Here is a 51,639-nt window from a genome sequence, read left to right on the forward strand (position 1 = left end):
GAAACTGAGTCTCAGAACTATGGTAACAAGTTCGGTCATGAGGAAGAAACTTACAACATCGTGGCAGCTCACGGCTACTTCGGTCGATTAATCTTCCAATACGCTTCCTTCAACAACAGCCGTTCCTTGCACTTCTTCTTGGGTGCATGGCCTGTAATCGGCATCTGGTTTACTGCACTGGGCATCAGCACCATGGCATTTAACCTGAATGGCTTCAACTTCAACCAGAGCATCATTGACTCACAAGGTCACGTGATCAACACCTGGGCTGACGTACTCAACCGTGCCAACCTAGGTTTCGAGGTCATGCACGAGCGTAACGCTCACAACTTCCCTCTAGACCTAGCTGCGGCTGAAGCTACTCCTGTAGCTTTGACTGCTCCAGTTATCAACGGCTAATAAGAGTTTAATCTCATCACCCCTAGGGGAGTACACAAGTACCCCCTATCAGCGCTCTCCAAAAAGGGAGCGCTTTTTTATTTGGTGGCAAAGCACCAATCGCTTTTCCAAAAAAAATAAGAGAGCCGTCAAAAAGACTCTCTAGGTCATCAGGGTGCATCTATCTACTGATATCAATATAACAGATTTAGTGAGGGGTGTCACCCCTCATTTAATAATTTTCCAAGCAGCTGACCCTAGGTATAGCGCTACGCGCAAGTCAGCAAGGTTCGAAGTCAGAAGTCAAAAGTAAGCTATGACTAAGTTTTGGAATTTAGGAATGTCCTAATCTAAATGGGTAGTGCTATATGTTCACGTATCAATTTTCCCAAAAAAAAAAAATAAGAGAGCCGTCAAAAAGACTCTCTGGATCATCAGGGTGCATCTATCTACTGATCTCAATATAACAAATTTAGCGAGGGGTGTCACCCCTCATAGATAAAATTTGGTAAAAATTCCCTAATCGACAGTATTGTTCAGCTTAACTGGCTGCTTCCCAATCAAAGCTAAGATTGGCAGTTATTCAGTAATTTAAGATTACGATAGTGCTCTAGTTCCGAGAAAAGGCGAAATTAGCAAAACTCAATTCATTTGTGCCATGCCACTTGTAAATTTGCTTGCGAAACCCCTTCCACTGTTCATAAACCTTCTTAAACTTGGGATCTTTGCTAGCATCTTCCTCAAATAAATCGAATGATGCTTTCTCAGCCGCCTGCAAAATGTCTTGAGAGTAAGGAGTCAACTTAGCACCTGCTTTAATCAAGCGTTCCAATGCCGCTCCATTCAAAGCATCATACTTAGCCCCCATGTTGATATTGGCGTACCTGGCGGCATCTTTAAAGATTTCCTGATAGTCCTTAGGCAACTTATCCCAAGCTTTTTTATTAACCTGTACCTCTAGGGTTGGTCCGGGTTCCCACCAGCCGGGATAATAATAGAACTTAGCTGCTTTGTACAAGCCCAGCTTCTCATCATCATAGGGACCAACCCATTCAGCAGCATCAATGGCTCCCCGGTCTAGGGCAAGGAAAATGTCACCCCCAGGTAATACTTGGACATTCACCCCCAAGCGCTCCATCACTTTACCTCCTAATCCAGGGATACGCATTTTTAATCCCTTCAGGTCAGCTACAGAATTAATTTGTTTCTTGAACCAACCTCCCATCTGAGCACTGGTGTTACCCGCTGGAAAATTAATCACGCCAAAGTCAGCATAGAGTTCCTGAAGTAATTCCAAGCCACCACCGTGGTACAACCAGGCATTTTGTTGTGGAGCGGTTAGACCAAAGGGTACACTAGTGCCGAATGCTAAGGCTGGATTTTTGCCAACGTAGTAGTAACTAGCGGTATGACCACACTCAACGGTTCCCTGTTGCACGGCATCGAGAACCGCTAATCCTGGTACAATTTCACCAGCAGCAGAGGGGGTAATCTGGAAACGCCCATTGGTCATGGCACTGACCCGCTTACAGACAGTATCAGCTCCCCCATAGATAGTATCCAGGGATTTTGGCCAGCTGGTGACCATTTTCCATCGAACTATAGGCTGACTGCCAGATTGAGCAACGGGTCCTGTACTAGCTTGATTACAGGATGCTAAGGCAGCTGTACTGGCTGCACCAAGCGCAGCGTTACTAAAAAATTTTCGGCGTTTCATGGTTGTTGATTCAATAGTGGGTCATCTTTTGGGCAAATTCTATCAACTTTATTAACTAGACACCCTTTCGCCAAAGGAATATCGCAGGTAAGCATTCAGTTATCAGCCGTCAGCCGTCAGCTAATGAATGGACTGAATTGTGATCTCATTTCTGGTTGAATACTTACACTTTTGCGAATCGAAGGCATTTGGCACCCACCCCTAACCCCTCCCAGGAGGGGAATGGCAGCTATGCTGAAGTAAAGGAGTAAGGTTTCAAGGGAGAAAGTTTTTTATCACTAATTCTCCGGACATGATATGAGAATTTTGTTCCCAGATCCGCTGTTCCCAGATCCGCTGTTCCCAGATCCGCTGTTCCCTATTCCCAGATCCGCTGTTCCCTTTGCTATTTACCGAGATGTAATATCTGCGATCGCATTTTTAGTCATAGCTGCGATCGCTTTATCTGTAGCTTTCGGTAAATGATAATACTTACCACCTGCTTGTTTGGCCAATTCCTTAGCAAAACCAGTAGAAACAAACTTACTCTCGGTATCAATCACTAATAATTGAACCCCATTAGCTCGAATCCGAGCGGCAATTTCCAACAATTCCCCTTTAATATCTGGCTTTTCCCCTTCTGGTAGAGGTTCTCCCAAAGAACGAGCTAAGGGAATATTGCCCCGACCATCAGTAATTGCCACAATTACCACTTGACCAATATCCCCAGACAATTGAGCATTCATGCCCACATGCACTGCCTGAGTCAATCCATGAGCTAAAGGGGAACCGCCACCACAAGGTAATCGCTCTAAACGCCGCTTTGCTAAAGCAATGGAACGGGTAGGGGGTAACAGCACATCGGCTTGTTCTCCCCGGAAGGGAATCAGGGAGACTTGATCACGGTTTTCATAAGCTTCCGTCAGAAGCTGCATCACTGCTCCTTTAGCAGATTGCATCCGGTTTAGAGCCATAGACCCTGACGCATCTACCACAAAAACTACCAAGGAGCCAGCTTTTCGGGCTAACCGCTTGGATCGTAAATCCCCTTGTTCGATAATAACCCGACGGTTAGGATGACGTTGCCTACGAGCTTTTTGATAGGGTGCAGCAGCTCTGAGGGTAGCATCTACAGCAATCCGCCTTACTTTACCCTTCGGTAGTATCGGTTTGACATACCGACCCCGGTCTTCTGAAAAGATAATGCTACGGTTTCCGGACTTACCTTGCCGTTGTGCCATCTGGGCAAAGTAGAGCACACTCGGGTCAAGGATCACCCCTTCTGGGTCAAAGAGAAACTCTTCCGGGATATTCGGAGCTTCCTGTTCTTGCTCCTCTGAGTCATTGTCGTCCTCTTTGTCTTCCTCTTGGTCTTGCTCTTCCTGAGATTGATCTTGTGGGGGTGGGGGAGGAGGAGGTTGTGGTGCTTCTTCTGGTGGTGTTTCTACCATAGTGGCACGGGGGACAATTACCAATTCCACCGCCCGACGCAAATCCTCGGAATTAACTGTCTGACGACCCTCTAAGGCTGCTGCAGCTTTTGCAACTCGAACGGCAAACAGTTCTGCGCGATGACCTTGGACACCACCTCGGATGGCTTCATTGACCAGATAGGTAATTTGGTCATGGGTAATCTCAACATCCTTGAGCCACTCTCGCGCTAGAATAATATCCGTCTTGAGGGTATCAAGATCCTCCTGGTATTCATCCAGAAACTGCTGGGGAGAGTTAGCGTATGCGATCGCTTGTTCTACTGCCTCCACCCGTTGCTCTAATGCCAAAACACCGTCAGCAGAGAGGGTAATGGCAATTCTGTCCAATAAATGTTCCCGTAATGGTCCCTCGTCGGGATTGTAAGTGGCAATTAAAATTGGTTTGCAGGGATGTTGGAAACTAATGCCTTCTCGCTCAATTAGGTTCCGCCCTTCGGTTAAAACACTCAGTAGCTGATTAGCAATTTGGTCATCAAGGAGGTTAATGTCATCCACATACAACACACCCCGATGAGCTTGGGCAAGTAATCCTGGTTGAAAGACAGGTTCCCCTTGTTTGACAGACTGTTCCACATCCACTGAACCCAGGAGTCGGTCTTCAGTAACTCCTAGAGGAATTTGGATGAAGGGAGCTGGGATGATTTCGGTATCTGGAGAACCGTCAACCTTCAACTGGTCAACCTGTAACTCTTCTTCTTCTGGAGTACAGTTACTCAAGGAACCCTTAACCACTTCAATTGGGGGGAGCAGAGTGTGGATTGCCCGTGCCATCACTGATTTAGCTGTGCCACGGCGTCCTGCGATCGCAACGCCTCCTAATCCAGGGTCAATGGCCGCGAGGAGGAGGGCGAGTTTAATAGCTTCTTGACCCACCACGGCGGTGAGGGGAAAGGTAGGGTTGGCAGGTTTTGTGGTCAGTGCGGGCATAGAGCAACTATTGTCAAACTTCCCTGAGTCAAATCATAGTAGTCTAATAGTACTCTTTAACGACTCCCTATGGTTGATCTAGCCCCATGGGAAATTCTTGAGGGCGACTTTTTCAATAGGTAAGCATTCAGCCATCAGCTATCAGCTATCAGCTATTAGCGATTCGGCGCTTTAACTGCACTGGTTCGGATCAGTAAAACGAGCAGGGATTGTCAACCAGCCATACTCGTTCGTAAGCTTATTTACTACCTCCTAGCTGACGGCTGACGGCTGATAGCTGAATGCTTACTCCAATAGTAATCTGATTTGGAAGCAGACATATAAGCACCTACACAGAATTAATTACCTACTCCCAATCTCTGTAACCCTTACATTGTAATACTTTGAGTTTTGTAAAATGTGTAATTAATTTTGTTTACCTGCTTAGCCTTTCTCCTAGTGAGGGGAGAGGGAAAAAAACCTGTGTAGCTAATTACTATGAGAAACGCTATAAGTCTAGAAGCTAAACGATTACCATCAATTCAAAATTGCTCTAGGAATCTAGGTCTGACCACACTTATTGTAAAGACTTATGATCCTCGGGTAATTCTAAAACCACCCGATAGGCCGTCGCATAGTATGATGATTGGATCATGGTACCCGCTGTCGCCGCAAAAAGTATCCGGAACGTGCGCCAGATTTGTTCATTTGACTTGTCGATAATATCTGCTTTTTTTTCCATCCAGCGCTCATACATACCCTTAGCCCAAAGATAATAGTTGCGACGGTCATTATAGATGGCTTGGATCTCAAATGGTGATTCTCTAACAGCATCGATAAATTCCGTCATATACACCATCCGAAAGGTCCCCGGCCAGATATACTTGGTAATAAAACTGTGCGTAACAAATGACTCTTTGTCTGAGGCAAAGTCGAGATATACTCGTCCGCCAGGTTTAAGATAGTTCAAGAGACGCTCCATCACGCGAGGATAATCAGACAAATCTTCGATTACCCCCATCATGACTATGCCATCATATTTCTGGCTGGGTTGGAAAGAGAAAAAGTCTTGATACTTGACCTCTGCATCAAAGTTATTTTTTTCAATTAAATCTTCTACATACTGTTTTTGGTGCTTAGATAAGGTAATTCCAGTCACACGGATATTTCGGCGTGCGGCAAAACGCAGGAAACCGCCCCAGCCAGAGCCAATATCGAGTACCGAATCATTCGGTTTGAGATTAAGAGATTGAAAGGCAAAGTCTAACTTGCGTTCAGCTCCAACCTCTAGGCTATCCTCATCTTTATCATATATCCCAGGAGTATAAGTATTGTAATCGGTATCCATGGCGAACAATTGGATATTATTGGAGTCATAATGCTTTGATATCCAATCTGGATTGCATTTTTCCCGCCCAAGTAAGATGGGCTTGAGTCGCCGACCTATCTTTAGCCAAATATGCTGATCGGATAACAGCTCCTGGAACGACATGGCGTTGATTAAGTTCCCTTCGAGATCAATATCACCCTTGATGTAAGCTTCCAGTATCAGTAATTCGTCTAAAGACATGAAAGCTTTTCGACCAGCTGGATTTTTGATGTATATATCCAAGATCGGTTTCTCTTCTCCCATAGTGGTGCTTGACCCATCTTCCCAATGAAGTACAAAGCTAATTGGTAGTTTGCCACGTTTGGATAAGGAGGAGACGAAGTTGGTTACAAATTGGTTTTCAATCATGGGTAACTTAAGATGTTATTGGTTTTTATGCAATTAGCTTACCCCACTAGCTGTCAGCTATCATGCTTACAGCGGTTTGCAATTCAGTCAGGTACAAATTCTTGGGTTTTAGGGAGCAGGGACTTCGGAGCAGGGACTGAGGCCGTAGGCCACGCGGGGCGCGTTCGGAAGAGGGAAGAAAGAGAAAATCCTGTGTACTTGATAGTTATGCAAACCGCCGTAAAATAAATCTTGTTAGCGTAGTGTGCGCCTATGGGCAATGCGCAATACGCAAACGGGAGAATTTAATAGTTCGAGATTAATCAGAATGGAAAGTCTGGGTAAAAGCCCTTGGCCTTTGGCTGATAGCTGACGGCTGATAGCTGAATGCTTAGGATTAACTGACTTATGAAACCATAGTTGGTTAACCGGGATCAATTGTCAATCTAGAATATTCTCAGGCATTGTCAGGTATTTCCAACTGGAACGATGCCGATATAACTAAGCCCAGGAGTTATGAGACCAGGAGTGATGGTGATGAATCCCAAGGCTATTTTAGGACTGCTTAAAGAAACGTTTAAAGAATGGAAGGAGGATAACGCATCTCGACTAGCAGCAGCATTATCCTATTACATGATTTTTTCCCTAGCGCCAGTGCTAATAATTGCGATCGCAATTGTGGGGTCTATTTTTGGGGAAGAGGCGGCTAAGGGCGAGATTGTAGAACAAATCCAAGGATTGGTTGGGGAACAGGGGGCACAGTTTATTCAGACAGCAATTACTAATGCCAATCGGCCTGATGCTAGTGGGGGGTTGGCTTCCTTGATTAGTATTGTGGTGCTGTTGTTCGGTGCATCTGGGGTATTTGGCGAACTCCAAGATGCCTTGAATACGATTTGGGATGTGAAGCTGAAACCAGGACGGGGCATCTGGGGTATTTTGAAAAAACGGATTCTTTCGTTTCTGACCGTGCTGGGTGTAGGACTTTTTCTGCTATTATCCGCTGTGATCAGTACTGCCTTATCCGCTGTGAGGTCTTATAAGAGCGAATTTCTCCAGGAACTGGGTTTACTGTGGCTCTACCAACTTGACTTTGTCTGGACAATTCTGGACTTGCTGGTGTCCTTTGGTATTCTTAGCCTGATGTTTGCTCTGGTTTACAAGTACTTGCCAGATGTGAAAATTGCCTGGAAGGATGTCTGGGTTGGAGCAATTATCACTACCTTACTGTTTAACTTGGGTAAATGGCTATTGTCATGGTATCTCGGCAGAAGCAGTTTTTCTTCAAGTTACGGTGCTGCTGGTTCTTTGGTGGTTTTATTGGCTTGGGTATACTATTCCTCTCAAATTATCTTTTTAGGAGCTGAATTTACCCAAGTTTACGCTAAAATATTTGGTTCAAAAATCGTTCCCGATGACCATGCTACCCCTCTCCCGGCAGTAGGTCAGTTGCCCAGTATCGAGGAAAGGGATAACCCAAGATCGTAGGAACAGTGAACAGTGAACAGGGAACAGGGAACAGGGAACAGGGAACAGGGAATAGGGAATAGGGAATAGGGAATAGGGAATAGGGAAAAAATCCTATGTACCTCATTAAACTAAAAACCGCTTTAATTAATTACGATTAATTAAGATTAATTAATCGTAATTAATATCTTAATTAATATTTAACAAATAATATAGGTCAGATTGTGCTAAACTACCTGAAGTTCCATCGGTTCTGGTGAAGAGCACTCACCAGAGGTAACGGGGAAAGTCCGGTGCAAGTCCGGCGCTGTCCCGCAGCTGTGATGAGGTCTGTCACCTCTTAGTCAGAATGCCCGCCAATGGTGTCAGTTGTTGTTAAATGCATCTGCGAGGTACAGATGATGTCTGATGTAGCATTTCCATAAAAATTAGTCAGTAGGCAACCACATTTCCCAGTAACGTTTGTGATGCCCTTTTTGAGAACTAGTGGTTGAGTAAAAAGTATTTAATAGGTTTGATCTGTAAGCTATCAGCTATCAGCTATCAGCTATCAGCTATCAGCTATCAGCGAACAGCGATTAGCGCTACGCGCACGCTACTTGAGGTGCCAAAGGCCAACGGCTGACCACTGAGCACTGACCACTGATTGCTGACGGCTGACGGCTGACGGCTGACGGCTGACGGCTGACTGCTTACAAAGTAACTAACCCCTAAGAAAGCGCTGACAGTAACTAAGTAAGAAGAAAGTGATAAGAGACTAAAAATTAATAAATTCAACGCTTTATCACTTTCTATTTTATCAGTTTAAATGTGCTACAAGACTACTTTATACTTTTTCAAGCTAGTCTTATAAAGCCTAGTCTGTCAAGGTAATTAGCACTAAACTGTTGCAAGTATTTTTATCAGTCATTGACCAGCATTTACCAGATGTCAAAAAGCAAATTTTCCCCAAGCAATCGGTCTTCTATCTCCCGTTACCAAAACCAGAAACTTGGCTTTAATGCTATGGCTCTGTTGGTATGGATGGGGATTTTAAGTACAGCACAACAAGCTATGGCTCACCATCCCTTTGGTGGCGAGAGACCCGATAATTTCATCACAGGATTTTTGTCTGGATTAGGTCATCCCGTGATTGGTTTCGATCATCTCGCCTTTGTGATTGCTGTTGGCTTAATTGCAGCTGGATTTACCAGTGGTTTCCTGATTCCCGGTGCTTTTGTCCTCACCACCCTAGTCGGCACAGGTATTCACTTGCTGGGAATGGACTTACCAATACCAGAGATTGCGATCGCTACTTCAGTGGTGCTGTTTGGCGGACTACTGTTGAGTGCCAAAATTCCCAATATATCCGTAGTGCTAGGGTTAGCGAGCTTAGCTGGTATTTTTCATGGCTATGCCTATGGTGAAGCAATTGTAGGTGCTGAAATCAGTCCACTCTTGGCTTACCTGATTGGCTTCAGTGTGATTCAGTATGGTATCGCCATCCTAGCACTATACCTGAGTAAGAGCTTGATCAAACAATGGAGAGATCAACCCTTCCCACTGATGCGAATTTTAGGCTTTGGTATCTGCTCAGTAGGAGTAGTTTTCTTATCTTCTGCAATTTTTGGATAAGAGGTTTTAATAATGAAGAATGAAGAATTAAGAATGTATAATTAAGAATGTATAATTAAGAATTGATGAGAATTTATAATTCTGCTTTATGTATTCTGCTTTCAGCATTCACCATTCTTCATTTTGCCTTCCGCCTTAGAGGATATCTAAAAAGTTTTTTGATACTGAATTTTGCCCCCTAGCCCCCCAATTATGCGGTGCGCACCGGTGGGGAAGAATCAATTTGCTGCTAAAAGTCCCCCAAGCGAGGGATTGCTCGCTTGGGGGACCAACGGGGGCTTGGATGTAGCAAATGAGACTTATCAGACAACCTCTTAGGTAGCTAGTCCTTTAATTCTGTGTCAAAAACCGATGAAAGCTAACCAAGTTAAACAACTTAACTTTTCCGGTGCCTACATAGATGGGAAGTACGTTGAAAATGTGGAAAATTATCCCATTAACAGTCGTACTATCACCGTTAATCCTGAAGAGACAGATGCTTACCTGAGCGAAACGAACACCAGCATTATTCCGGCTTTTTCATCGACCATCCTCAAAGATACTACTGTCCAAAAAGCCAAATCCTTACTTTTGCTGGAGGTAGTAGAGAGCAAAAACATCGGCAAGATTGTCTTTGAGCCAGGGTGGAATCTATTAGGTAATTTGATCGACTTCCCCAAAGATGTACCGCTGTGGAAGTCTCCTCAAGATGAGGCTGGAATTATAGAAGTCGATCCCTATTTTATGGCAAGGCAATCGAGTACACCCCATCAACAAGAAAAGTTCTCTGTTAAAGTTAACCTTTGGTATGCCCCTTCTCGTACCAATTGTGCCATCCATAACCAACATGACTTTCTTGAAATTCACACCCAAGTCTTGGGACAGGGACGAATGCAGAAGTTCAAAGAAGAGGATTTTGGGACTCTCTATGAAGATCTCTTGATGACTGAGGGATACACCCAGATCGTTCCTTTTTGTGAAGTACACGAAAACCAGCAATATACCTATCCGTGGCATCAGTATTATTCAGATACGGATTGTATCTGGATGGCGATCGAATATCATCCGATTAAAATTTCTAACTGAACCGTTAGATATTGATGTCTTCTCTTATTGGTTTTACTTTCCCGGAAGATTCCAAAGTTGCCAATTGCTCATTGAGCAGCTATAAATACCTCAGCCAAAAAGCTGAGAGGTCACAACTAAAAAGTATTGTTAGCTTATTGAAGAGTTATAAAAAGATAGTCTATGATTTATATAAGTATTTTGGGACGTTTGAAGTGGTTAAAAGCCGGGATATTAACTGCGATCGCAATCGGGCTTTGCTGGGCGTGTTTTTCCGCTCCAGTACTTGCAGATGCTTCTGTTGGGAACGCGGAACCGAGCTTGAACACCAATTTGGTAGCCTATTATAACTGGCGTGCCGATGAAACAACAGAGGAAACGAGAAAGGTATGGGAACACCACATTAATGCATGGGCAAACTCCGACCTAGAGGACATTATCTCTGACTATTCCGAAGACTCCATCTTGATTCTCAACAACACAGTTTACAAGGGTATTGACCAAGTAGCCTGCGTTTTTGACAGTCTTTTTGAAATATTTGCAGATGGCAATAATATAATCGTTCCTGAAACGATCGAAGGTGAAGTTATTTAGCCGGGGACGTACAAGTCGAAAGCCCCGCATTTTTAAACCGGGGATGAAGACTCACAGCGGCTTTAGCCGCCTTGAGAAAATATTCTAAAAATGTTCCGTAATTTTACTATAGATGTTGTAGAATAAATTAAGAGCGGTAGAGGTCGATAACCGATGATTATTATGGAATTCAAAGTCAAAGTAAAAAAGAGTCAATACTCAGCAATTGATGAGGCTATCAGGACAGTAAAATTCATCCGTAATAGCTGTATAAGGTTATGGATGGATAATAAAGGAACCAACAAATTTGATCTCAGCAAGTACAGTAAAGTATTGGCTCATCAATTTCCATTTGCTAATGAGTTAAACTCAACGGCTCGCCAGGCTGCCTCAGAAAGAGCATGGTCATCGATCGCCCGTTTCTATGACAACTGCAAAAAGAAAGTACCTGGAAAGAAAGGATTTCCCCGATTCCAAAAACACTGCCGTTCAGTCGAATATAAGCAGTCAGGATGGAAACTTTACCCTGATAAAAAGTCAATAACATTCAGCGACAATAAAGGGATTGGAAAACTTAAGCTCAAGGGTACATGGGACTTGTGGCGCTTCGACAAGAAGCAAATTAAGCGAGTCAGGATCGTAAAAAGGGCTGATGGCTACTATGTCCAATTTTGCGTGTCAGTTGATAACAACGAGGAAATAGAGCCATCAAAAAAGACTATCGGGTTAGACGTAGGGCTAAAAGAGTTCTATACCAATTCTGATGGCAAGACAGAACCCAATCCCCGTTTTTACAGGACTGGGGAAAAGAGATTAAAGTTTTATCAACGCCGAGTTTCTCGGAAAAATAAAGGCAAGGCCGTAGGCCACGCTTCGCGAACAGCCAATCGTAAAAAAGCAATTAATAGACTAGCTAGGCATCACCTTAGTATAAGTAGGCGACGTGAAGAGCATGCCAAGAGACTGGTTAGAAGTTACCGCAAGAAGAGTGCAGCCTTTATAGTTGGTAGGCTATGCATCAAAGGTGGCAGGTTTTGTTGTAAGGCTGCACTCTTCTAAGGTTTCGTCTCCGGCACGCTGCGTAGTCCGGTCTAACGACCTGGTGGCCTATGAAGATCTAAGAGTTAAAAATCTAGTAAAAAATCATTGTCTGGCTAAGTCTATTAATGACGCAGGTTGGTATCAGTTCAGGAAGTGGTTGGAGCATTTTGGTAAAAAGTTTGGCAGAGTAACTGTTGCAGTCAACCCCGCCTATACCAGCCAAAACTGCTCTGAATGCGGTGAGGTTGTCAAGAAGTCGCTATCAACTAGAACTCACGTCTGTAGGTGTGGTTGCAAACTAGATCGCGATCATAATGCCGCAATCAACATCCTTAATAGAGCCTTGGGTACGGCGGGGCACGTCGGAACCTGGGTCACAGACCCGTTCGCGTAGCGTCGGGTTCCCCGAAACGCTTCAGGAGATTTGGCCTCTACTGTTCTTGGCTCCGGCCAGGTTCAGCAAGTCGAATCGTTGAATGAAGAATCCCCGCGTCTTTAGACCGGGGAGTGTCAAATTACTTGGAACTACACGCCCTTAAATGACCATGCCTACGATGGAACAGACAGTTTTGTAGTCCGAAACAGCATCATTGAATACCAAACAATTGCTTCTCGACTGTATGAAAAATACCCAGTATGTACGTTTAGGTAATATAGCGAGTCTTGGATCGTGCAATACCTGACAAAGAGTTTCAACGGCAGACGGCACGGCAAAGGCTAACAAAAAAATAACCTTGGCCAAAAGGCCACGCGTTCGCGTTCAACCTTCAACCAACCAACCTTGGCCAAAAGGCCACGCTACGCGAACAACAAAATAACCTTCAACCTTCAACAAAATAACCTTCAACCAACCTTCAACCTTCAACCTTATTAGACTCCTTAACTTACTTAAAATGGCTGCAAAAATTCCTGTTACAGTTGTTACCGGATTCCTCGGTAGTGGCAAAACTACTCTCGTGCGTCACCTGCTACAAAATAATCAGGGCAGGCGCATTGCTGTAATTGTTAATGAATTTGGTGAAGTAGGGATTGATGGGGAACTATTGCGTTCCTGTCAGATTTGTGATGAAGAAGATGACGCCAATAATAATATTTTAGAACTAGCGAATGGTTGTCTGTGTTGCACGGTTCAAGAAGAATTTTTACCGACAATCCAAGAATTGCTGAAGCGTCGTGACAAAATTGATAATATCCTGATTGAAACCTCAGGATTAGCTTTACCTAAACCTCTAGTTCAAGCCTTTCGTTGGCCAGAAATTCGCACGGGCGCTACCGTGGATGGAGTAGTTACTGTCGTAGACTGCGATGCCTTAGCAGCTGGTACTTTAGTCAGCGATATCAATGCTTTAGAAGCCCAACGTCAGGCTGACCCAACCTTGGAACATGAAACTCCCATCGAGGAATTGTTTGAAGACCAGCTAGCTTGTGCTGATATGGTGCTGTTGACTAAAGTGGATTTAGTGGATAGTCCTACTCAAACCAAAGTAAACAATTGGTTGCAACAGCAGTTACCAAGTAGTGTGAAAGTTGTTCCTTGTCACGAGGGAGACATTAGTCCTGATTTACTGCTAGGATTTAATGCCGGAGTAGAAGATAATTTAGACTCCCGTCCTAGCCATCATGACCATGAAGAAGACCATGACCATGATGATGATATTAATTCAGTTAATATCATTTTAGATCAGGCATTTGATCCACAGGTAATCAAGACAAAATTACGACAATTGGTGCAACAGCAAGAGATTTATCGCATTAAGGGATTTGTGAATGTTGCTAATAAACCGATGCGGATGGTGATCCAAGGAGTAGGCGATCGCATTGAGAGTTTCTTTGACCGTCCTTGGCAAGCTGATGAAAAGCGTCAGACTCTCTTGGTCTTGATTGGGCGAGGGTTGGAGCAGTTACGAATTCAGGAGGTATTTGGGTAATAAAGGGAATCGGGAATCGGGAATCGGGAATCGGGAATCGGGAATAACCAATTTGGTAGAGTGGGCATCTTGCCCGCTCGGGAATAACCAATTTCGTAGAGTGGGCATCTTGCCCGCTCGAATAGATCGCCGAACAGGCAAGATGCCTATTCCACCAAGATGCTCATTCCACCAAGATGCCGGAACATGAAACAGGCAAGATGCCTGTTCTACCAAGATTCCCATTCTAACCATCGGGTCAAACAGCTTTTAGGAGCTGCACCGGATCAGATTACCGTGCAGTTCCAATTTCAATGATGCACAATATTATTGTGCAACTCAGCCTCAATGAAACGATGTCAAGTCGGGAAACTACCTATTCTCAAGCAAAAGCTAACCTAGCTAGCATCCTAGATCAAGTTTACGATCAGCGCGAAATTATCGTCATCAAGCGTAGTAACCAGAAAAATGTGGCGTTAATTGCTGAAGATGAATTGTCCGGTATCTTAGAAACTATTTATTTGTTGCGATCGCCAGAAAATGCCAAGCGTCTGTTTAGGGCCTTGGAATGGGCAGAGTCAGAAGAAGCTACTCCTCAAAGTTTGGAAGAATTGAAAGAGGAATTAGGGATTGAGTCGTGAGAAGGGTAAGAAAGACGGCATTGCTGAATTAACAGAGTTGAGATTCAGTCAATTTATCCAAATCTAGCTACAATACAGCCAATACTCCCATTTTTAGTGCATTGAGGGTGCTCATGGCTGAAAAGGGATATAGGATTGGCTTTACCGTGAGGGGCTAAGGAGAAATTAGTTATGAGTGGCGATCGCAATATTCAAGCTGGTAGGGATTACCGTGAAACAGTAGGTAGAAACTACCGTGACAGCAACTTCAGGGACCAAGGTGCTTACGTCGAGGGCGATTATTACAATAATAACCCAGAGCAAAAACAAAACCTCGCTAAAGCTGCAGCAGAGATTCAACAATTACTAGAGACCTTAGACAAAACTTACCCTACCGATACTACCACTGGAAAGATGAAGGTGGCAGCAGCAGCAGTTGAGCAGATTGACACTAACCCTGCTTTGAGTAATAGAGTACTCAGTGCCTTGAAAGCTGGTGGTGTCAGTGCTTTTGAGCAACTGCTGAACCATCCGGCTGCTAGTTTTGTTATCGGTGCCCTGCAAGATTTGCAGGAAACTAGGCGTTGCTGATTCTGAGTATGGTTTCGCCCCCCTAACCCCCCAATTCTGGGGGGAAAAAACTCTAAAAGTCCCCCAAATTTGGGGGATTTAGGGGGCTTTAGCAAAACCAAACGATTGCGCATTCATACTTCAATTCAGCAACGCAAACTCAGCAGTATTAACAGCAGACTAGACCTCGATCACCCTAGCTTGATTTACAGTCGTGACTGAAGAACCAAAGCAGCCAGAGCGTGAAATTAAGACAGGACGTAATTACCGCGAGACTGATTTTGCTGACCACGGTGTGTATGTTGAGGGTAATTACATTAATCATCGGGAGCAGCCAAGAAATTTGCCAGCTCCCCTTTGGAGAGAATTACAACGCAAGCTAATTGGCTGGCTTGAGCGTGATCAGTATGCTGCTAGTTGCAATCGCAAAGACTTACTGAAAGCAGTTAATTGGGAGGTAACAACTCGACTCCAGGATTCTCTGCACCAAGACCAGTTAGAGATTAATCTGTATCTGGAATTACCAATGGAGCAGAGCAAGGGGGCGGTAGAACGTGACCAGCGACAGAAAGTAATTCCCCTAGCGCCTCAAACCTCAGCAATGGAGGTATTTGAACGGCCAGATGTGCAAGGTCGGTTACTCATTTTAGGGGAACCGGGGTCTGGGAAAACCACCACTTTACTAAGACTAGCAGAGGATTTAGTTAAGCAAGCAGAACAGAATCATGCTGCACCGGTCCCGATCATCTTCGAGCTTTCTGCCTGGAAAAATGATCAGCAACCGATTGATCAATGGTTAGTGGCTCAACTAAAACACAATTACAGCATTGACGAAAAAATTAGTCAACAATGGCTCAAAAACCATCAACTACTGCCCCTTCTCGATGGTTTAGATGAGTTAGGCATACCCCGTCAAAGGCTGTGCGTCACCAAAATTAATCAGTTTTTCAAGCAAAACATCCAACGCCGTGGGGTGGTTTGCTGTCGCCTGGAAGAATATCAGCAGGGAATAGTCAAACTACGTAAACTTAATGGGGCTTATTGCTTGCAGTCCCCCAATGATGTCCAAATCCAAAATTATCTCCAGCGCCTGGGTAAAACCAAGCTTTGGCAACTGCTATCCAGTGATGCTCAGATGAGAGAAATGGCAGATAAACCCCTGTTTTTAAACGTGATGGTGACAGCATACCAGGGGCAGCCGATTACCAATGAGGCACAACTGTGGTCAGCCTATGTGGAGGAGCGCTTAAAGTTACCCCTTAATCCGAAAAACTATCCCAAGGGAGTTCCTTATGGGGATGAGGAGACTAGACATTGGTTGACTTATCTAGCTCGGCAATTAGTAGCCGATTCAACCACTGAATTTCTCATTGAAAATATGCAGTCATATTGGTTAAAAAAAGGTCGGGAAAGAATTGCGTTTAGATTAATTTTTGGGCTGATTTTTGGGCTGATTTTTGGGCTGATTTTTGGGCTGATTTTTGGGCTGTTTTTTGAGGAATTTAAATACTACGAACTAAATGCTGAAGCTTTTGCTATAACTACTTGTTATTGCGTGAAATCTGGGCTGATTTTTGGGCTGATTTTTGGGCTGATTTTTGGGCTGATTTTTGGGCTGTTTTTTGGGCTGATTTGTGGGCTGATTTGTGGGCTGATTTTTGGGCTAAAAACAGAGATTAAAGTTTTAGAAAAACCTAATCAAAGTATAAAAGAATCGTTTAAAAGCACGTTTATTATTGCCCTGTTTGCTTTTCAGGCTGGGGCATTAATTGATCCCCTTATCTCCATCGTTACAGAAGCTAACGTTGATTTGACTAGCTCTTTAAGAATGGGTTTACTTGTAGGCTTGAGTTTGGCACTAGGAACTGGGGGTCAAGACTTGATACGGCACTTGACCCTGAGGCTGATTTTATGGCAAAGGGGAGCAATTCCTTGGAACTATGCCAAGTTCCTCAGTTATGCCGCAGAACGGCGGTTGATTCAGCAAGTGGGAGGGCGTTATCGTTTTATTCATGATGCCCTGCGTCAGTATTTTGTGGGCAATCAACCTGTTCGAGCCCCCCTGATTGAACGTTCTAAAAACCCTGGTCTGGGCTATATTCTGTTGGGATTTTCTCTGTTTGTTGTTCTAATTCTCACTATCAGCATCTATAGGGTTGACAGTGGGCTAAAATCAACGGTAGTACCAGTAGTCCAGAGCGGTGATGTGGTTCTCACGGATATGGTCACCCGTCATTGGCGCAAATTCCACCACGGAGATGTAATTGACTTTTGGGTTAACAAGGATTTGGCTAAGCAAGGCTTTAATGGTAACAACTACATGATGCGGATTGTGGCGTTACCTGGGGAAACGTTTGCCATTAAGCAAGGAGAGGTTTATGTCAATGGTCATCTGCTGCAAACTGACTACATTCAAGGAATTCCCATCCAAGATTACCAAGAACTAGAGATAGACATCCCCTCTTGTTGCTACTTAGTTTTGGGTAAAAATCCAGATGATCAGGATAAGTTGTTGGTGGGCTTGGTGGATAGGGAGCAAATTTTTGGTAAAGTCTTATTCCGTCTGTTTCCCCTTGGGCGATTTGGCCGGGTGGATTAATATCATGTCCGGTTGAATACTTATACTAAGGGCAAAAGCAAGGCAGAAGGCAGAAGGCAGAAGGCAGAAGTAAAGAAGTAAGGTTTGTCCTCACTCGTGATGAGAATGGCTATATCTCTTTTCAAGAGCACTTTGGCAAGCAGACTCTAATTCTTCCATCTCAGGATGTGTAGCTAGGTAATCATCAAGCCAGTTGCAACCTAGCCTCATCAAATTATCAAGATCTAGCTCCAAATTCCACAACTTTACCGTGTTATCAGACCCAGCAGAAGCGAGCAATTTACCATCAGGGCTAAAACTCACACTGTTAACCCAATGACGGTGACCAATTAAGGTTTGCAGTTCCTTTCCTGTGGTCACATCCCATAGCTTTATCCTACTGTCAAGACTAGCAGAAGCTAAGAGCTTGCCATCAGGGCTAAATTTGATACTGGTAAGCTGGTTGTTGTGACCACTTGACATCTCCCCTGGTTAAAACACAGGGGATTCTACAAGGTTGTTACGAAGTGGGTTGAAACCGCACTTCTTCACATCTTGTCCTGTATGATCTATTCATTGAGGTGAAAAGGTCATACCGGTGTGGGAGTGCCAAAACTCCCCTACCCACCTTAGCTAGGTCGATTTTTAGCTGTGTGGCTACTTTTCGGGCTATGTTAGCGGCTCCGTTACAATCCGCATTTACTAGCCACCCAAAAGAGGTTTTATATAATCCGCGCCTAACTCGTTTACCCGACGGTTTCCATCCTTTGGGTTTTTCGCCAATTTTTGGGAGGCTGTCGTCGTCAAGAAAGGACGCTTTACTGGTGTACGATTCTTCAGTGATTGTGAGTTTTATTCCATACTCTGGACAAAGTTGTTTTAACCGTTCGATTAGCCTTTTAGTGGGGATTACAACGAAGTTCTGATTACCCCGTTTGCCCATGTTAGAACGGTCTTTCTGCCTCTCGTTCCAACCAACGATCAAGTTTCCGATTCGATCATTTAGGCACCTATTGATGATGAACCTAGCAGCCTTGTTGATCCCATCTCTCATCTGGTTATTTCTCTTTCGCTGAACCCGATCCAAGTTAGCGTCCCAGTAAAAATCAGACTTACCTGCTTTGTATTTGGCTACTAACCGGCAGTATGCCTGATTCAGTGACTTTAGCTTACGACCGTCGATAATTAGGCTTTTACCGTGAGTCGAAACACCTGTTAGCCAATTATCCCCGCCGTGATCGAAACTCCAAGCCTGGGAGTAGTCAAGATTGGGGTTGTCAGAGACTGGTTGCTTTCCGTCGTCAATAACCCAATCAATCCACAATTCTCCTAAATATGGGCGAACAGTAACCTCTTTTACCCAGTCTGGATCTATGAAATCTGGCGGTTCTAGGGCTATTTCAGTGATCAACTCAGGCTTTGTCTCTTTGCTGATGGATGGGTAAAACAAACCTGACTTGTAATTGAGAGCTTGCCTGGGAAAAGTCACAGCTGCCAATCCGCCTTTCTTTCTGTATCTTAGTAGCTTTGGTCGATCAACATTCCCTTTGTAATAATGGCCAACTAAGTGATTATAACTATTGATTGATTCGGCTACAGTCTTGAGGGTTTGCTGAGCTGATTGAGCCGCCATCGCCCTGTAATGATGATTTTCCTTTAAATTCTTGCAGAGTTCGGCATGCTTAATGCTGCATTTATAGGTCTTCCACCCATATCTAAGATCATCCCCTCGCCAATAGGTTGTAAAAGCTTCTTCTTTTTGCTCTAACCAACTGTAGTGTTTCTGTTTGGTGTAATAGATAGCACAATTTAATAAGCTATTAGCTTGCTGGCATTGAAAAACCCAAAAGGCTCGCTCTTCGTCCGTGAAGTTTGCTTTTACTGGAATCGTCTTGTACATCTTATCACCTCCCACTATAATCGTAACAAATGTACGCGCAAATGGTAACTCACAAATGAAAGACGAAAGATTGATGATCCGAATTACCAAATTTGAAAAAATGCAGTTAAAGCAGGAAGCAGAACGGCGTGGTATGACTCCATCTGAGCTGATCAGAAGCCTAATAGCCAGATTTCCTGAACCTAAGCAGAGGGACACGGCGGGTTAAAACCCGTCGCGTCCGGAGACGAAACCTTAGATAATGGAGCCTTAATCAATAAGTTTTAACCTTTTTTGCATAACCAATCAACCATAAAGGCTCCATTATCTTACGGTAACTTCTAACCGTTTCATCCTCCCCTTGAAACCAGGGTAAGCGCAAGAAAAAATTGCCCATAATGTGCATTGGCTGGATATCGGTTGATCGTGGCTCGAAACCCCTATAATCTCGTAGAACTTGATTCTCAATAGAGTTTAATAGTTGAGAATGAACCCAGTTTTTTCTCAATAAGCTACAGCTTATTGATTCTTGCGCTTACCCTGCCCTTGAAACAGGGAGGCTCTCACGTTCCCGGATATTTTGGTAGTAAGGTAAATTGCCTGACGGAGGGTATCAATTACCTGCTTACGTGTCTCTGGTTCCACTGGCTGCCACTTTTCCATGCCTCGTAGTTTTTGTCCTGCTTGCAGGGCTTTCCACAGAGACTCAAAGGGACTGGAGTCCAACGCTTTTTGGGAGTTGACACTAAGCAGTGATAGCTTTAATTCTGCAAGCTCCCGTTTGGCTTGTCTAACTTGCAATCCGACGACGGTGGCAACTAACAACAAAATTGCCAGAATGCCAGAACCAATACCAACGATCATCTTGGCTGTTTGTTTCGCTTTGGTTAATTCGGCTTTAGCTTGCTGTTGCGCTTTGGTTAAAGTTTGATTGGCCTGGGCTAAGAGCCGACTTTCTCCTTGTTGAATAACTAGATTAATTTCAACTTTTCGCTTCTCAAAATCCTGACTCGCCCCTAAAAAACGATAATCAATGGGACTTAAACTTTTATCACTCGCCCATTGCAAGGCATCTTGCAATGCTTGACCGTGCAATAGACGGGATTCATCTTGATAATGGGAAGCAACCCAAGCCGTGAAATTTTCCGAGTAAGGACGCAGCTTTTCTAATTGCTTCTCTACCCATTGCTGATTGAAAACTTGCTGGTAAATTCGGTTATAGACCCTTAATTTACCCTGCTGTTGTACCACTAATCCTGCTAAACGCAACTCTGTTTGTTCAACAGAAGAGTCAGCAATGATTTCTCCTTGCAGTAGAATCTGTTGATAGATGCCGAGGAGCCTAGCAACACCTTGAGGATTACGGAAGATGCGATCGCGGATTGTCGGCAAATGTTCGGGTTCGTCTTGTGCTTCCCAATTCTCAATGATCTGCTTGCGTACTATCTCCTCAAGAGATTGGGAACTCACAATGCTATCTTTGTCTGCTTCTCGAACTACAAGCTGACATAGTTTTTGCGTCAGAAATGGCTGTCCTCCTGTCCAAGCGAGGATGTCTGCTAAAATCCCTTGCGGCTTGTCTACTTTTCCTGCTAAACCTTTAGCTAAGGGTTGGGATTCCTGTAGTTTAAATCCTTGTAGTTCTATGGCCTGACCAATATTAAAAGTAGTTTGGGTTTTATCTTTAATCAAATCGCTTGGGGTTGCCACTCCCAAAAGGGCAAAAGTCAGACGACGATAGGCAGGATTATCTACTCGCCGATTGTAAAAGAAGCGGATTAAGGCAAAAAAGTCATCTAACGATAAATTTAGACTTAAAACGCGGTCAATTTCATCAACAAAAACAACAATATTTTCTTGTGTTTCTGTTAAAAAAATATCCTCAATAAACGAATGCAAGCGCTGTATGGGCGAAAGTAAATCTCTGCGTTCCCGCCACCAAGAAAGCCAATTAAATTTTTCTTTGAGCGGGTGGCTACTAACAATAGAATAGATAATTCCGGCATACCATTTTTCGGGAGTAATACCCTCTTTGCCAATCCCGGTCAAATCAACAAAAGCACAAACGATCCCTTCTGCTTGTAGCTTTTGCATCACCCGCACGCGCAGGCTAGATTTACCCATTTGTCGGGAATTGAGAACATAGCAAAGTTGTCCGGCTTTTAAGTTGTGATAAAGTTCCCAGTCGGCTTGTCGCGTCACATAACTTGGTGCATCAGCCGGAAGACTACCACCAATATGATATTCGTAATCAGAGTTTGAATTGTCAGTCATGGTAGCACAGCACATCTACTGCGGGATATAGTTATCATCGCATAAATTTGCCAGCCCAGAGCAATCCACCTGACTTTTTCCTATTTTAATTTTGTTTGACCTGATTTAATCCTATTTTTATCGCTCAACTATCCTTGGAATTACCTGATTTTATTCCCATGGTTGCTTCCTAGATTTACCAAGATAATGATTGATATCAAGCTTATTTCAGCTTTGGGCTTGAGCAATGTACTAATTAATCAGAGGTAAAAATCATGGCTAGAATTTCAGACTATAGCATTATACGAGACAGCAAGTTCACTTTGCAAGTTGGCGGAGATATCGATCAAGATTTTTCATTTTCTCTTCCCAGTGATGCCCATTTAGGTTCAAGATCCATTCTTGCCTTCATGGTTTATCCCACTAGCGAGCGAGTTAGCTTCAATATTTCTGTCAATAATTCTAATCAGGTCAGTTTTACTTTAGGGAATTCTGGCTTAAACAGCATCCACGAAGTGATTAGTGCCAATTTACTCAAAAATGGCAACAATCGGATCAAATTTGTGGTTACCCAGGGTCGTATGACCTTTGCTGATGTGGTCCTGTGGTGGCAGCGTGATGTGTAGCAGGTAGTCTAGACATTGCCTACACTGAATCACCAAAAACTCATTACCACATTTACAACCTAAATCAATAGGAAATCTAAATGGTTTATCAATCTTCTGAATGTATGAAACAACAGTCATCTCCTGAAATATCCTGGATGCAGGAAACAGTGCAGATGCTTTGTAAAGAAGGGAGCAGAAACATTTTCCGCTCTCGTCGTCCTCAAAGAGTTCTCGCAAACTTTACTAATCGAGGTAACAGCAACTTTGAAGTAAAAATTGTCACCAAAAACTGTACTGAACCCCTGACAAGGAAAGTTCGTGCTGGAGCGCCTTTTGTTGAAGAATTTGAGCAGGTAACAAGCATTGAATTAATCCCTTCTCCTACAGATAACCAAGCAGAAACTGCTGTTTTAATTCTTGACTCTCTCTTCTTTTACGCAGAAGAACTAACTCAACCTTTTCCAACCCTTGTCTGGTTTTTACCAACCGCTTGCGTAGAAAATGAAGTATCTCGCCAACCGGATAGCTCTACTGATTGCCTTTGGGTACCCGACTTAATTTGGCAATCAGGAATTCGTCGCAATATTAGCCTAGAAATAGAAGCTACTGGCAACCACGATCTCAGGGTCGAACTTGAAGGCCCAGTGGGGATATTTCAAGTCTTTAATGTATCTGCTGCACCAGCTCTTCCTCAATTCCGAAAGTTAACAGGAGACTTTGAAGGCATTGTTTCTGTGCGCGTGCAATGTGAGAAATCACCTGTTAATTCTTGTTCGGCTTGTACATACAAATCTGGGGGGGTGACATGCAAGCTGAAATCCTTACTGGGTAGTAATTTCAGCCGATAATTAACAAAAATATACATTCTGTTTTGGGCTGACTTTGGACGTAGTTATAAGGGTTTGGGCTTCCAGGAAATGAATTGAGGGTTAATTTCCGACTGTATCTTCCATGAGCCCATTGGCATCAAAGCCTTATAGAGTAAGCTTTTTGGGGCTCATGTCACCCCCTCAGCATACAAATACAAGATTTGCTACCCCAGACAGCTTGGTTTTGTTTCTTCTAACTGAGAATTTTAGTGGGAACTTAATGACTCGATTTTCGTCAACTCAAATCTAGAGTGCATCTACCATTAACCCCAACTAGCACGCAAAAGAGAGCAAATTGGCTAGTTGGACATTCACTCCACATTACATCTATGCATTCAGGTGAACAAAGATTATGAAACGAAATGCGATCGCATTCTTCCTAACACTCGGATTCACTTTACCACTCTTGAGTTTAAATGCTAATGCATCGAGTCCAGTTTTCCCCGAATCTACTCGTCAATTGCAGCCTCTTTCCTCAGAAGCTAATCAACTAGAAACCACTGCCAATACACAGATTGCTCTGACGGAAACATCAGACACTACTCCTACTCAGTTTTGGTGGTTGCAAGGTGTGTCTGTTAACCAAATCAAAGCCAAGCTTAAGGAAGGTTATCGAATTATTGACCTGGAAGTAGAATCTACCTCTCCCTATCGCTTTAGCGCCGCAATGGTAAAAAACCAAGGTGCATATGCTAAGAAATGGTGGTGGTACTACGGTATAACTTCTCAGACGCTCAAAGAAAAACTCTCGCAAAATCGGGCTCGGATTATCGACTTGCAAGTTTATCGGGTCAATGGCAAAAAACGCTATGCAGTCGTTCTCGTCTCCAATACAGGTTCTGAAGCTAAAGCTTGGTGGTACTATACTGACCTTTCCTTTAATGACATCATGGCAAAAGCCAGGGATAATAAAGCACGCATTGTTGACCTCGATACCTATGTTGTCGGTGGTCAGCGCCGGTTTAGTGCTGTAATGATTAAAAATACAGGTGCAGACCACAAGGCGTGGTGGGTTTATTCCAACAAATCAGCCAACTTTATTAGCTCGAAACTCAAAGAAAACAAAGCCAGATTAATCGATATCGAAAGACGTGGCAACAATACTTTTACTGTCGTCATGGAACGCTCTCAAGGTCAACGCTGGTGGTGGTACTACGGTAAAACCGCAGCGCAAGTTAATCAACTGTGGCAACAAAATGGGGCGAGAATTTTTGATGTTGAGCCTTACACCGTCAATGGCAACAAACGCTTTGCAGTGCTGATGCTAGACAACTAAAGGGCGCTCACAGGTCGGATGCCGAAACTACTGGCAACTAACCGGAAGGCTGGGGCATAGGGTCTTTATCTCAAGCGAGCGAACGGTAACATTCTGGCATCGTTACAACGTGATTGTACTGATTATCCATCCACAGGATAAGTGACTGTGAAAAGGATGCATCTACCTCCACCACAGTAATAATCACAAGGAATTCAGACATGAAATCTAAAAATCCTCAATTTGAGCTAGGCACGAATGTATGGAATTTGGGAGCATCCCATTTTGGAAAATACAAGGAGAGGGGGAGAATTTAATTCGCGATTATATCTCGCGAATTAAATTCCAAATGTAGAGTTGGAGGTTTAGGAGCTGGCATAATAGAGACGTAGATGTTCATACGCTTTGCTAATGACTCCATCCGAACGGGAAGAGCTGGAAGCTTGTTTAATACGAGCCAGTGAGATTCTGTACAACAATACTGACACTGATAGCTTAGAAAGCCTAGCAGATATCGAAATTACAGTCAGACAGCAGGTTTGAGAACATGTCAGTCCCAAAATTGCCCTTTTTTGATCGGAAAAAAGACCCAAATCCAACGAGGAAAAACCAGAACCATTAAAAGCTGTCTGGGAAAACTGAAGATTACCAAAAAACAAGCAGATGCTTTGGGAATACAACCTTATACGCGCCATAGCCCTCTGTTGGAAAAATGCTGTCTCCTCTTGAGTGCCAATGAATCTTATCAAGATGCAGAGCAGGACTTATATCTGTTAACTGGACTCCAAGTTGGTCACTCCACTCATCATTGGCCAAAGGCCACGCTACGCGAACGAAAGGTTAACCAAATTGAGTTGACACTTCCTGATCTAAAACAAGGGTTATCCGAGGTAAGTGTTGATGGAGGGAAAATCCGCTTGAGGACGGAAACTTTAGGAGAACCTAGTTCTTGGAAAGAATACAAAACAGCTCGTTTACAAGCGATGCAGCGCGGTCTTGGGGGTTCCCCCCATGAGCGACTGCATCAAGACAGGTATTTATTACGGAGCATTTTTTCAAGATAATCTATCTTTAACGGATTGGATAAATAGTCAATTATTAACCTCGCCCTTCTACTGCTTAGGAGATGGACATGATGGAATCTGGAATATATCTGAAATTGGAGATAATAAGGATAGGATTGAAATCTTGGACTGGTATCACCTAATCGAAAATCTGCCTAAAATAGAAACGACAAAATCCCTCAAAAAACAGTTAGAGGCTTACCTGTGGATGGGACAGGTATCCGAGGCAATGAAGTTGTTAAAGTCAGTTCAGCCAGTGGGAGGAACTCAATTTATTTGCTATCTCAAAAAACATCGTAAAAGGTTAATAAATTATCACTCTTTTCAAAGGGAACAAATTTGTTCAATTGGAAGCGGAGCGGTGGAATCGGCTGTCAAACAAATCAGCCACCGAGTTAAACTAAACGGAGCCCAGTGGCACCGGGATAATGTCGCTAATATCTTACAACTGCGTTGTGCCTATCTCAACGGTCAACTAGCTATTTAAGCCCTTAAAAATCCTGCTACACTAGACAATATTCGCGATTTATACTCGCGAATAGATGTCCCATGGAGATTTTCCTCAATGGGCAGAAGAGTTTCCCGTAAGTCACAACAAGATACACTAGAGAGAATAACTCGTTTACAGACAGCGATTGCTAGTCTCGAAACCTATCAAAAGTTCTTCGAGGGTCAAGGGGAACTTGCTCCGGAAGATGCTTGGGTAGCGCGTTATCAAGTTCGACAGCTCCAAAAAGCCTACTGGTATTACAAATTACAAGCCAGTTCACCCACCTTTAAGACCACAGGTTCACGGCCCAAGTTAAGTAAATATAAGCATTTGGGGAAGGCTGGGAGTGAAGCCCATGTCACTGGGGTGATGGGTGTAGCCAGAAGAACCATAGTTTCTGAATTACAAAAAACTATTGATTCTCTTAAAAAGAGCTTACTAGATATTTCTTTTGACTCCGAACAAGAAAATATCTAAGTTGGGATATTATTCGCGATTAACACTCGCGAATAAATTTTATTTTTTTTCCAAAATGGGATGCTCCCTGGAATTTGGGATACTGACGAATATGACATTACCCTTAATAAAAATTTCCCCCATCTCCCTATCTCCCTATCTCCGTATCTCCCCCTCTCCCCACACTTCCCAAACTTCCGACACTCCCCCTTCTTTTTTACAAATATGAGATACACCCGGTTAACTCTCTAACTGTGATGTCTCCCAGATTACCCTGTTGTGGCTCCTTGATTCACCCTTAACTTGCCAAGTCGTGTAATATAGAAAATAGAATCCAGACTGGTATCTGTGTCAGGGTAAACGCAAGAATCAATAAGGCGGCATTCTTATCAACAATATTGATATAAATATGCAATAGTGCTGAGCAATCTTGGCTTAATATGGTCATAATTCTTGCCCTATATCGCATTTTGGCTCAATTTGTCTTGCGCTTACCCTGGTATCTGTGTCTTCATCCGAAACGACTCAGAATGAGTAACTTAGAATCAGGATTGACTTGGCAGCAGGCAAAAGAAATAGCAGAACAACTGCTTTTCCAAAAGACCCAAAAGCACCTTAATGATATAGAAATACTTGTACTAGAAGGTTCTTGGGAAGGACTAACCTATGAAGAAATTGGCAAACGCTCTGGCTATAGTACAGAGTACCTTAACAAAGATATTGGCAATCAATTATGGAAAAAGCTGTCTGAAGCTTTAGGGGAAAAGTTAACTAAAAAGAATTTTAAAGTCGCCTTAGAGAGAGGTAAAACAAAACTACAAGATAGGATAAAATTGCCATCATCGCTCCGTGTTTCAGCAACAGAATTACCGTTTCCAGAAGGTGCCGTGGCACCGTCTTCTCCCTTTTACATTGAACGAGATGGTATTGAATCTCTTGGCTATAAAACAGTAGTTAAACCGGCGGCGTTAATTCGGATTAAAGCCCCAAATTTAATGGGTAAGACCTCTTTGATCATGAAGCTGTTAGACCATGCTGCTTCGGAAAATTATCAAACAGTGTATCTGGGTTTGAATAGCGTCAATAAGTCCGTTTTGACTAATTTGGAGCTGTTTCTACGGGGAGCATCCCATTTTGGAAACAATATTACCCAAAGCAACGATATTTCAAGGGTTTCAGCCCCCTAAAAAGAGCTAACGTGCCAAATTGGGATGCTCCCTTTCTACGTTGGCTTTGCCTACAGGTTAGTCGGGAGTTAAAGTTAGCTAATCAGCTAGAGAATTATTGGTATACAGAAATTTTCGGTAGCAACGATAACTGTACACTGTACTTTGAAGAGTATTTATTGCCCCAAATTAATTGTCCTTTGGTATTAGGATTAGATGATATAGATCGTCTATTTTCCTATAGGGAGGTCATTGAAGATTTTTTGGGTATGCTACGCAGCTGGCATGAAAAAGGAAAAATTGCTGATGTCTGGAGACAACTGCGATTAGTCGTCGCCCATTCAACGGAAGTTTATATACCCTTAGATATCAATCAATCTCCTTTCAATGCGGGAGTACCATTAGAACTAACAGAATTTGACCCGATTCAAGTAAAAAGTTTAGCTTGTTTCCATGGGCTTAATTGGAACAATAGTGAGGTTGAAAAGCTCATGAAAATGGTATGCGGACATCCTTATCTAATACGTTTAGGAATATATGAAATTGCATGTGGAAAGATAACATTAAGCTGTTCGGCATTTAAATTGGTATAATAAAAATTAATAAATAACCCAATAATAGGAAATATGCCAGCAAAAAATTATCTGACAGCAAAAAACAATACTTCAAAAAGCCTTAAAAATAGAAGAAAATGGAAATATTAGAGAACGTATTTTAATTTTGCTGTTGTTGAATAGTGGAAAAACACAGTTAGAAATTGCTGAAGTTTTGGGTTGTTCAAAGAACACAGTCTGTTATTGGTGTGTCCACGGAGATCCAGATGACTTAGAGAGTCTTAAAGATAAAAGAATGAAAGGCAATCACCAAAAAGCAACAAAACAATATATAGAAGTATTATTAGAATTAGTCGAAAAAGAACCCGAAGAATTAGGATATGAATTTGGTCGATGGACAGCTCAAAAATTAGCCGTTCATTTAGAAGATACAACAGGCATCAAGTTAAGTGGGTCTCAAGTTCGTAGGATACTAGTCAAGAAAAAATATGTTTACCTTTGGTCAAAGTATAGCTTAGATTCTAAAAAAGACCCTAAAAAAAGGGAAGCATTTAAAAAGAAACTAGATGAGTATTTAAAAATAGAAAAAGAAAGCCCAGAGCGTCTTCAGGTATGGTTTTGGGATGAAAGCGGATTTAGTTTGAGAGTCATCAGAAGAAAAAACTGGTGTAAAAGAGGAAAGCGAAAAAAAGTTAGAGGAGACCGTTCGCGCAGCGTCGGGCTTTGCCCGAAAGGCAAGGGAGAGTTAATGTGATGGGAGCTTTGCGATATTCAGATAAAAAAAGATTTGTAGATTTCCTCAAAAAAAGCAATAGTCAAACTTTTTATGAAGTTTTAAAAACCTTTTATAAAGAGCTAGAAAATGAATGGATGGAAGCGGGTAATCAACTAGAAGACTTTGCTAAGAAAGGACCGAAAATCGTCATTATTTTAGACAATGCTAGTTTTCACAAAAAAGCCGAATATATTCATAAAATAGAAGAAGATATGCCGAATATTTATTTAGAATATCTTCCCGAGTATAGTCCTGATTATAACTTAATTGAATTGGTTTGGCATTCAGCAAAAGAATATATTGCCAATCGAGTTTTCAAATCAATTGAAGAATTAGAATGTTTGTTAAATCATCTTTTAAATGAAGGAGGGTTAATTATAAAATGGGTACGAAAAATAAAAAACAAAGGCAATGCTGTTATCACAGTTTAAATGCGCAACAGCTTAGAGGAGTTGTTACAAGCAGCAGCCACAGAAGCAGGTATTTACAGCAACCATTTACGACGACATTTGCAAGCACTACGACAAGCACCAGAATTAGCTAAAGCATTGCAGCAAGTTGTCACTTCATGGGAGCCAGTAGAATTAGATTCACTCCAGATTTACAAGCTACATAGTATGGGATTAGTAGAGCAGCAGGGTAATCGAGTCGTACCTCGATGCCATTTGTATCGTGAGTATTTTAGTCGAGTTTTGGTTTGAAACCATCAACCTAGATATTATCGAGTATCCTAGTTTTTAACATAGGCAAGTGGCTGTAGAGTGATTAGTCCAACATTTTCCCTCTTGCCTATTGCCTATTGCCTATTGCCTCTTGCCTATTCCCTACTTCCTCCTTGTTTGCGGATCCAAAGCATCCCTCAATCCATCCCCAATATAATTAATACTAAGCACTGTTAAAAAAATCGCTAATCCCGGAAAAATTGCCATATGAGGGGCTATTTCAATATAATTTTGGGCATCAAATAGCATTCTTCCCCACGTCGGAACATCAGGGGGAAACCCTAATCCTAAAAAACTCAAGGTAGACTCAGTAATAATCGCATTTCCCACCGCCAAGGTAGCTGCAACAATTACCGGACTAAGCACATTAGGAAGAATATGAGCCCAAATCAATCGACGAGGTTTAGCACCAATCGAGCGAGCTGCTGTTACAAAATCCATCTCTCGCACTGTCAAGAAACTAGCTCGTACTAATCGCGCCACCGACATCCAATTCAAGCAACCAATTACTAGCACTATCAATATAAAAATACCCAACTCTGGCCCAGCCAGCTGCCGCATGACATCTCGGAATAAATAAATCACTAACAGTAACAACGGTAGCTGAGGTAATGCTAAAAATAAATCCGTCAGACGCATTAGGAAGGTATCAATTACTCCTCCATAGAAACCCGATAACGCTCCAATTAAAGTTCCCAAGGAAATCGCCACTACCATAGCCGCAATCCCCACCGTTAAAGAGATGCGTCCCCCCCACAATACCCGAGCCAGTTGATCCTGCCCTAAATCATTAGTACCAAAAGGATGTTCCCAACTTGGTGGCGCACTGGATAGACTAAAGTCAATTTTGTCAATAGGTGTTTTATCAATGAATGGCCCTAAAACAATGGTAAGCACCATAATTATAAGTACAATAGACCCGATTACAGCCATTCGGTCTTGGCGAAACCGACGCCATCCATCTCCACCAAAAAACTTCCACAGAAAATTCATTTTTTGTATAGTGTATAGGCTTTTAATTAGGTGAGGTAAATTTTAGGGAGCAGGGAGCAGGGAGCAGGGAGCAGTTAAGTTCTAATAAGTAATAGTTTAAAAATTCTGTGTACCTCATTATATAGCAATTCTATATCCCATAAGGTACAAAATGACCCCCCTAAATCCCCCTTAATAAGGGGGACTTTGAGGTTGATAAGCGTACCTCATAACTGCGATAAACGCTATAATATAGACTGCTGTAGACCTCAGTTAGCTATAGCATTTATATCATGAATTGTGATAGTTTTTATTCCCTAATCCCTAATCCCTACTCCCTAATCCCTGTTCCCTGTTCCCTGTTCCCTGTTCCCTACTATATTATCTGAACTCTCGGATCTAGAATGCCATAAAGGATATCAGCGACTAGATTAAAGACTACAATTAAAATAGCGTAGATAAAGGTAATCGCCATCACTACTGGTGTATCGTTTCGATAGATAGAATCAATCAGCAAAGCACCAATTCCAGGTACTCGGAATACTTGTTCAGTGATTAAAGCACCAGTGAATACAGTAGGAATATCTAGGGCGACTAAGGTAACAACCGGAATCAGAGCATTCCGTAAGATATGGCGATTGACCACTACAAATTGATGTAATCCCTTAGCATAAGCAGTACGCACGTAGTCTTGATTTAGCTGTTCGAGTATGGATGAACGAATAAAACGCATCAATACTGCTGCTTGAAATAAGCCTAATACTACGATGGGCATGATAGACTGCTTGACTTGGATAACAAAACTATTCCAATCTGTTACCTTCAGGGTGCTGTCGTAGATAAACGGTAACCAATTTAGCTGGACACTAAACAGAATAATGAACAGCAAACCAGTGAAAAAGGTTGGTAGAGAAAATCCTAGAAAAGCCAGGGTGGTGACAATGTTATCAAAGATAGAGTAACGTTTAAGTGCCGAAATTATTCCTAAGGGAAACGCCAGCAATACAGCAAAAATATAAGCGGAACCTACAACCCATAACGTAGTAGGTAAACGCTGGAGCATTAGGGCACTAACAGGACTACGGCTAGTGAAGGAGTATCCCATATCCCCTTGGATAAATGACCACGCCCATTTAATATACCGAATCGGGATGGGTTGGTCTAAACCAAGGGCTCGACGAATATTTTCCCGCACTTCTGGGGTAATCGAAGGATTAGTGGCAAATTCCCCCATCGGGTCTCCAGGTGCTAAGGCCAGGATACCGAATACTACGATACTGATAGCAATCAAGGTGGGAATAGAAACTAAAAGACGATTAATTAAGTATCGCGTCATTGAAATTGATTATTAGTTAATTTGTAAGCATTCAGCTATCAGCCGTTGGCCGTTGGCCACGCTACGCGAACAGCCGTCAGCTAATGAACAGGAGGTAGTAAACAAGCTTATGCTGGTACGGCTCGTTGAAAATCCCTGCTCATTTTACTCATTCGACCCCCTATAGTTAAAATCCCTCCTAGCTGATAGCTGATAGCTGATAGCTGATAGCTGATAGCTGACGTTAATTGAAACTTGAAACTTGAAAAATTAGGAATAACTATCACTTCCGCTTCCAATCCATAATATTCCAAGTATTGCGATCCCATGGTGTCAAGTCATAACCCTCCAGCTGATTGCTAAACCCAGCTGCGTCAGCCCGATGGACAATGGGCAAAACTACCACATCATCTTTAACCAGTAAGTCATTCATCTGGATAAAGATTTTCCGACGTTTTTCTGGGTCTAACTCCTTTGTAGACTGCTGCCAAAGCTGATCGTATTTCGGATTACAGTAGCGAGCGACATTTTTTCGAGACCATTGATTAGCTTTCTGGGAAATTTCATCACAGGTATAGGTTTTCAGATACGCACCAGGGTCGGGGCTATCATTCCCTGTGGTGAACATTTGTAGGTCAGCATAGAAGCGTTGGTTAGTATCGGTGTTGGCTGGATCACCAGAGAAATAAATACTAGCATCAATACTCTTGAGTTCTACCCCAACCCCAATCGAGGCTAGGGTCTGTTTGACAATTTCCTGAGTCTTCTGGCGCACGGGATTGACCGAAGTCTGAAACAACACGGTCATCTCCACCCCATCTTTATCCCGAATCCCGTTACCATTGGTATCTTTCCAGCCTGCTTCCTCCAACAAGGCTACCGCTTTTTTAGGGTTAAATTCATAGGTAGTATTGGGAGACTTATATTGCTCTGGTAACACTAAGAAATTCCCTGTGGCTTTGCCCGTTGGTCCATAAAGCTGTTGGGCAATGGTTTCCCGGTCTAGGGCTAGGTTAAAAGCCTGACGCACTCGCTTGTCTTTGAAGAACGGATGGGGAAATTTGACACTAGACCGTTCTCCAGAGGGGGCTTGTTGATTGGGGTCGGTTTGATTGATTAAAATCCGTTCTACCAACGCCCCAAAGATAGCCACCACTTTACCTTTACCCCCCGCTTCCAGTCGCTTCAACACCGGTGCTTCCACTTGCAGATTGTAGGCATAATCCCCATCGCCGGTTTGTAAGACTGCTCTAGCAGCAGAGGTAGCATCACCACCGCCTTTTAGTTCTACTCGCTCGAAATAGGGTTTATCGGCTTCTCGGAAGTTAGGGTTTGGCTGATAAACTACAGTATCCCCTGGCTTAAATTCTACGACCTGATAAGGACCGGTTCCTACAGGCATCAAGTTGGCTGGCGCTTGTCGTGCATTGGCACCATTGAAATCTTGATATAAATGCCGTGGCAAAATAATGCCATCACTACCGGAAAAGACTAAAAACCAAGCTGGATTAACATCCTTGAAGTTGACTTTGACTGTGTAGTCGTCGATTGCTTCAACGTTTTTGATAGTTTTATAGGTACTAGCAGTAGTCGAACCTACGGCTGGATTGGTGATGAACTCATAAGTGAACACCACATCAGCAGCGGTGAAAGGGGTGCCATCGGACCACTTTACATTGCGCTTTAGTTTCCAAGTCACCGACTTACCATCAGCAGCAATTCCACCATTCTCTACCGTAGGAACTTCTGCTGCCAAAAACAGAACCATCTCCCCATTTTTGTCATAACTAGTCAGAGGTTCAAGGGTAATCCGACTCGCTTCGGAATCCTTGTAACCATTAGAAAGATGGGGATTGAGGATAGTGGGTGCTTGCCAGTACAGTAGCTTCAAAGTACTGTCCTGGTTGGACTGTAAAACTGCACTATCAGGGGAATTACAGCCAGTTAAACACAGAAGACTCAATAGAATCAGGATATAGTATCTAGTCAAAAATCGTCCCACCAACTTTTCTCGTTCACATACATTTGCCGCAATTGTTGCAATTCTGCCTCAAAAAGTACACGTTTGACTAGACCAACCAATTTTCCCCACTGATAAAGATTAAGCTTTGAGGAAGCTTGCTTAAACTGCTGGGCGTAGAATCGGCTCCAAAAACCCAGGGATTGCTTGGATTTGTGCCTTTTGTCCCGCCGTTTAAGCCAGCGGTCGTAATCTCCAGTTTTTGGGGGGTCTACCCCTAAAATTGGCGGAAAATCGGCGTAGCTGACAAATTGACTGACACCTTTGGCGTGTACGTAAACAACGTGCTGCCAGCAATCGATGCGATAAATTTCCTCTGGTTGGATATTAAAAAACAAGGCTACCGTATTTTCAGTGACAAATCGTGCCAGTGGATGAACCACTCGCGATTTATGGTTGATTTTAGATACGGTGACTACGGGTAATTTATGGCTAGGTGTTGTTAACATAATTAGTATTACCTCCATGTTTCTTGACATGAGGTTTGCTATGTGCGATCGCCCTGGTGTTTAAATTTTTTGAGGGCGATCGCTTTTCATAGTTTGCTCGATTGAACTATTAAACTATAAACTTCATCAATTGTCAAGTATGGGTTTAGTCAGACTGAAAGTACGAGAACTAGCACAGGAGAAGGGCTGGACACTCAAGGAAGTTTCTGACCGTTCCGGAGTGATTTACAGCACTGTAAGACACTATGCCCGCTGTCCTGGTCTAAAAACAATTGACTATACTTCTATGGATAAATTAGCCAGGACGTTTGATGTAATGGTTCAGGACTTAGTAGAGATTTTAGAAGAGTGAAGGAAATCAGCGCTAAATTCTTAAATCTTTCTAAACGTAAGCTATCAGCGTGTCGCGTATCAGCTATCAGCTGATGCCCGTAGCGCAATCGGTGCTTTTGAATAAAATAAGCTGACGGCTGACCACTGACGGCTGACCACTGACGGCTGAATGCTTTGCTGTCTCAAGGACGGGAATTGACGGGATTCTGTTCAAAGGCTCGAATTGTCCCAGCACGACAATCCCGGAGCCAAGTCTTAACCGCTTGACCAATAACACCATTAGTACTTTCCCGTGGCGGTGTAGGAAGTTTGCCTTCTGAAACAGAACCAATACGGGAAAAAATCATCACTAAGCGCCAGCCATCAGAGCTTTTGGTCAAAAATAGCCAGTGATAATTCTGAAACTCTACAGCTTTATCCTTGAAATACTTGCGCTCTAGGGTAGTTAGAAAGATTTGTTGAAGTGCTTCGCTATCCGTTGGGTTAGGTACAGTCGTGGATTGAAAGGACTTAAGGGGCAGAGGTTCAAACTCTGGCTTTCCTGCCACGATTACATAACTGAAATTGTCCACAGTGGAGTCTGAGCGCCGCGCCCTCTGAATCACTCGATTGGCATAGCTAGGTAAATCCTTCAGCAATAGGGAGGTTAAGGTTTCCACCTCTACCGAACAGGTTGGACGGGGTGAAGGTTGAAGGTTGGCAGGTCGGAGGAACCTTGAAGGGTTAAGGTTGGTCGGTTGGAGGTTGGCAGATTGAAGGTTGGGAGGTTGAAGGTTAGTAGGTTGAAAGTTGGCAGGTTGAAGGTTGACAGGTTGAAGGTTGACAGGTTGAAGGTTGACAGGTTGAAGGTTGACAGGTTGAAGGTTGACAGGTTGAAGGTTGACAGGTTGAAGGTTGACAGGTTGAAGATTGACAGGTTGAAGGTTGACAGGTTGAAGGTTGGTCAGTTGAAAGTTGGTAGGTTGTTGGCCAAAGGCGTTCGAGAAGGGTAGGTTCAACAGTAGACCTCTTTCAAAAGTAGTTTTCTGATACTGTTTTCGTGAATTCTTGTCCACTGTTCCCTGTTCCCTGTTCCCTGTTCCCAACTTCTGAAAGAAGTGTAGTTGAAAGTTTTCTGGGAAACCTTCTAGGTTCAACTTGCTAAGGTTCAACCCATTAATCTGTAATCCCAAGTAAGCAATTAGAAGTAATCCCGTCAGCTGAAAGCTATACACCAGTACCAGCTAATTCCTCACAAATCCTATTCCAGGCAGCCACTGGGTCGTCAGCAGCGGTAATTGGTCGCCCTATAACTAGGTAATCTGCACCAGCTTGTAGAGCAGCTAGTGGGGTCATTGCCCGTCGTTGATCACCTTTTTCTGACCATTGGGGGCGTACTCCTGGACAAACCAGGAGAAAATCATCACCACACACTTGTCGTAGCTGTGATACTTCCATGGGGGAGCACACTGCCCCATTCAAACCTGACTCTTGAGCGAGTAGTGCCATTTGTAAGACAAATTCGGGCAACTCGATCGGAATTTTCAGGTCAAAGGCCAAATCCCGGGAATTGAGACTGGTGAGTAGAGTAATACCAATTAACTTTGGGGGGGGACATCCCGCTGTCAAAGCTCCCTCAACTGCCGCTTCAGCCGCTCGTTTGAGAGCATTGCGACCAGCAACAGCATGAATGGTGATTAAGTCCACACCATAGGCGGCTGCAACCCTTGTTGCTCCAGCGACCGTATTGGGGATATCGTGAAATTTAAGATCCAGAAATATCCGCTTTTGCCGATGTTTGAGAGTATGAATAATCTCAGAACCAGTGCTCACAAACAGTTCCAGCCCTACTTTCCAAAAGCTAACCTCAGGCAACTGCTCCACTAATGCGATCGCATCTTCTTTGCTCGGCACATCCAAAGGAACAATAATCCGATCTTCAACCTTCAACCTCCTAACCTCCTAACCTTCAACCTTCAACCTCCTAACCTTCAACCTCCTAACCTTCAACCTTCAACCTTCTAACCTTCTAACCTTCTAACCTTCTAACCTTCTAACCTTCATTGATACCTTCAATCAACTAAACGGGCAAACTTCTTTTTCCCCACCTGCAAAACCTTTCCCACCAATTGATCAGGGGAATCAAAGGTCTGGTCAACCGCTGAAATGCGATCGCCATCCAACTTAACACCTCCCCCTTGAATCTGTCGCCTGCCTTCGCCACTACTTTGGCACAAACCGGATTCTTTAAGGATATAGAACAACTTAGCGGGAAAGTCCACAGAAGACAATGAAAATTCTGGCACAGAATCCCCCGTACCAGTAGTGCTACCCTTTACTAAGTTTAGTGCTGCCTGCTGAGCTTCTTTTGCCGCTGCTTCACCGTGATATTGGGTCACAATAGTCAGAGCCAATTGTTTTTGCTGCTCCCGTGGCTGTTCTGGAAGCTGATCCAATGGCACATCAGTCAACAGCTCAAAATATTGCGTCAATAGATGATCTGGTGTGCCCTCCAGCTTCGAGTACATGGTCAGGGGATCATCTGACAAGCCCACATAATTCCCCAAAGACTTAGACATTTTCTGTATCCCATCCGTCCCAATCAAAATTGGCAGCAGTAAGCCGAACTGGGGAGATTGCCCAAAATGCCGTTGTAAATCCCGTCCCAAGGCAATATTAAACTTTTGGTCAGTTCCCCCTAACTCCACATCAGCCTTGACTGCCACAGAATCATAGCCCTGCATCAATGGGTAGAGAAACTCATGGAGGAAAATAGGATTTTGTTGTTGATAGCGTTCAGCAAACCCTTCCTTCGCCAGCATTTGCCCTACGGTCATAGTGGCTAACAACTCAATAATCTCAGACAAATCCAACTGGTTAAGCCACTCAGAGTTATAGCGAATTTCTAGCCGTCCTGGGGTATCAAAATCTAGAATAGGGCGCACCTGTGACAGATAAGTTTCAGCATTTTCCTTGACCTGAGCTGGTGTCAACTGGCGACGTACCTCAGACTTCCCGGTAGGGTCACCGATTCTAGCGGTAAAGTCACCAATAATTAAGACAGCGGTATGACCAGCATCTTGGAATGCCCGTAGTTTTCTGACTGGGATACTATGACCTAAGTGGAGATCCGCACCGGTTGGGTCTATACCTAACTTGACCCGTAAGGGACGCTCAGCTTGCTTGAGCCGAATAGCTAGATTTTCACTCGGATCCTGAGAATCCGGTTGTAGGGGAAAAATTTCACTGGTACCTCTGTCTAGCCAAGCTAGCTGGTTAGAAAGGGGAATTTCAAAATTTGACATTGGTTGGGACTATGGTTGGCAATTAACTAGGTTAGTACAGATTGTTTAAATTTATCCTAAGGATCGTTTACAAATTCTAAGCAGCTAGACCGACACTTGCCAAAACCATGTCTAAATGCCGCTAACTATTATACAAAAAACCGTTGACAACTGTTACGAGATGCGGCTTTTGCCCACTCTTCTTGATGCAGTCGCTCATGGGGGGAACCCCCTTTGGCGGCGCTGCATCGCTTGTAAGATAGGGATTAAATCCCCCATGCTTTAGGCTCTCAAGGGTTCAATCGGTGGATGCATCTGCCACAGGGACTGCATCAAGACGGGAAATGACCGTCGTAGAATACAAAATGGTATGAATTGGCTAGAATTAGCTTTAATTCAAAAATTATTTATCGCTACAGTAGTTGAAGCTTAAGTAGAAGCTTACCTGTAGGGCTTGACACTTATCCATAACGTCCTGGCATTATTAAGAAATTCGATGCTCAAGACTTGTAAGTAATCCTCCTAGCCAAAGCCTAGGGAATTCCCGGTAATCTCCGGGATTGCCAACTAGGATGCAGACTCAGGTGCGATTCCTAGGTTGGTTTGGTTATGACACCCAGAGGTGAACTCCAGCTTCTGGCTCTGTCGCTAATCATTAAGACAAAGGCAAATGTGTGGTTAGCCCAACAAGCCATCCCAACATTGTCAAGGAACACATTACCAAATTGAGAGCACTAAAAATGCCAAAGTATGTATTTGTTATTGACACAAACAAGCAGCCATTAAACCCTATTCCACCAAAGAAAGCTCGTCGGTTGTTAGACAAAGGTAAAGCTGCTGTTTTTCGGATGTACCCGTTCACGATCATCTTAAAAACAGCGATTGATAATCCAATTGTATCACCTTGTAAAATTAAGATTGATCCTGGTAGCCAAACAACTGGATTTGCTCTAGTCCAAAACAACCAAATCATTTGGGGAATGGAGTTAGAACACAGAGGAGGGTTGATCAATAAAAAATTAGAGTCTAGAAAAGCTGTAAGGCACCGAAGACGTAATCGTCACACCCGTTACAGAAAGCCACGGTTTTTTAATCGCAAACGTTCAGAGGCTTGGCTCCCACCCAGCCTAGAACACAGGGTTTCGACTATTGAAACGTGGGTAAAGCGATTAACCAAGTTTTGCCCGGTCAATGAAATTTGGGTCGAAAGAGTTAAGTTTGATACCCAGAAAATGCCGAATCCCGAAATCAATGGTATTCAGTACCAACAAGGTGAACTAGCTGGCTACGAAGTTAGGGAGTACTTACTTGATAAATGGGGAAGAGAATGTACCTATTGCGGTAAACAGTCTGTTCCCTTGCAGATCGAGCACATTCACCCAAAGTCATTTGGTGGAAGTAATCGAGTCAGTAATCTCTGCTTAGCCTGCGAAAAATGTAATAAACGAAAAGGAAACAAACCTATAGAGGAATTCCTAAAAAAGAAGCCAAGTTTACTCCAAAAAATCAAAACTAAAGCCAAACAACCATTATTGGATGCGGCAGCGGTAAATGCAACTCGTAACAAGTTAGTGAAAGTACTCCAAAATATCAAGTTTGTAGTTACTGGAACCGGAGCGCAGACCAAGTACAACCGGACTAGACTGGGTCTTCCTAAGGAGCACTGGATTGATGCTGCTTGCGTTGGGGATATTGAGACCTTAGTCTTGAAAACGTCTCAGCCACTGTTAGTTACTTGCAAAGGGCAGGGAGGCAGACAAAAAGCAGCACTCAACAAGTACGGTTACCCCGTCAGGCACAATCCATTAAAACCAATTAAGGGCTGGGTCACTGGAGACATAGCCAAACATCAAAGACTAGGTATAGGCAAGGTAACTCCTAGAAGTAAAGGAAGCTTTGGATTTACCCCGTTAGGAATGAAGGGCTATAAAAGCTGCAACCCTCAAGATATATCAGCAATACACCGAAAAGATGGATACACTTACAGTTTTTGCAAGTAACTGCCGGAATTTACCGAGAAATAATTGTCCTAGACATTCCTGCTCTGCCCACCTATCCTTGGAATTGTCTTATAGAAAGTACTTATAGGAAGTAAAAAAAACACCCCAAGCACAGCCCCTAGCTTACATGTCTGTTCTTTAGTAAGGAAATGAAATCACCGTGCCATATAGCACTATTCGACAACCACAAGATCGGAAAAATCGGAAAAGAAAGCCTTCACAAGTATTGCAGTTTGTGCAAGGGGTGGCTCAGGTAACTGGAGGGACTATCCTCGGGGTTACCATGTTAGCTAGCTCGATTGTAGCTGGTGGACTTGTGGGCTTAGCGACTAGCTTCCGTAACCTGCCAGATGTGCGCATGCTCCGGAACTACACACCGACAGAAACAACTTACATTTACGATGTCAAGGGTAGACCTCTAGTGAGCCTTCATGGGGAAGCGAATCGGGAAGTGCTCGAATTCGGCCAAATCAACCCTCAACTCAAGCGGGCTGTACTAGCTATAGAAGACAGTCGCTTCTATATGCACTATGGGGTTAACCCCAATAGCGTCGGTCGTGCTTTTTTAGTCAACTGGAGACAAGGGACAGTAGTAGAGGGGGGTTCTACAATCACCATGCAGTTGGTGAAAAACCTGTTTCTGACTCGGCAACGCACCTTTAGCCGCAAAATCACTGAAGCTGTACTCGCTATCCGAGTTGAGCAAATCTTCTCTAAAGACGAGATTTTGGAATTGTACCTCAATCAAATCTATTGGGGTCACAATAACTATGGCATTGAAACAGCTGCCCGCAGCTACTTTGTTAAGCCAGCATCTGAGCTATCCTTAGGGGAGTCAGCCATGTTGGCAGGGCTAATCCAGTCCCCAGAAGAATACAGTCCCTTCAGCAACTACTCTAAAGCTAAAGAGCGACAAGCCGTTGTCTTAAGGCGGATGCGGGATTTGGGATGGATTACAGCAGCCCAAGAAAAACAAGCTAAGGAACAGCCCCTGTTAATTGGGAAAAGTACTTCCTGGAGCACCAGTAAATTGCCTTTCGTCACAGAAGCTGCTGTGGTGGAGTTAAAAGAGCGATTTGGTCAGGAAGCGGTCACCAAGGGCGGAATGCGAGTTCAGACCACGGTTGACTACGAATTCCAAAAGCAGGCAGAAAAGATCATTAATCGTGCTCATTACACCCTGCGTCGCCGTGGACTTTACGATAATCAAGTGGCATTAGCCGCCGTTGACCCCCGTACCCATTTTGTGAAAGCGATAGTCGGGGGATACAGCTATGAAAAGAGCAAATTCAACCGTGCTACTCAAGCTCGACGTCAGCCTGGGTCATCCTTTAAGCCATTTGTTTACTATACTGCCTTTGCCACAGGTAAATATTCCCCCCGTTCCACTGTTTACGATACCCCCGTTCGTTATCGAGATGGTAGAGGCTATTACAGACCCAAAAACTATGGTGGTGGCTACTCTGGTGCCATGAGCATTCGCACCGCAATTGTTCAATCGAGCAATGTGCCAGCGGTGAAGATTGGCAGGAGAGTGGGACTTGATAAAGTCGTTGATGTGGTTAAGACCCTTGGGATTAAGAGTCCGATGCAACCGGTGCTATCCTTACCCCTAGGGTCAGTTGGGGTAACACCATTGGAAATGGCAGGAGCCTATGCTACTTTTGCCAATAATGGCTGGCACTCTGACACTACCTTAATTGTCCGAGTGACCGATAGTAAAGGCAATGTGCTGCTAGATAATACCCCTAAGCCTAAGCTGGTGCTAGATCAATGGGCGGTTGCTTCCCTTAACCATACCCTAACCGGTGTAATTAACGGAGGTACCGGAAAATCTGCCTACATAGGGCGTCAGGCGGCGGGTAAGACAGGAACAACCTCTTCAGAGCGAGATGTATGGTTTGTGGGATATGTACCCCAGATGGCTACCGCAGTTTGGATTGGTCGAGACAACAACCGACCCCTTGGGCGAGGGGTAACAGGTGGTGGCTATGCCGCACCGATCTGGCGGAGGTTTATGGCTTACGCTTTGCGGAACGAGCCAGTGAGATACTTCCCTCGACCCTCAAAATTTAAGCGTCCTCGATCTAGATAAATTCTAGATAAATTAGGGATATCAGCCGTCATTATTGGCGGCTCCTTACTAAGGCACTCTCAATCCTGAGCCTAAGACCCTAAGCTCTCAGCTGTCTTGGCAGATGTCCATGTATACCCACCCCCACCAAGGGCGTTCCTGACTACAATTGCTTCTCTAGGTCTGACTTCATCCGCTCCAATGTCATGTTCATCTGGTCAAACATCTGCTGAGGGGTGATCCCAAATTGACCTAACTGAGTATTGAGCTGCTCTATGGTCATCTGAGCCATGAAGTCATCGGATAACTCGAAGCGCTTCATAAAAATACGATAGCGCTCCATCATCTGTTCCATCTGATCGATGAAAATCTTTTTGCCTTCACGGTCAAACTTGCCATAGTCGTTGCCCAATTTAATCAGCTCTTGGTAATCTTCAAACAGCTGTTTTGCCTCTTTTTGGACAATTTCCGAATCAAAAAAACCCATTGCTCTTACCTGTCAACCGGTTTGGTTGTACTCAATCGCCGCTTCTAATCACATTTTAATGTAGCGTCAAACCTGGACAAAATTCGGTTTTCCGTATTAGTCCGTTGAAGATTAGTCAGTTGTTCGCCCAAGGCGTTCGTTGTAGGGTAGGTTGGAGCGTTGAAGGTTAGACCGTTGAAGGTTAGACCGTTGAAGGTTAGACCGTTGAAGGTTAGACCGTTGAAGGTTAGACCGTTGAACCTTCAACCTATTAACCTGTAACCTGTTAACCTTGGCCAAAAGGCCACGCTACGGGAACAACCTATAACCTGTAACCTCTAAGTTTCGACTCTGAGATAAGTAATTATTATAGGAACATAGGATTGAAAGTTTTTGGATCTCCACCAAGCTATTCAACGCGGGTCAAAGCAAGTATGTTGAGCAAGCCAAAAAGCCGTAAAGTCGCTTCCCTACTGGCATTGAGTGGGGTAGTGCTCCCCGTTTGTGGATTACACAAATTTTATCTCGGACAACCCTTCTGGGGAGTAATGTACTTACTCCTGTGTTGGACACCCATTCCTCGCATTGCTAGTGCTATAGAGGGGGTGTGGTATTTACTACAAAGTCAAGATCAGTTTGACCTCAATTTTAACCTCGGTATTGAGTCTACAGTATCTTCCTCAGAGAATCCATCGGCTGGGATTGACCCAGCCAAGGTAGGGGAAATTGCCGATGCCCTAAGACAGCTAGACAGCCTGCGTCAGGAGGGACTAGTGTCTGAGTATGAATTTGAACAAAAACGTCGTCAATTACTTGACCTAATTGCTTGAGTTTCATGGCAATTTTTGATTGGCTATCACCCAAGACTCGACAAAACCCAAATCAGCAATCAATTCAGCATAGGCTGAAGCGTGACCCCTACTATCGGCTACAATCCACAGAAGAAATTGCTGTAGCTGCCAAATTGGGGCTCACCATTGATGTGAATCAAGCTGGTGTGGATGATTGGCTGAGATTGCCAGGGATATCTATCCATCAGGCGCGGACGCTTTTTGAACTCACCAGCAGCGGTGTGCAATTTTGCTGCTTAGAAGATTTGGCCGCTGCCCTAGGTTGGTCAGTACAACGTCTGACACCCTTGCAACCAATTTTGAGGTTTTGTTACTACGATGCTGAGAGTTTAGTAACGCCTGGGCTAGTCAACCCTAACACCGCATCTCTAGAACAGTTGACGAAAATTCCAGCAGTGGACTTGTTTTTAGCTAGAGCGATCATGCAAAATCGCTTTGATGGTGGCCCATACCGTAATCTGGCTGACCTTCAACGACGCCTTGAGCTTAATCCTCAGCTGACATCTGAGTTAATGTACTATTTAATCTTTTGAGATTAATAGTTTGAGCTTACTAGTTTTATAACCTATCCAGTTTACTACTTATCCTTCTTGGTTGATAGTCACTTAAAACTAGAAACTAGAAACTAGAAACTTGTCAGTGGCCAAGTCACAACTGAGAACTGAGAACTGAGAACTGACAGCTGATAGCTGATAGCTGAATGCTTACCACAAAACCTAAAAAAGGAACAGACTACGAGAAAGTGGTCTAGTTCCTACAGAGAACTGGTTGAATCAGCTATGCCGACGAAAAAATCCGGGAATCTTTAAAATTCCTAGGTCAGACCAATTCCTTAGACTTGCGCTTTAATGACGTCACACTTAATCCCAGCAAGCTTAGGCTGAACAAGCCCATTGTCATGGGTTCAGGAACAGGTTGAGAATTGGAAGGATGGTTAGGATCCAGAGTTAGATCAACATTAATATCAGCATTGCTAAGAGTAAAAGAACCCGTAGCACCTAGCCAGCCAGACATACCAAAGTTAGTGTTTTTTGCCATTAGCTCCAACCCCAACCTGGAAGGCGTATTTACCATTTTCAGGTCTTTGGTAAAGATTCAGTTCCTTGCCATCGTAGAAACCTAGGCCACTTAAGGTCGCCCGAGTTTCATCCATGTTATAGTAGCGCCAATTACTAGTATCGACGGGGCCACCTTTTTCTACGTATTCAGACTTCGGTAGTTCCTTTTTAGGTCCTCCCCAAGGTTCTGGTGTGCTCTCGAACCAAATATCAACCTCCCATTGTTTAGTATCATCTTTTTCGGAAACGATGGTACCCAACAAATTAGCACTCCCATCATCGTATTCATTAAAGATACCTGAAGTGTCAAATACAAATCTCCCTGAGTCCAACTCAGGTAACCAGAAAGCATGTCCTGACCAATATGTGTCTGGGTTGCTATGAGCTTCATCGGCTAACCAGGACTTGACGATATCAGCTGCCTGGGCTTGTCCTACTGCTCCCAAAACTATAGACCCTAAAACTAATCCACTGCTTAAAAATTTAGTTATGTTCATGTTATAGACGCCCTAGTTATTTGAATTAATTAATTGACTGTAGTCTGTAACTAATTGGTTTACTAATTGTGTGACTAACTCGATCATAGCCTGAGCTGTCAGTAAAATCACGTTAAGTAAATTAACTGATATTTATAGTTTGCAAATCTGATGATTGCGATCGCGTTAGCGCTAACGTATAAAACGTATAACTTTTGTATTTTTTGTGTATAAATTAATACCAATAAAAAAATCCCCTCACTTTTGAACTGGCACCAAACTTGATTCCATGACCTGGAGCTAATCTACAGAAAAGAGCTGGTGAATTTTTTCGGTCCTATTCAGGACTATCAAAACAGCGCTGTTTCATTGTCCGACTAAAATGTGATTGGTAGGGATGTAGGGAGATAGGGAGATAGGGAGATAGGGATTTTTAACCTCAAAAAAAACCTCTCCCCAGCACCCCACCTTCCTTTCAATCCCATTGATCTGACAATTTATGCCAAAGAATTAAACAGCCCTGCCTCTCCCCACGCGCACCCGCCCCTCTAACCACACTCTTCCCCCGCCCGATTCCGGAATCCGGATTCCAGAATCCGGATTCCAGCGGGGGTAGCGCTATAGCTTGACAAGTTACCCTTAATTGAGGGAAACTCTAGGTTAGCCTATGGGAGGGCGAAGCAAAAGCACATAAAACCTAGGGTTTGAGCCATTAATTACTTGCCCGAATTACTGGCTCGAATGGGTCGCCCCTACCCAAAAATCAACGACGCCAGACTTTCCATCGGAGGGGTTCTATGCCGGAAAACACGATTTCAGCAGAAATTCAGTCATCCCCCAACCACTCTAGACAAGCTGCTTTAGCTCTACAACAACTTGGCTTCCGGATCCTGCACATTGGACCGACTATCAGTGTACAAGCCCCGCAATCCCTGTGGGAATCAACTTTCAATGTTTCCTTCCAACCACAGCAGAAAACCCTGATCCAGGAGATAGATGGCAGTGACGTTACCTATCCCAAAGCTGCGGTTGACAATCTACAAATTCCTGAGCAACTACAAACCTTGGTAACTGGGGTGATGTTTGTAGAACCCCCAGAATTTTTCTGATCCAGTTAACGATAATCCGAACATTGTCCAGGCTAGAGGCACAATCGGGTCGTGCCTGTAGTTTTCTATAGTCAAATCATGAAGCTTCCCCCACCTGGCTATCGCCGAGGTGGAGGTGTCCTATGCTAATCTTTGGTTATCCCTAACCCAGAGATCACACAGGCAAGCCCAGCTTCTAGGCGATCGTCCAGGGCTTTTGCTGGAACGACCCCCACTACCATTTCTGTTAGTGAGTTTAAACACACCTCTAGCACCAATGTTGTAAGCGCCGTTTAGATTGGCCGTAGGCCACGCTACGCGAACGGCATTAAACCGCTTACCTGAGGAGAAGGTTGCTAGGGCATAATTTTTTGAATCACGTTTGACCTTGCCGGAACCATCGTAGGCGAGTTTGGAGGTATAAGCTGCCACAACCTCTATTACTTTGCCGCCTAACTCAACCCATTTCATCTCAGTAAAATCGCGAATTTTTGCTTTGAGCCATCCATGAAACCTTTGCCGGAGGTTAGAGCGTTTCCGTCCCCCTTTGGGCTTCCATCCCTTAAGACTCTCAAACACAATTGCTTCGGAGTTAAACTCTTCAGCAATCTGAACAATTCGCTTAGAAACAATGTGCCCGATTTGGTGATTGATTCTCCGGCATTTTTGATAGGTCTTGGAGCAAAAACCTTTATGAAGTTTTCCTCCTTTGCCCATAGTCTTAGATGCCCGCATAGATACGGACTTTAGTCGCTTATCCCGACGGTCTATGTCTCTTCCTGGGTGTATAAATTTCCTGTGGATTACAGTGCCGCTGTGGGTTACAACTGAGATTGTCGCAGTAGTATTAATTCCTAGATCTACTGCTGTTACATTAGCCTCTGGTTTTCGTTTTTCTGGCTTACAACTGAACGGAACGGATAAATGACAGACCCTTTCATTGAATATCAATGAAGGCGATAGTATTTTGTTACTAGCTATTTGGTGTCTTTCTCTTAGGCCGGTAATTTGAACTGTAGTCCAAACCCAATCTAAGCCATTAAATACCTTGATATCGACTTGGTTAAAGCCATGTAATTTATAGCATTGACCCTTGTATAAAGCTGGGTAGCAACCAGTATCAGCATTCAGTCTCGGAGGACTATCGCTGCGTCTTTTTCTAGTGCCCGCTTGCCATTCTCGGTAACGGGTCACAAAACTACTAACCTGACCCGCAGCAAAAGCGTTCGCGAAGCGTCGGCTTTGCCGAATCGCAGCACGACGGTAATAACTGGGAAATTTGTAGAATGCTTGATTAAACTGAGGATACTTTATATTAGGACGCTTGGCAGTCTCATGCATTAGACGTTCAACAGCAGGAGTTAGTTGATCAGCTGTCAAGCAACCTAATTCAGACCAGTGAGTATAAATGATTCCAACCAAATATCGACAAGCACGGCGGTACACCTTAACCGTCTCCCCAAATAGCAATTTTTGATCGGGGGTTGGATTTAGTTTCCACTTATCGGTTCTAATTACTTTGGTTGCCGCTTTCACTGGTCTAAATAAAATAAATTATATTTATTATTTTAACCTATCAAATATAAGGCGGCAATTATTTAATTTTTGCTTCATGTTTTTAGCGATTGGTTTTGGCATGGACTAACCCCCACCTGAACGAGGTGGGGGAATGCGTCACACGGTTTGTTCAATAGTCAAAAACACCCTGGGGAATTTTAAACAAAAACCGAACAAAACACAAGTACCCACGAGGGTGACGTCAATATGTGATCACATATACCACACTAAAGAAGTAAACCAAAGAAGTAAACCAACTTGGTTTGTTGATCAACAAAGACAGCCATAGTCATCAACCGCTGTCTAACTAGGATTTAACTAACAGGATAATTATGATACAACAACTACAGACTGGACAAGAGCGAGTTTCCTTTGAAGCCATTCTCGTATCAGAAAGTGGCCAGTCCATGTTCGCCACTGACACCTACCTCCAACCGGAGAATCTTCAACAATTCGCCCCACCCCCTGGACGGGGCATTCAAGCTGCAAATGTTTTACAATCCCTTGGCTTTCGCGTCCAGCAAATCGGAACCTTTTCCATTAGTGCTGATGGACCACGGGAACTGTGGGAACGGGTCTTTAGCACCCGAGTTGAACGGGACAGCCAACTCATTAGCGAGGCTCATCCGAACCTGGGACAAGTGACCTTCTTGCGCCATGTTGCTGGTGCTCCCTTTACCATTCCCGAAGAGCTATCTGGGTTGATAGAGCGCGCTTATCCCCAACGTCCACCGATTTTATTTGAGTCGCCACTGCCTCCACGGGTTCGTTATCATCACCTTAATGTTCCCTCTGATGTAGCTATGGTATGTCGCTCGACCCCTGTCCACAAAGTCGGGGTAACCGGTAAGGGAGTTTTAGTAGCAATGGTAGACACTGGATTCTACAAGCATCCCTTTTACGAGTGGCATGGCTACAACTACCAGGCAACCCTGGCACCAGATGCTCAAAACGTGGAGCGGGATGAGAATGGTCATGGTACGGCTGAAGCAGCAAATATTTTTGCCAATGCACCGGATATTGACTTTATTGGTGTCAAAATGGGGAGTAACCCCACCCTGGCGTTTAAGATGGCATCGGATTTACATCCAGCGGTGATGACCAACAGCTGGGGCATGAGTATCCCAGAAGGCCATCTACCGAATTTCCTCAAGCCCCTAGAGGCAGCAGTTATTGAAGCAGTCAAAGAGCGTGGTATTACCGTCTGTTTCTCTGCTGGTAACGGACACTATGGATTTCCTGGTCAGATGCCAGAAGTGATTTCTGTGGGTGGAGTCTATGCCCACGATACTGTTGAGGGCAATGACTTTCGGTTAGAAGCTTCCAACTACGCCAGTAGCTTTGATAGCCAAATTTATCCAGGACGCCACGTCCCTGATCTGTGTGGACTGGTGGGAATGCGACCCCGGGCTGCCTATATCATGTTGCCCGTTGAACCAGGGGACGAAATTGACCAAGGCTTGGGCGGCGGTGAGTATCCGAATCAGGACGAAACGGCTACTGATGATGGCTGGGCGGTGATCAGCGGTACTAGTGCTGCTTCTCCCCAAGTAGCGGGTGTTTGTGCCTTGCTTAAGCAGGTGCAACCTGGTCTGTCTCCATCCCTGATTAAGCAGATTCTACGGGCATCAGCGCGAGATGTTAAGCTGGGCAAGAGCGCCCATGGTCAACCAGCAGGAGAGGGACACGACGGAGCAACTGGATCCGGTTTGGTGGATTCCTATGCAGCCTATAAGTTAGCTCGCTCCGTGACCATTCGCAATGTTCATGACTTGCCAGCACCTCGATGATATAGCGCTTCTCAAATAGGTGAGCTATATTTGAGATTTTAGGGAATAGGGAGTCGGGAGTCGGGAGTCGGGAGCGGTGCGACCCGTGGCGAATTTAATTCGACGACTGTAAGCGCACCGAGGGAGTCGGGAGTCGGGAGTCGGGAACTTCGGATCAGTAGCAAAGAGCGATGCAGTGGCTCATGGGGGAGGGGTTGTGTGCAATGGCTTGCCTCCCCGCCTTGAACGCCTTAACAAGGGGGGGACACAACCGTTGCTCATCTGACTCCCCACCTACCCATACCTCCCACACTTCCCACACCTCCCACACTTACCCTGTTCCCTGCTCCGAAGTCCCTGTTCCCTATTCCCTGTTCCCTTTGCTACATATGCTGACTAATAGGATAATTGCCCATCGTGGAGCTTCTAATTGTGCCAAAGAAAATACTACTACTATTTAAGCCAAAGAAAAAGCGATTGAACTTGGGGCTGACTTTATCGAATTTGATGTAAGAATCACTAAAGATGGGGTATTGATTTCCCATCATGATCCAATGATAGCTAATAAAGCTATCAGTCAGTTAAGCTTTGCAGAAATAAAGGGAGCATCCCATTTTGGAAACAATATTACCCAAAGCAACGATATTTCAAGGGTTTCAGCCCCCTAAAAAGAGCTAACGTGCCAAATTGGGATGCTCCCGAAATAAATCGCATTGCTGGTCAGCAAGGGTTTAGAGTGCCTACGGTTGAAGACGTTTTAAGACTGACTCGTAACAAGATTAAACTAGCGGTTGAATTAAAAGAGGAAGGCTATGAAGAAAAAGTCATGGCCTTAGTAATGGGATATACCAACATAGATTACTTTGTAATTTTATCATTTAATATTCCATCGTTAAGATGGATAAAATAAAATTATCCTGAAGTTAAAACGGGATTGTTATTAAGTAAAAAAAATAATAAATTTATGATTATATTACTGAGGGTTTTCGGGATTTTGGTGTTTCAGAAACTGATCAGATTTACCCCATATATACTAGCACTACAGTGGGAAACGTTAAAATTTGGTTTATTGAAAATTGCTGCTAAACAGGGCAAACCGGTTTTTGTTTGGACTGTAAATGATCAAAAAACGATTGGAAAGCTTCTAAATGATAATCGGGTACATGGTATAATCACCGACAGACCTGACTTAGCTCGTAAGCTATTAGCTATCAGCCGTCAGCCGTCAGCTTTTTAAGAAAACAGGTAAGCATTAGCTATCAGCTATCAGTGGTCAGCCGTCAGCTTTTTAAGAAAACAGGTAAGCATTCGTTTAATCTCTTTTAGGTCTGCTGTCAGGGATTCATAGTCTTTGGCTGAATGCTGATAGCTGAATGCTGATAGCTGAATGCTGATAGCTGAATGCTGATAGCTGAATGCTGATAGCTGAATGCTGATAGCTGAATGCTGATAGCTGAATGCTGATAGCTGAATGCTGATGGCTGAATGCTTACCTATTCACTAATCTTGAATATACTCTTCGCCATTGATCATGGCTATCTCGGCTCTGACAAATTCTCGTCCTAGGTAAAGGGCGTGATCGAAACGACTTAAAGGACAGGGTTTAGTTTCTTCGGTAATTTTCATGCCTAGTTCCTTGGCTGTCCTACCTTTGAAAATAGCGGTGGGAGTACGGTTTAATTTACCATCGCAGGGAAATGGTTCTCCGGTTTCTGGATCAACTGCTAAGCCTTTCTCATTAATTTTGTTACTGTAGTGTTCAGCACAGATCAGACTTGCCTCTCGGTCTATGTAAATAATGAAGTAGCCCTCTGGATCGAGTTCAATAAAGCGTTTGGAGAGCTTCTCATCAATAGCAGTCATGTCTTGGGCAGTGATCATCATGGTGAACGGTCAAGGGCTAAAGCTGATGGCAAATTCCACTATTATAACTTTAACAGAACAATTAGACAAGGTCAGTTCATGTAGTTCATGTAGGGTGGGCAGTGCACCAGACAGATAATCAAGCTTGCAAAGCGCGTTGGTAGGCACTGCCCACCCTAGGATTAATGACAATGGTGCAAGTACTCAGTTTAACAGAACAATTAGACAAGGTCAGGGATGAGTAAAACAGGGAAAGACAGAGTGGCGCGGCAGGTGTGGCAGGTGTGGGGAGTTACTTGGTCAGTTACTTAAAAAAGTTGATAAATTTTACTGCTATACTTACTCTAGATTTTAGTATAGTAGAGCTTTGGGAAAACTAAGNGTTAACCC

The 51,639-nt window shown here is 43.7% G+C and carries 49 protein-coding genes, 4 pseudogenes and 1 riboswitch; of the genes and pseudogenes, 31 read left to right on the forward strand and 22 right to left on the reverse strand.

The window, feature by feature from the left end:
• Positions 1-399 (forward strand): annotated as a pseudogene (locus LYNGBM3L_RS15705) (photosystem II q(b) protein); the annotation flags it as partial.
• Between the two features lie 589 nt (positions 400-988).
• Here the strand turns inward: LYNGBM3L_RS15705 and LYNGBM3L_RS15710 are convergent.
• The 3 genes from LYNGBM3L_RS15710 to LYNGBM3L_RS15720 form a co-directional block, all read right to left on the reverse strand.
• Positions 989-2,095: a TRAP transporter substrate-binding protein gene (locus LYNGBM3L_RS15710; protein WP_008185167.1), complete on the reverse strand. Its 1,107-nt coding sequence runs from the start codon at positions 2,093-2,095 to the stop codon at positions 989-991.
• Positions 2,096-2,484: 389 nt separating this feature from the next.
• On the reverse strand, positions 2,485-4,494 hold the full coding sequence (gene bchD / locus LYNGBM3L_RS15715; protein WP_008185168.1) for a magnesium chelatase ATPase subunit D: 2,010 nt from the start codon (positions 4,492-4,494) through the stop codon (positions 2,485-2,487).
• 556 nt (positions 4,495-5,050) lie between these two features.
• Positions 5,051-6,211, reverse strand: a complete 1,161-nt coding sequence (locus tag LYNGBM3L_RS15720; RefSeq protein WP_008185169.1) for an SAM-dependent methyltransferase — start codon at positions 6,209-6,211, stop codon at positions 5,051-5,053.
• Positions 6,212-6,706: 495 nt separating this feature from the next.
• On the opposite strand from LYNGBM3L_RS15720, the gene LYNGBM3L_RS15730 reads away from it, so the two are divergent.
• Positions 6,707-7,678, forward strand: coding sequence for a YihY/virulence factor BrkB family protein (locus LYNGBM3L_RS15730; protein ID WP_008185171.1), 972 nt, complete (start codon positions 6,707-6,709; stop codon positions 7,676-7,678).
• 210 nt (positions 7,679-7,888) lie between these two features.
• Positions 7,889-8,032: riboswitch (cobalamin riboswitch) on the forward strand.
• 189 nt (positions 8,033-8,221) lie between these two features.
• On the opposite strand, the gene LYNGBM3L_RS43655 is transcribed toward LYNGBM3L_RS15730, so the two are convergent.
• A complete protein-coding gene (locus tag LYNGBM3L_RS43655; protein ID WP_154659813.1) occupies positions 8,222-8,434 on the reverse strand; it encodes a hypothetical protein in 213 nt (70 codons plus the stop codon).
• A 150-nt stretch (positions 8,435-8,584) separates the two neighbouring features.
• Between LYNGBM3L_RS43655 and LYNGBM3L_RS15735 the strand changes: the two genes are divergently transcribed.
• From LYNGBM3L_RS15735 to cobW, 6 genes are all read left to right on the forward strand, one after another.
• Positions 8,585-9,271 (forward strand): HupE/UreJ family protein, encoded by a 687-nt coding sequence (locus LYNGBM3L_RS15735; RefSeq protein WP_008185172.1) that lies wholly within the window; start codon positions 8,585-8,587, stop codon positions 9,269-9,271.
• A gap of 351 nt (positions 9,272-9,622) precedes the next feature.
• Positions 9,623-10,336, forward strand: coding sequence for a hypothetical protein (locus tag LYNGBM3L_RS15740; RefSeq protein WP_008185175.1), 714 nt, complete (start codon positions 9,623-9,625; stop codon positions 10,334-10,336).
• A 162-nt stretch (positions 10,337-10,498) separates the two neighbouring features.
• On the forward strand, positions 10,499-10,909 hold the full coding sequence (locus tag LYNGBM3L_RS15745; protein ID WP_008185177.1) for a hypothetical protein: 411 nt from the start codon (positions 10,499-10,501) through the stop codon (positions 10,907-10,909).
• 153 nt (positions 10,910-11,062) lie between these two features.
• On the forward strand, positions 11,063-11,947 hold the full coding sequence (locus tag LYNGBM3L_RS48715; RefSeq protein ID WP_008185179.1) for an RNA-guided endonuclease InsQ/TnpB family protein: 885 nt from the start codon (positions 11,063-11,065) through the stop codon (positions 11,945-11,947).
• A gap of 43 nt (positions 11,948-11,990) precedes the next feature.
• A complete protein-coding gene (locus LYNGBM3L_RS48720; protein WP_008185181.1) occupies positions 11,991-12,323 on the forward strand; it encodes an RNA-guided endonuclease InsQ/TnpB family protein in 333 nt (110 codons plus the stop codon).
• A gap of 499 nt (positions 12,324-12,822) precedes the next feature.
• A complete protein-coding gene (cobW, locus tag LYNGBM3L_RS15755) occupies positions 12,823-13,857 on the forward strand; it encodes a cobalamin biosynthesis protein CobW (RefSeq protein WP_008185182.1) in 1,035 nt (344 codons plus the stop codon).
• Here the strand turns inward: cobW and LYNGBM3L_RS40875 are convergent.
• Positions 13,831-14,091, reverse strand: a complete 261-nt coding sequence (locus LYNGBM3L_RS40875) for a hypothetical protein (RefSeq protein WP_131827161.1) — start codon at positions 14,089-14,091, stop codon at positions 13,831-13,833. The genes cobW and LYNGBM3L_RS40875 overlap by 27 nt on opposite strands.
• A 101-nt stretch (positions 14,092-14,192) precedes the next feature.
• Here LYNGBM3L_RS40875 and LYNGBM3L_RS15760 point away from each other — a divergent pair, with 101 nt between their 5' ends.
• The 3 genes from LYNGBM3L_RS15760 to lepB all read left to right on the forward strand — a co-directional run bounded on the left by LYNGBM3L_RS15760 (position 14,193) and on the right by lepB (position 17,625).
• Complete coding sequence (locus tag LYNGBM3L_RS15760; RefSeq protein WP_044493454.1) at positions 14,193-14,477, forward strand: type II toxin-antitoxin system Phd/YefM family antitoxin; 285 nt, start codon at positions 14,193-14,195, stop codon at positions 14,475-14,477.
• Between the two features lie 171 nt (positions 14,478-14,648).
• Positions 14,649-15,047, forward strand: coding sequence for a hypothetical protein (locus tag LYNGBM3L_RS15765; RefSeq protein WP_008185185.1), 399 nt, complete (start codon positions 14,649-14,651; stop codon positions 15,045-15,047).
• 193 nt (positions 15,048-15,240) lie between these two features.
• Positions 15,241-17,625 (forward strand): signal peptidase I, encoded by a 2,385-nt coding sequence (lepB, locus tag LYNGBM3L_RS50410; protein WP_008185187.1) that lies wholly within the window; start codon positions 15,241-15,243, stop codon positions 17,623-17,625.
• A 90-nt stretch (positions 17,626-17,715) separates the two neighbouring features.
• Here lepB and LYNGBM3L_RS15775 read toward each other — a convergent pair whose 3' ends face one another.
• Positions 17,716-18,087: a WD40 repeat domain-containing protein gene (locus tag LYNGBM3L_RS15775; RefSeq protein WP_008185188.1), complete on the reverse strand. Its 372-nt coding sequence runs from the start codon at positions 18,085-18,087 to the stop codon at positions 17,716-17,718.
• A gap of 37 nt (positions 18,088-18,124) precedes the next feature.
• Positions 18,125-19,504, reverse strand: a complete 1,380-nt coding sequence (locus LYNGBM3L_RS15780; protein WP_044493431.1) for an RNA-guided endonuclease InsQ/TnpB family protein — start codon at positions 19,502-19,504, stop codon at positions 18,125-18,127.
• 55 nt (positions 19,505-19,559) lie between these two features.
• On the opposite strand from LYNGBM3L_RS15780, the gene LYNGBM3L_RS15785 reads away from it, so the two are divergent.
• Complete coding sequence (locus LYNGBM3L_RS15785) at positions 19,560-19,712, forward strand: plasmid mobilization protein (protein ID WP_008185190.1); 153 nt, start codon at positions 19,560-19,562, stop codon at positions 19,710-19,712.
• Positions 19,713-20,002: 290 nt separating this feature from the next.
• On the opposite strand, the gene LYNGBM3L_RS15795 is transcribed toward LYNGBM3L_RS15785, so the two are convergent.
• The gene (locus LYNGBM3L_RS15795; RefSeq protein ID WP_008185192.1) at positions 20,003-21,757 is read right to left on the reverse strand and encodes an AAA-like domain-containing protein; all 1,755 of its coding nucleotides are present in this window, start codon (positions 21,755-21,757) and stop codon (positions 20,003-20,005) included.
• 254 nt (positions 21,758-22,011) lie between these two features.
• Here LYNGBM3L_RS15795 and LYNGBM3L_RS15800 point away from each other — a divergent pair, with 254 nt between their 5' ends.
• From LYNGBM3L_RS15800 to LYNGBM3L_RS15845, 9 genes and pseudogenes are all read left to right on the forward strand, one after another.
• Positions 22,012-22,362: a hypothetical protein gene (locus LYNGBM3L_RS15800; RefSeq protein WP_008185193.1), complete on the forward strand. Its 351-nt coding sequence runs from the start codon at positions 22,012-22,014 to the stop codon at positions 22,360-22,362.
• Positions 22,363-22,442: 80 nt separating this feature from the next.
• A complete protein-coding gene (locus LYNGBM3L_RS15805) occupies positions 22,443-23,192 on the forward strand; it encodes a hypothetical protein (RefSeq protein ID WP_044493435.1) in 750 nt (249 codons plus the stop codon).
• A gap of 373 nt (positions 23,193-23,565) precedes the next feature.
• Positions 23,566-24,489, forward strand: coding sequence for a hypothetical protein (locus tag LYNGBM3L_RS15810; RefSeq protein ID WP_008185195.1), 924 nt, complete (start codon positions 23,566-23,568; stop codon positions 24,487-24,489).
• A gap of 390 nt (positions 24,490-24,879) precedes the next feature.
• Positions 24,880-26,019: pseudogene (locus LYNGBM3L_RS15815) on the forward strand (ISKra4 family transposase).
• 78 nt (positions 26,020-26,097) lie between these two features.
• Positions 26,098-26,499 (forward strand): hypothetical protein, encoded by a 402-nt coding sequence (locus LYNGBM3L_RS15820; RefSeq protein WP_008185199.1) that lies wholly within the window; start codon positions 26,098-26,100, stop codon positions 26,497-26,499.
• Between the two features lie 419 nt (positions 26,500-26,918).
• Positions 26,919-27,665 carry a helix-turn-helix domain-containing protein gene (locus tag LYNGBM3L_RS48730; protein ID WP_052308447.1) on the forward strand — a complete coding sequence of 249 codons (747 nt, stop codon included), beginning with the start codon at positions 26,919-26,921 and terminating at the stop codon, positions 27,663-27,665.
• Positions 27,666-27,676: 11 nt separating this feature from the next.
• On the forward strand, positions 27,677-28,237 hold the full coding sequence (locus LYNGBM3L_RS48735; protein WP_008185201.1) for an AAA-like domain-containing protein: 561 nt from the start codon (positions 27,677-27,679) through the stop codon (positions 28,235-28,237).
• A gap of 33 nt (positions 28,238-28,270) precedes the next feature.
• Positions 28,271-29,404, forward strand: a pseudogene (locus LYNGBM3L_RS38445) (IS630 family transposase).
• Complete coding sequence (locus LYNGBM3L_RS15845) at positions 29,405-29,674, forward strand: AAA-like domain-containing protein (protein ID WP_008185202.1); 270 nt, start codon at positions 29,405-29,407, stop codon at positions 29,672-29,674.
• Between the two features lie 123 nt (positions 29,675-29,797).
• Here the strand turns inward: LYNGBM3L_RS15845 and LYNGBM3L_RS15850 are convergent, their stop codons facing one another.
• From LYNGBM3L_RS15850 to LYNGBM3L_RS15865, 4 genes are all read right to left on the reverse strand, one after another.
• On the reverse strand, positions 29,798-30,688 hold the full coding sequence (locus LYNGBM3L_RS15850) for an ABC transporter permease (protein ID WP_008185203.1): 891 nt from the start codon (positions 30,686-30,688) through the stop codon (positions 29,798-29,800).
• Positions 30,689-31,043: 355 nt separating this feature from the next.
• Positions 31,044-32,003: an ABC transporter permease gene (locus tag LYNGBM3L_RS15855; protein WP_008185204.1), complete on the reverse strand. Its 960-nt coding sequence runs from the start codon at positions 32,001-32,003 to the stop codon at positions 31,044-31,046.
• A gap of 262 nt (positions 32,004-32,265) precedes the next feature.
• The gene (locus LYNGBM3L_RS15860) at positions 32,266-33,972 is read right to left on the reverse strand and encodes a peptide ABC transporter substrate-binding protein (protein ID WP_008185206.1); all 1,707 of its coding nucleotides are present in this window, start codon (positions 33,970-33,972) and stop codon (positions 32,266-32,268) included.
• Entirely contained in the window at positions 33,969-34,451 is a 483-nt protein-coding gene (locus LYNGBM3L_RS15865; protein ID WP_008185207.1) for a hypothetical protein, read from the reverse strand. The genes LYNGBM3L_RS15860 and LYNGBM3L_RS15865 overlap by 4 nt, the downstream gene beginning before the upstream one ends.
• A gap of 139 nt (positions 34,452-34,590) precedes the next feature.
• Here LYNGBM3L_RS15865 and LYNGBM3L_RS15870 point away from each other — a divergent pair, with 139 nt between their 5' ends.
• Positions 34,591-34,803 (forward strand): helix-turn-helix domain-containing protein, encoded by a 213-nt coding sequence (locus LYNGBM3L_RS15870; RefSeq protein ID WP_008185208.1) that lies wholly within the window; start codon positions 34,591-34,593, stop codon positions 34,801-34,803.
• Positions 34,804-34,966: 163 nt separating this feature from the next.
• On the opposite strand, the gene LYNGBM3L_RS47490 is transcribed toward LYNGBM3L_RS15870, so the two are convergent.
• From LYNGBM3L_RS47490 to tyrS, 3 genes are all read right to left on the reverse strand, one after another.
• Positions 34,967-35,998, reverse strand: coding sequence for a pentapeptide repeat-containing protein (locus tag LYNGBM3L_RS47490; protein ID WP_008185209.1), 1,032 nt, complete (start codon positions 35,996-35,998; stop codon positions 34,967-34,969).
• Complete coding sequence (pyrF, locus tag LYNGBM3L_RS15880; protein WP_008185210.1) at positions 35,991-36,713, reverse strand: orotidine-5'-phosphate decarboxylase; 723 nt, start codon at positions 36,711-36,713, stop codon at positions 35,991-35,993. The genes LYNGBM3L_RS47490 and pyrF overlap by 8 nt, the downstream gene beginning before the upstream one ends.
• A 122-nt stretch (positions 36,714-36,835) precedes the next feature.
• Positions 36,836-38,068, reverse strand: a complete 1,233-nt coding sequence (tyrS, locus tag LYNGBM3L_RS15885) for a tyrosine--tRNA ligase (protein WP_008185211.1) — start codon at positions 38,066-38,068, stop codon at positions 36,836-36,838.
• Positions 38,069-38,787: 719 nt separating this feature from the next.
• Between tyrS and iscB the strand changes: the two genes are divergently transcribed.
• Positions 38,788-40,047 carry an RNA-guided endonuclease IscB gene (gene iscB / locus LYNGBM3L_RS15890; RefSeq protein WP_008185212.1) on the forward strand — a complete coding sequence of 420 codons (1,260 nt, stop codon included), beginning with the start codon at positions 38,788-38,790 and terminating at the stop codon, positions 40,045-40,047.
• 160 nt (positions 40,048-40,207) lie between these two features.
• Entirely contained in the window at positions 40,208-42,142 is a 1,935-nt protein-coding gene (locus LYNGBM3L_RS15895; RefSeq protein WP_008185213.1) for a transglycosylase domain-containing protein, read from the forward strand.
• A 142-nt stretch (positions 42,143-42,284) separates the two neighbouring features.
• On the opposite strand, the gene LYNGBM3L_RS15900 is transcribed toward LYNGBM3L_RS15895, so the two are convergent.
• Together LYNGBM3L_RS15900 and LYNGBM3L_RS38450 are read right to left on the reverse strand one after the other, a co-directional pair.
• Positions 42,285-42,608, reverse strand: coding sequence for a DUF1825 family protein (locus LYNGBM3L_RS15900; protein ID WP_008185214.1), 324 nt, complete (start codon positions 42,606-42,608; stop codon positions 42,285-42,287).
• 111 nt (positions 42,609-42,719) lie between these two features.
• Complete coding sequence (locus LYNGBM3L_RS38450; protein ID WP_081431903.1) at positions 42,720-42,887, reverse strand: pentapeptide repeat-containing protein; 168 nt, start codon at positions 42,885-42,887, stop codon at positions 42,720-42,722.
• 134 nt (positions 42,888-43,021) lie between these two features.
• On the opposite strand from LYNGBM3L_RS38450, the gene LYNGBM3L_RS15905 reads away from it, so the two are divergent.
• Together LYNGBM3L_RS15905 and LYNGBM3L_RS15910 are read left to right on the forward strand one after the other, a co-directional pair.
• Entirely contained in the window at positions 43,022-43,417 is a 396-nt protein-coding gene (locus LYNGBM3L_RS15905) for an NINE protein (RefSeq protein WP_008185215.1), read from the forward strand.
• A 5-nt stretch (positions 43,418-43,422) separates the two neighbouring features.
• Positions 43,423-43,971, forward strand: a complete 549-nt coding sequence (locus LYNGBM3L_RS15910) for a ComEA family DNA-binding protein (protein WP_008185217.1) — start codon at positions 43,423-43,425, stop codon at positions 43,969-43,971.
• A 286-nt stretch (positions 43,972-44,257) separates the two neighbouring features.
• Here LYNGBM3L_RS15910 and LYNGBM3L_RS15915 read toward each other — a convergent pair whose 3' ends face one another.
• Both LYNGBM3L_RS15915 and LYNGBM3L_RS15920 read right to left on the reverse strand, forming a co-directional pair.
• Positions 44,258-44,476, reverse strand: a complete 219-nt coding sequence (locus LYNGBM3L_RS15915; protein WP_008185219.1) for a PEP-CTERM sorting domain-containing protein — start codon at positions 44,474-44,476, stop codon at positions 44,258-44,260.
• A complete protein-coding gene (locus LYNGBM3L_RS15920) occupies positions 44,460-44,993 on the reverse strand; it encodes an SP85-like N-terminal domain-containing protein (protein ID WP_008185221.1) in 534 nt (177 codons plus the stop codon). Before LYNGBM3L_RS15920 ends, LYNGBM3L_RS15915 begins: the two co-directional genes overlap by 17 nt.
• Positions 44,994-45,769: 776 nt before the next feature.
• On the opposite strand from LYNGBM3L_RS15920, the gene LYNGBM3L_RS15925 reads away from it, so the two are divergent.
• Positions 45,770-46,081 carry a hypothetical protein gene (locus LYNGBM3L_RS15925; RefSeq protein ID WP_008185223.1) on the forward strand — a complete coding sequence of 104 codons (312 nt, stop codon included), beginning with the start codon at positions 45,770-45,772 and terminating at the stop codon, positions 46,079-46,081.
• Between the two features lie 120 nt (positions 46,082-46,201).
• Here LYNGBM3L_RS15925 and LYNGBM3L_RS15930 read toward each other — a convergent pair whose 3' ends face one another.
• A complete protein-coding gene (locus LYNGBM3L_RS15930) occupies positions 46,202-47,596 on the reverse strand; it encodes an IS200/IS605 family accessory protein TnpB-related protein (RefSeq protein ID WP_008185225.1) in 1,395 nt (464 codons plus the stop codon).
• Positions 47,597-47,949: 353 nt separating this feature from the next.
• Between LYNGBM3L_RS15930 and LYNGBM3L_RS15935 the strand changes: the two genes are divergently transcribed.
• Entirely contained in the window at positions 47,950-49,407 is a 1,458-nt protein-coding gene (locus LYNGBM3L_RS15935) for a S8 family serine peptidase (protein ID WP_008185227.1), read from the forward strand.
• 38 nt (positions 49,408-49,445) lie between these two features.
• On the opposite strand, the gene LYNGBM3L_RS48740 is transcribed toward LYNGBM3L_RS15935, so the two are convergent.
• Positions 49,446-49,571 carry a hypothetical protein gene (locus LYNGBM3L_RS48740; RefSeq protein ID WP_267872046.1) on the reverse strand — a complete coding sequence of 42 codons (126 nt, stop codon included), beginning with the start codon at positions 49,569-49,571 and terminating at the stop codon, positions 49,446-49,448.
• A gap of 288 nt (positions 49,572-49,859) precedes the next feature.
• Between LYNGBM3L_RS48740 and LYNGBM3L_RS49900 the strand changes: the two are divergent.
• The 3 genes and pseudogenes from LYNGBM3L_RS49900 to LYNGBM3L_RS15945 form a co-directional block, all read left to right on the forward strand.
• Positions 49,860-50,054, forward strand: a pseudogene (locus tag LYNGBM3L_RS49900) (glycerophosphodiester phosphodiesterase family protein); the annotation flags it as partial.
• A gap of 11 nt (positions 50,055-50,065) precedes the next feature.
• Positions 50,066-50,296, forward strand: coding sequence for a PI-PLC domain-containing protein (locus LYNGBM3L_RS40880; RefSeq protein WP_008185231.1), 231 nt, complete (start codon positions 50,066-50,068; stop codon positions 50,294-50,296).
• Between the two features lie 54 nt (positions 50,297-50,350).
• Positions 50,351-50,623, forward strand: a complete 273-nt coding sequence (locus LYNGBM3L_RS15945; RefSeq protein WP_008185232.1) for a glycerophosphodiester phosphodiesterase family protein — start codon at positions 50,351-50,353, stop codon at positions 50,621-50,623.
• A 263-nt stretch (positions 50,624-50,886) separates the two neighbouring features.
• Here LYNGBM3L_RS15945 and LYNGBM3L_RS15950 read toward each other — a convergent pair whose 3' ends face one another.
• Positions 50,887-51,270, reverse strand: coding sequence for a DUF4346 domain-containing protein (locus tag LYNGBM3L_RS15950; RefSeq protein ID WP_008185234.1), 384 nt, complete (start codon positions 51,268-51,270; stop codon positions 50,887-50,889).
• Positions 51,271-51,639: the final 369 nt, after the last annotated feature.

It is taken from the genome of Moorena producens 3L (assembly GCF_000211815.1).
GTDB classification, from domain to species: Bacteria; Cyanobacteriota; Cyanobacteriia; order Cyanobacteriales; family Coleofasciculaceae; genus Moorena; species Moorena producens.

Bases quoted from the DNA above. Each gene is read 5' to 3' on its own strand.
- LYNGBM3L_RS15710 (WP_008185167.1), bottom strand. From the start codon at position 2,095: ATGAAACGCCGAAAATTTTTTAGTAACGCTGCGCTTGGTGCAGCCAGT.
- bchD (WP_008185168.1), bottom strand. From the start codon at position 4,494: ATGCCCGCACTGACCACAAAACCTGCCAACCCTACCTTTCCCCTCACC.
- LYNGBM3L_RS15720 (WP_008185169.1), bottom strand. From the start codon at position 6,211: ATGATTGAAAACCAATTTGTAACCAACTTCGTCTCCTCCTTATCCAAA.
- LYNGBM3L_RS15730 (WP_008185171.1), top strand. From the start codon at position 6,707: ATGAGACCAGGAGTGATGGTGATGAATCCCAAGGCTATTTTAGGACTG.
- LYNGBM3L_RS15735 (WP_008185172.1), top strand. From the start codon at position 8,585: ATGTCAAAAAGCAAATTTTCCCCAAGCAATCGGTCTTCTATCTCCCGT.
- LYNGBM3L_RS15740 (WP_008185175.1), top strand. From the start codon at position 9,623: ATGAAAGCTAACCAAGTTAAACAACTTAACTTTTCCGGTGCCTACATA.
- LYNGBM3L_RS15745 (WP_008185177.1), top strand. From the start codon at position 10,499: ATGATTTATATAAGTATTTTGGGACGTTTGAAGTGGTTAAAAGCCGGG.
- LYNGBM3L_RS48715 (WP_008185179.1), top strand. From the start codon at position 11,063: ATGATTATTATGGAATTCAAAGTCAAAGTAAAAAAGAGTCAATACTCA.
- cobW (WP_008185182.1), top strand. From the start codon at position 12,823: ATGGCTGCAAAAATTCCTGTTACAGTTGTTACCGGATTCCTCGGTAGT.
- LYNGBM3L_RS40875 (WP_131827161.1), bottom strand. From the start codon at position 14,091: ATGGTTAGAATGGGAATCTTGGTAGAACAGGCATCTTGCCTGTTTCAT.
- LYNGBM3L_RS15760 (WP_044493454.1), top strand. From the start codon at position 14,193: ATGTCAAGTCGGGAAACTACCTATTCTCAAGCAAAAGCTAACCTAGCT.
- LYNGBM3L_RS15765 (WP_008185185.1), top strand. From the start codon at position 14,649: ATGAGTGGCGATCGCAATATTCAAGCTGGTAGGGATTACCGTGAAACA.
- LYNGBM3L_RS15775 (WP_008185188.1), bottom strand. From the start codon at position 18,087: ATGTCAAGTGGTCACAACAACCAGCTTACCAGTATCAAATTTAGCCCT.
- LYNGBM3L_RS15780 (WP_044493431.1), bottom strand. From the start codon at position 19,504: ATGTACAAGACGATTCCAGTAAAAGCAAACTTCACGGACGAAGAGCGA.
- LYNGBM3L_RS15785 (WP_008185190.1), top strand. From the start codon at position 19,560: ATGAAAGACGAAAGATTGATGATCCGAATTACCAAATTTGAAAAAATG.
- LYNGBM3L_RS15795 (WP_008185192.1), bottom strand. From the start codon at position 21,757: ATGACTGACAATTCAAACTCTGATTACGAATATCATATTGGTGGTAGT.
- LYNGBM3L_RS15800 (WP_008185193.1), top strand. From the start codon at position 22,012: ATGGCTAGAATTTCAGACTATAGCATTATACGAGACAGCAAGTTCACT.
- LYNGBM3L_RS15805 (WP_044493435.1), top strand. From the start codon at position 22,443: ATGGTTTATCAATCTTCTGAATGTATGAAACAACAGTCATCTCCTGAA.
- LYNGBM3L_RS15810 (WP_008185195.1), top strand. From the start codon at position 23,566: ATGAAACGAAATGCGATCGCATTCTTCCTAACACTCGGATTCACTTTA.
- LYNGBM3L_RS15820 (WP_008185199.1), top strand. From the start codon at position 26,098: ATGGGCAGAAGAGTTTCCCGTAAGTCACAACAAGATACACTAGAGAGA.
- LYNGBM3L_RS48730 (WP_052308447.1), top strand. From the start codon at position 26,919: ATGGTCATAATTCTTGCCCTATATCGCATTTTGGCTCAATTTGTCTTG.
- LYNGBM3L_RS15845 (WP_008185202.1), top strand. From the start codon at position 29,405: ATGCGCAACAGCTTAGAGGAGTTGTTACAAGCAGCAGCCACAGAAGCA.
- LYNGBM3L_RS15850 (WP_008185203.1), bottom strand. From the start codon at position 30,688: ATGAATTTTCTGTGGAAGTTTTTTGGTGGAGATGGATGGCGTCGGTTT.
- LYNGBM3L_RS15855 (WP_008185204.1), bottom strand. From the start codon at position 32,003: ATGACGCGATACTTAATTAATCGTCTTTTAGTTTCTATTCCCACCTTG.
- LYNGBM3L_RS15865 (WP_008185207.1), bottom strand. From the start codon at position 34,451: ATGTTAACAACACCTAGCCATAAATTACCCGTAGTCACCGTATCTAAA.
- LYNGBM3L_RS15870 (WP_008185208.1), top strand. From the start codon at position 34,591: ATGGGTTTAGTCAGACTGAAAGTACGAGAACTAGCACAGGAGAAGGGC.
- tyrS (WP_008185211.1), bottom strand. From the start codon at position 38,068: ATGTCAAATTTTGAAATTCCCCTTTCTAACCAGCTAGCTTGGCTAGAC.
- iscB (WP_008185212.1), top strand. From the start codon at position 38,788: ATGCCAAAGTATGTATTTGTTATTGACACAAACAAGCAGCCATTAAAC.
- LYNGBM3L_RS15900 (WP_008185214.1), bottom strand. From the start codon at position 42,608: ATGGGTTTTTTTGATTCGGAAATTGTCCAAAAAGAGGCAAAACAGCTG.
- LYNGBM3L_RS15905 (WP_008185215.1), top strand. From the start codon at position 43,022: ATGTTGAGCAAGCCAAAAAGCCGTAAAGTCGCTTCCCTACTGGCATTG.
- LYNGBM3L_RS15910 (WP_008185217.1), top strand. From the start codon at position 43,423: ATGGCAATTTTTGATTGGCTATCACCCAAGACTCGACAAAACCCAAAT.
- LYNGBM3L_RS15915 (WP_008185219.1), bottom strand. From the start codon at position 44,476: ATGGCAAAAAACACTAACTTTGGTATGTCTGGCTGGCTAGGTGCTACG.
- LYNGBM3L_RS15920 (WP_008185221.1), bottom strand. From the start codon at position 44,993: ATGAACATAACTAAATTTTTAAGCAGTGGATTAGTTTTAGGGTCTATA.
- LYNGBM3L_RS15925 (WP_008185223.1), top strand. From the start codon at position 45,770: ATGCCGGAAAACACGATTTCAGCAGAAATTCAGTCATCCCCCAACCAC.
- LYNGBM3L_RS15935 (WP_008185227.1), top strand. From the start codon at position 47,950: ATGATACAACAACTACAGACTGGACAAGAGCGAGTTTCCTTTGAAGCC.
- LYNGBM3L_RS15945 (WP_008185232.1), top strand. From the start codon at position 50,351: ATGATTATATTACTGAGGGTTTTCGGGATTTTGGTGTTTCAGAAACTG.
- LYNGBM3L_RS15950 (WP_008185234.1), bottom strand. From the start codon at position 51,270: ATGATGATCACTGCCCAAGACATGACTGCTATTGATGAGAAGCTCTCC.